The 57,671-nt window shown below is 73.2% G+C and carries 21 protein-coding genes and 1 pseudogene (2 of these 22 cut by a window edge); 12 read left to right on the top strand and 10 right to left on the bottom strand.

Translation table 11 applies throughout. From position 1 onward, the window contains the following. The 5 genes and pseudogenes from ACIBSV_RS04280 to ACIBSV_RS04300 all read right to left on the bottom strand — a co-directional run. A pseudogene (locus tag ACIBSV_RS04280) lies at positions 1-4,678 on the bottom strand (acyltransferase domain-containing protein); its annotated part reaches 269 nt to the left of the window's first position; the annotation flags it as partial. Between the two features lie 41 nt (positions 4,679-4,719). Next, a complete protein-coding gene (locus tag ACIBSV_RS04285; RefSeq protein WP_395859419.1) occupies positions 4,720-13,410 on the bottom strand; it encodes a type I polyketide synthase in 8,691 nt (2,896 codons plus the stop codon). Between the two features lies 1 nt (position 13,411). Further along, positions 13,412-23,005: a type I polyketide synthase gene (locus ACIBSV_RS04290; protein WP_395859420.1), complete on the bottom strand. Its 9,594-nt coding sequence runs from the start codon at positions 23,003-23,005 to the stop codon at positions 13,412-13,414. Positions 23,006-23,088: 83 nt separating this feature from the next. After that, the gene (locus ACIBSV_RS04295; protein ID WP_395859421.1) at positions 23,089-32,661 is read right to left on the bottom strand and encodes an SDR family NAD(P)-dependent oxidoreductase; all 9,573 of its coding nucleotides are present in this window, start codon (positions 32,659-32,661) and stop codon (positions 23,089-23,091) included. 213 nt (positions 32,662-32,874) lie between these two features. Continuing rightward, the gene (locus ACIBSV_RS04300) at positions 32,875-35,844 is read right to left on the bottom strand and encodes an AAA family ATPase (protein WP_395859422.1); all 2,970 of its coding nucleotides are present in this window, start codon (positions 35,842-35,844) and stop codon (positions 32,875-32,877) included. Positions 35,845-36,641: 797 nt separating this feature from the next. Between ACIBSV_RS04300 and ACIBSV_RS04305 the strand changes: the two genes are divergently transcribed. Genes ACIBSV_RS04305 through ACIBSV_RS04320 form a run of 4 tightly spaced genes read left to right on the top strand, consistent with a single transcriptional unit; the run spans position 36,642 to position 41,869 of the window. Next, on the top strand, positions 36,642-38,306 hold the full coding sequence (locus ACIBSV_RS04305) for an ABC transporter substrate-binding protein (protein WP_395859423.1): 1,665 nt from the start codon (positions 36,642-36,644) through the stop codon (positions 38,304-38,306). Continuing rightward, the gene (locus tag ACIBSV_RS04310; protein WP_395859424.1) at positions 38,303-39,274 is read left to right on the top strand and encodes an ABC transporter permease; all 972 of its coding nucleotides are present in this window, start codon (positions 38,303-38,305) and stop codon (positions 39,272-39,274) included. Before ACIBSV_RS04305 ends, ACIBSV_RS04310 begins: the two co-directional genes overlap by 4 nt. 4 nt (positions 39,275-39,278) lie before the next feature. Beyond that, on the top strand, positions 39,279-40,139 hold the full coding sequence (locus ACIBSV_RS04315) for an ABC transporter permease (protein ID WP_395859425.1): 861 nt from the start codon (positions 39,279-39,281) through the stop codon (positions 40,137-40,139). Next, positions 40,136-41,869, top strand: coding sequence for a dipeptide ABC transporter ATP-binding protein (locus tag ACIBSV_RS04320; protein WP_395859426.1), 1,734 nt, complete (start codon positions 40,136-40,138; stop codon positions 41,867-41,869). The genes ACIBSV_RS04315 and ACIBSV_RS04320 overlap by 4 nt, the downstream gene beginning before the upstream one ends. Here the strand turns inward: ACIBSV_RS04320 and ACIBSV_RS04325 are convergent. Beyond that, positions 41,847-42,632, bottom strand: a complete 786-nt coding sequence (locus tag ACIBSV_RS04325) for a TetR/AcrR family transcriptional regulator (RefSeq protein WP_395859427.1) — start codon at positions 42,630-42,632, stop codon at positions 41,847-41,849. The genes ACIBSV_RS04320 and ACIBSV_RS04325 overlap by 23 nt on opposite strands. 80 nt (positions 42,633-42,712) lie before the next feature. Between ACIBSV_RS04325 and ACIBSV_RS04330 the strand changes: the two genes are divergently transcribed. The 7 genes from ACIBSV_RS04330 to ACIBSV_RS04360 all read left to right on the top strand — a co-directional run bounded on the left by ACIBSV_RS04330 (position 42,713) and on the right by ACIBSV_RS04360 (position 54,105). Beyond that, positions 42,713-44,248 (top strand): MDR family MFS transporter, encoded by a 1,536-nt coding sequence (locus ACIBSV_RS04330; RefSeq protein WP_395859428.1) that lies wholly within the window; start codon positions 42,713-42,715, stop codon positions 44,246-44,248. 186 nt (positions 44,249-44,434) lie between these two features. After that, positions 44,435-46,135 (top strand): hypothetical protein, encoded by a 1,701-nt coding sequence (locus ACIBSV_RS04335; protein ID WP_395859429.1) that lies wholly within the window; start codon positions 44,435-44,437, stop codon positions 46,133-46,135. Positions 46,136-46,293: 158 nt separating this feature from the next. Then, positions 46,294-46,692, top strand: coding sequence for a GNAT family N-acetyltransferase (locus ACIBSV_RS04340; RefSeq protein WP_395859430.1), 399 nt, complete (start codon positions 46,294-46,296; stop codon positions 46,690-46,692). A gap of 164 nt (positions 46,693-46,856) precedes the next feature. Beyond that, the gene (locus ACIBSV_RS04345; RefSeq protein ID WP_395859431.1) at positions 46,857-48,374 is read left to right on the top strand and encodes a CHAD domain-containing protein; all 1,518 of its coding nucleotides are present in this window, start codon (positions 46,857-46,859) and stop codon (positions 48,372-48,374) included. A gap of 237 nt (positions 48,375-48,611) precedes the next feature. Continuing rightward, positions 48,612-50,141, top strand: coding sequence for an ATP-binding protein (locus tag ACIBSV_RS04350; protein WP_395859432.1), 1,530 nt, complete (start codon positions 48,612-48,614; stop codon positions 50,139-50,141). After that, complete coding sequence (locus tag ACIBSV_RS04355; protein ID WP_395859433.1) at positions 50,138-51,193, top strand: PD-(D/E)XK motif protein; 1,056 nt, start codon at positions 50,138-50,140, stop codon at positions 51,191-51,193. The genes ACIBSV_RS04350 and ACIBSV_RS04355 overlap by 4 nt, the downstream gene beginning before the upstream one ends. Continuing rightward, complete coding sequence (locus ACIBSV_RS04360; protein WP_395859434.1) at positions 51,190-54,105, top strand: Z1 domain-containing protein; 2,916 nt, start codon at positions 51,190-51,192, stop codon at positions 54,103-54,105. The genes ACIBSV_RS04355 and ACIBSV_RS04360 overlap by 4 nt, the downstream gene beginning before the upstream one ends. An 89-nt stretch (positions 54,106-54,194) precedes the next feature. Here ACIBSV_RS04360 and ACIBSV_RS04365 read toward each other — a convergent pair whose 3' ends face one another. Next, positions 54,195-54,425: a hypothetical protein gene (locus tag ACIBSV_RS04365; protein ID WP_395859435.1), complete on the bottom strand. Its 231-nt coding sequence runs from the start codon at positions 54,423-54,425 to the stop codon at positions 54,195-54,197. Between the two features lie 305 nt (positions 54,426-54,730). Between ACIBSV_RS04365 and ACIBSV_RS04370 the strand changes: the two genes are divergently transcribed. After that, positions 54,731-55,126: a DUF427 domain-containing protein gene (locus tag ACIBSV_RS04370; protein WP_395859436.1), complete on the top strand. Its 396-nt coding sequence runs from the start codon at positions 54,731-54,733 to the stop codon at positions 55,124-55,126. A 71-nt stretch (positions 55,127-55,197) separates the two neighbouring features. Here ACIBSV_RS04370 and ACIBSV_RS04375 read toward each other — a convergent pair whose 3' ends face one another. From ACIBSV_RS04375 to ACIBSV_RS04385, 3 genes are all read right to left on the bottom strand, one after another. Continuing rightward, on the bottom strand, positions 55,198-56,331 hold the full coding sequence (locus ACIBSV_RS04375) for a glycoside hydrolase family 19 protein (RefSeq protein ID WP_395859437.1): 1,134 nt from the start codon (positions 56,329-56,331) through the stop codon (positions 55,198-55,200). 270 nt (positions 56,332-56,601) lie between these two features. Continuing rightward, on the bottom strand, positions 56,602-57,615 hold the full coding sequence (gene dmpG / locus ACIBSV_RS04380; protein ID WP_395859438.1) for a 4-hydroxy-2-oxovalerate aldolase: 1,014 nt from the start codon (positions 57,613-57,615) through the stop codon (positions 56,602-56,604). Beyond that, positions 57,612-57,671, bottom strand: the 3' end of a protein-coding gene (locus ACIBSV_RS04385) for an acetaldehyde dehydrogenase (acetylating) (protein ID WP_395859439.1). The gene runs 858 nt beyond the window's last position; only the last 60 of its 918 coding nucleotides appear in the window; its start codon lies beyond the right edge, outside the window — the gene reads right to left on this strand; it ends in the stop codon at positions 57,612-57,614. The genes dmpG and ACIBSV_RS04385 overlap by 4 nt, the downstream gene beginning before the upstream one ends.

The raw sequence follows: 57,671 nt of genomic DNA on the forward strand, positions 1-57,671 counted from the left end.
CGTTCAGGGTCATGTCGTACTGCGCGACCCGGCCGAGCATGCCCTCGATCATCGCGGGCAGCCACCAGTCCATGCCCGGGACCAGCGCGGTGTCGATCGGGAACGTGTCGATCAGTCCCAGTCCGACCGGGCGCACCCCCTCGGCCTCCAATCGGCGGGTCACCTCGTGCGCGATGCAACCGCCCATCGAACGCCCCACCACGATGAACGGCCGCTCGCCCACGGCCGCCCGCACACTCTCCAGATGAATCTGGATCAGGGTGTCGGCGTGCTCGGGCAGCGACTCCTCCGCCGCGAAGCCCGGTGTCCGGAGCACGAACACGTCCCGCTCGCCCTGGAACACCTGCCCGAACCGGGCGTATTCGTGCGGTCCGGAGATCGCGCTCACCGACGGGAAGCACACGATGGCGGGCCCCGTGTCGCCGGTGGCCAACCGCAGCACCGGCTTGGCGTGCCGGTCGCGCTCGGCCGGCGGGAAGGACGGACGCAGGCCCGCCGAGGCCATGATCACCTCGGCCGCGGTGTTGTACTTGCCGGCCGCGCAGAGCTGGACGTAGAAGGAGGCCAGCGCGCCCTTGGCCACCTCGGTGGGCGCGGCATCCGAAGCCGGCGCCGGCGCCGGGGACGTGCCCTGTTCGGCCAGTTCGGCGTCCAGATGCAGGGCGAGGCCGCGCGGGGTGGGGTGCGCGATCGTGACCGTGGCGGGCAGCCGGAGACCGGTCGCCGCGGACAGCCGGTTGCGCAGTTCCACGGCGGTCAGCGAGTCCAGGCCGACCTCGAGGAACGCCTGTTCGGCGTCCACCGATTCGTCGTCCGCGTGGCCGAGCACGACGCCCAGTTCGGCACGCACCAGATCCACCAGGATCTCGACCCGCTCCCCCTCGGACCCCGCCGCGAGCCGCTGCGCGAACGCCGATGCGGTGCTCGCCGGCGCCGAGCGCACCGCCCGCCGGGTGCGCCGTACGGCTGCCGAGCCGGGTACGTCCGCATCCGCCGAGGCCCGCGACCGGGTGCCGCCGCCGGCCGGCAGGCCGCCGGGCACCGGGCGGGAGATCAGCGACCCGACCGACAACACCGGCGCGCCCCGCTCGTCCGCGGCCTCCAGGGAGACCGCGTCCGGACCGGCGAACGCGAGTCGCACCCGCAGCCGCACCGCGCCGGTCGCGTGCAGCCGCACACCGCTCCAGGCGTAGGCCAGGCTCGTCCCGGCCTGCTCACCGGCGGCCGCGGCCCGCCGCACGGCCTCGACCACCGCGATGTGCAGCGCCGCGTCCAGCAGCGCCGGATGCACGCCGAACCGCGGTGCGTCCTCGGCCTGCTCCGGGGCCAGCGCGACGTCGGCGAACAGGGCGTCCTCGCCGCGCCACGCGGCCTGTAGGCCCTGGAAGACCGGGCCGTAGTCGATCCCTGCGGCGACGAGCACGTCGTAGGCGTCCTCAACCGGGACCTCGACCCCGTCGACGGGCGGCCAGTCGCCGAAGGCGAACGCGGCGTCCGTCCCGGCGTCGACCTCGGCCGTCTCCGGCGCCAGGAAGCCGCCCGCGTGCCGGGCCCAGTCCGCGTCGTCCGGCGCGTCCTCGGCCCGCGAGAACACCGCGAACCGGCGCCGCCCGTCCTCGGCCGCCGCGCCCACCGCGACCTGAAGGTGCACGGCCGTGTCCGGGTCGGTCAGGATCAGCGGCGCCTCGATCACGAGTTCGTCAACCGTGCCCAGGCCCACCTCGTCACCGGCCCGCAGCGCGAGTTCCAGGAAGGCGGACGCCGGCAACAACACCGTGTCGCGCACCGCGTGGTCGGCCAGCCACGGATGCGAACGCACCGAGATCCGCCCGGTCAGCAACACGTCGTCGCCGTCGCCGGCACGCACGGCAGCGCCCAGGAGCGGGTGTTCGACCGGGCGCAGGCCCAGCGACGCGGGCCCGGCCGTCGGATCGGCCGGAATCTGCCGCCAGTAGCGCTTGCGCTGGAACGCGTAGGTGGGCAAGTCGACGCGGCTGGGTTGGTGTTCGGCGAAGGCCGTGCCCCAGTCGACGGACACCCCACGCACCCACAACTCGGCGAGCGAGGTGTACAGGCGCTGCGCGCCGCCCTGGTCGCGGCGCAACGTGCCGACCACGACCGGACTTTCCCGACCCGCGTCCTCCAGCGTCGCCTCGATCGCGGCGGTCAGCACCGGATGCGGGCTCACCTCGACGAACACCCCGTGCCCGGATGCCGCCAACCCCCGGGTCGCCTCCTCGAACCGGACCGTCTCACGCAGGTTGGTCGCCCAGTACGCGCCGTCCATCCCGGTCGTGTCCAACCAGTCGCCGGTCACCGTCGACCACAGCGGCACCGACCCGGACGCCGGCGCGATCGCCGCCAGATCCTCGGTGATGTGTGCCCGGATCTGCTCCACCTGGGCCGAGTGCGACGCGTAGTCCACCGGAATCAGGCGGGCCCGGCCACCCTCGGCCGTCACCGCCGCGACCAGCTCCTCCAGCGCGTCCGGCTCTCCGGAGACCACCACCTGCCCCGGACCGTTCACGGCCGCGACCGAGATCCGCCCGTCCCACGCGCCGATCCGCGCGCGGACGTCCGACTCGGCCAGCGCCACCGAGGCCATCCCACCGCGCCCGGACAACGCGACGATCGCCCGACTCCGCAGCGCCACCACCCGGGCGCCGTCCTCCAGGGACAATCCGCCGGCCACCACCGCCGCCGCGATCTCCCCCTGCGAATGGCCCACGACCGCGTCCGGGACCACCCCGAACGAGCGCCACACTTCGGCCAGCGACACCAGCACCGCCCACAACACCGGCTGGACCACATCCACCCGGTCCAGGGACGGCGCGCCCTCGGCGCCGGTGAGCACATCGATCGGCGACCAGTCCACGAACGGCTCGAGCGCCTTCGCGCACTCCGCGAAAGCCGCCGCGAACAGCGGTGACTGGTCGTACAGCTCCGCCGCCATCCCGGTCCACTGCGAACCTTGGCCGGGAAAGACGAACACGGTCCGGCCCACCGGTCCGGCCGACCCGGTGACCACGCCGGCCACCGACTCGGCGCGCAGCACCGCGCCCAGACCCGCGACCAGTCGGCTCCGGTCGCCGAGCACGACGGCGCGCTCCCCGAACGCGGCCCTGGTGGCCACCAGCGAGAAGCCCACATCCACGGTCGCGGGCGACGGGTCGACGCCGAGCCGATCCGCCAGGCGACCCGCCTGCGCGCGCAAGGCGTCCGGGGTCTTCGCCGACAACACCCACGGCAGTACGGCGGGCTCCGGCGCGTCGTTGTGCTCGGCGACCTCCGGCTCCGATTCCGGGAGTTCCAGGATCACGTGCGCGTTGGTGCCGCTCACCCCGAACGCGGACACCGCCGCCCGACGCGGGCGGTCCGCCTGCGGCCAGGGCCGAGCCTCGGTCAGCAGCCGCACCCCGCCCGAGGACCAGTCCACGTGCGGCGTCGGCTCCTCGGCGTGCAGCGTCCTCGGCAACACGCCGTGGCGCAGTGCCTGGACCATCTTGATCACACCCGCGACACCGGCCGCGGCCTGCGCGTGGCCGATGTTGGACTTCAACGAACCCAGCCACAGCGGCCGTTCGGCCGGGCGGTCCCGGCCGTACGTGGCCAGCAGGGCCTGCGCCTCGATCGGGTCGCCCAGGGTGGTCCCGGTCCCGTGCGCCTCCACCACGTCCACGTCGCCCGCCGCCAGCTCGGCGTTGGCCAGCGCCTCGCGGATCACCCGCTGCTGGGCCGGGCCGTTCGGCGCGGTCAGACCGTTCGAGGCGCCGTCCTGGTTGACCGCGCTGCCGCGCACCACGGCGAGCACCCGATGACCCAGGCGCTCGGCGTCCGAGAGGCGTTCCAGGATCAGTACGCCGACCCCCTCGGCCCACCCGGTGCCGTCCGCCGACGCGGCGAACGCCTTGCACCGGCCGTCCACGGACAACCCGCGCTGCCGGGAGAACTCGACGTAGCCCATCGGCGATGCCATCACCGTGGCGCCGCCCGCGAGCGCGAGATCGCACTCGCCCGAGCGCAGCGACTGCGCCGCCAGATGCAGTGCCACCAACGACGACGAGCACGCGGTGTCCACCGTCACCGCGGGCCCCTCGAACCCGAAGGTGTAGGAGATCCGCCCGGACGCCACGCTGCCCAGCGTCCCGGTGCCCAGGTAGCCCTCCAACTCCTGCGGAACGCGGTCCGGGGCCGGCGCGTAATCGATCCCGGCGATTCCGGTGAACACCGAGGTCCGGCTGCGGCGCAGGCTCGTGACGTCGATCCCGGCCCGCTCGAACGCGTCCCACGCGGTCTCCAGGAGCAGCCGCTGCTGGGGGTCGGTGGCCAACGCCTCGCGGGGCGAGATACCGAAGAACGCCGCGTCGAAGTCCCCGGCGTCCGGCAGGAAGGAGCCCGCCGTCGTGTAGGTGGTGCCGGGCCGGTCGGGGTCCGGGTCGTACAGGTCTCGCAGGTCCCAGCCCCGATCGGTGGGGGCCTCGCCGACCGCGTCCGTCCCGGATTCGACCAGCCGCCACAGGTCTTCGGGCGAGCCGACGCCACCGGGCAGCCGGCAGGCCATCCCGACGATCGCGATCGGCTCGCGCCGGCTCGCCTCGATCTCGTGCACCCGTTTCCGGGCCTGGCGGACATCGGCCAGCGCGCGCTTGAGGTATCCCCGGAGCTTGTCTTCGTCCGACATGGAACTGCCTTTCCTGGTGGGTTCGGTGATCCGGGGGGTCAGAAGGATTCGACGTTGCCGTCGAGCAGGCCGAACAGTTCCTCGTCGCTGGCGGTGTCCAGATCGATCTCGTCCGAGTCGGCCGGTGCCGAACCGGAACCGACCGAGGGGTCGGCCCACTTGTTCGCGAGCACCCGCAGCCGGTCGAGGATCGCCAACCGCTGGGCGGAGTCGCCGAGGTCCGCCGACAGTGCGGCGTCCAGCCGGTCGAGTTCCTCCAGCGCGGACGGCAGCGGGCGGCCCGGGACCGTGCTCGCCGGTCGGTCTGCGAGCAACTCGGCGACGAACGCGGCGACCTCGGCCGGGGTCGGGTAGTCGAAGATCAGCGTGGCCGGCAGTTGCAGGCCCGAACCGGTGTTCAACCGGTTGCGCAGTTCCACGGCGGTCAGCGAGTCGAAGCCGAGTTCGCGGAAGGCACGTTCGGGCTCGACCGCGACCGGGTCGCCGTGGCCGAGCACGACGGCGGTCTCGGTGCGTACGAATTCCAGCACCACACCCTCGCGTTCGGCCGCTCCCAGGCCCGCGAGACGGTCCGGGAGCGTGGGCGCCGCGTCCTCGACGGGCCGCCCGCCGGCCTCGCTCGGCAGGCCGAGCGCACCCGCGCCGCCCCGCGCGGTCCGGCTCCCGTCGAGCCAATAGCGCTCGTGCTGGAACGCGTACGTGGGCAACTGCACTCGGCATGGCCGGTACCCCGCGTAGGCCGCGCTCCAGTCGACGTCGATGCCGCGCACCCACAACTGGGCGAGCGAGGTGTACAGGCGCCGCGCACCGCCCTGGTCGCGGCGCAGCGTACCGACCACGAGCGAGCGCTTCGTCTCGGCGGCCTCCAGGGTCTCCTGGATCGCCGCCACCAGCACCGGGTGCGGGCTCACCTCGACGAAGACCCCGTGCCCGGAGGCCGCCAGGGCTCGCGTGGCCTCCTCGAACCGCACGGTCTCCCGCAGATTGCCCGCCCAGTAGCCGGCATCCATCGACGCGGTGTCCAGCCACTCGCCGGTGACGGTCGACAGGATCGGCACCGTCCCGGACACCGGCGCGATATCGGCCAGATCGGTGACGATCCGGTCCCGAATCTCGTCCACCTGGGCCGAGTGCGACGCGTAGTCCACCGGGATCACCCGAGCCCGGCCACCCTCGGCCGTCACCGAGGCGACCAGTTCGGCGAGCAGTTCAGGCTCGCCGGACACCACCACCTGACCGGGACCGTTGACGGCGGCGATCGACACCCGCCCGCCCCAGTTCGCGATCCGCGCCCGCACATCCGCCTCGGGCAGCGCCACCGACGCCATTCCACCGCGTCCGGACAAGGCCACGATCGCCTTGCTTCGCAGCGCCACCACCCGCGCGCCGTCCGCCAACGACAACCCGCCCGCGACCACCGCCGCCGCGATCTCGCCCTGCGAATGGCCCACGACCGCGTCCGGGAGCACGCCGTACGAACGCCACACCTCGGCCAGCGAGACCAGGACCGCCCACAACACGGGCTGGACCACGTCCACTCGATCCAACGACGGCGCGCCCTCGACGCCGGTCAGCACATCGGTGGCCGACCAGTCGACGAACGGTTCGAGCGCCTTCGCGCACTCGCCGAATCGGGACGCGAACACAGGTAGCTGGCCGTAGAGTTCGGCTGCCATTCCGGCCCACTGCGAGCCCTGCCCGGGAAAGACGAACACCGTCCTGCCGAGCGTGCCCGCCGCCGATCCGGTCACCACGCCGGCGGCCGAGTCGCCTCGGGTCAGCGCGGCCAGGCCCTCGGTCAGCGACGCCCGTTCGCCGATCACCACCGCGCGCTCTTCGAGCACGGCCCGGGTGCCGATCAGGGCCGAGCCGACGTCCACCGGATCCGGGCCGCTCGCGAGGAGGTCGGCCAGTCGTTCGGCCTGTGCGCGCAGCGCCGGGACCCGCTTGGCGGACACGATCCAGGGCAGCACCGTGTCCGGGTGCGTGTCGCCCGGGTCGGGCTCGACCTCCGCCGGCGGCTGCTCCAGGATCACGTGCGCGTTGGTGCCGCTGACCCCGAACGAGGAGACCCCCGCTCGGCGGGGCCGCCCGGTCTCCGGCCACGGCTGGGCCTGCGTCAGCAGCCGCACCGCGCCCGCCGACCAATCCACGTGCGGCGTCGGCTCGTCCACATGCAACGTCCTGGGCAACACCCCGTGCCGCAGCGCCTCCACCATCTTGATCACACCCGCCACACCGGCAGCCGCCTGCGCGTGCCCGATATTCGACTTCAACGACCCCAACCAGAGCGGCCGTTCCACCGACCGGCCCTGCCCGTACGTCGCGATCAACGCCTGCGCCTCGATCGGATCCCCCAACGTCGTACCCGTCCCGTGCGCCTCGACGACGTCCACCTCACCGGCGGCCAGACCGGAGTTGGCCAGGGCCTGGAGGATCACCCGCTGCTGGGACGGACCGTTCGGCGCCGTCAGCCCGTTCGAGGCACCGTCCTGGTTCACCGCGCTGCCCCGCACCACCGCGAGCACCCGATGCCCGTTGCGCCGCGCGTCCGACAACCGTTCGAGCAACAACATGCCGATGCCCTCGGCCCAGCCGACGCCGTCTGCCGCGCCTGCGAACGCCTTGCAGCGCCCGTCCACGGACAGGCCGCGCTGCCGGGAGAACTCGGTGAAGGCGCCCGGTGAGGCCATCACCGCGACGCCGCCCGCGACCGCGAGGTCGCTCTCGCCCAGCCGCAACGACTGCGCGGCCAGGTGCAGCGTGACCAGCGAGGACGAGCACGCGGTGTCGATGGTGACCGCCGGGCCCTCGAAGCCGAACGAGTAGGAGATCCGGCCGGACGCGACGCTGCCGGCGTTGCCGTTGCCGACGTAACCCTCCAGTGCGCTGGGCACGTTGCCCGGGTGCGGCGCGTAGTCGTGGTACATCACGCCGGCGAACACTCCGGTCCGGCTGCCGCGCAGCGTGGTCGGGTCGATGCCGGCCCGCTCGATCACCTCCCACGTGGTCTCCAGGAGCAGCCGCTGCTGGGGGTCGGTGGCCAGCGCCTCGCGCGGTGAGATCTCGAAGAACCCCGCGTCGAACTCGGCGGCGTCGTAGAGGAAGCCGCCGTGGCGGGTGTACGACTTGCCGGCCGCCTCGGGGTCCGGGTCGAACAGGTCCTCGACGTCCCAGCCGCGATCGGTGGGGAACTCGCCCACCGCGTCGGTGCCGGATTCGACCAGCCGCCACAGGTCGTCCGAGGAGGCCACGCCACCCGGGAGCCGGCAGGCCATGCCGACGATCACGATCGGGTCGTCCGCCGTCGCGGCGAGCCCGCTCGCCGGCGCCGGCACCGGCGCGGCGTGCGTGTCCGGCAGATCGCCGAGCAGTGCGCCGCGCAGGTGGTCGGCCAGCGCGCCCGGGGTCGGGTGGTCGAAGACCAAGGTCGCGGGCAGCCGCAGGCCGGTGGCGGTGTTGAGCCGGTTCCGCAGTTCGACCGCGGTGAGCGAGTCCATGCCCAGGTCGCTGAACGCGCGTCGGACGCCGACCGCCTCGGGGTCCGCGCCCAGTACGCCCGCGACCTCGGTGCGGACCAGGTCGAGCAGTGCCTGCTCGCGCTCGGCCGCGCCCAGCGCGGCCAACCGCTGCCCGAGCGAGGCCGGTCCGGCCGTCTTGACGGCCTGCCGTCGGCCCGGCCGCACGAGGCCGCGCAGCAACGCGGGAACCGTCTCCGGCCGGGCTCGCAGGCCCGCCAGGTCCAGCGGCGCCGGCACCAGCACGGCCCGGTCGATCCCGCTCGGGCCGCCGTCCGGCCGCACGGCCAGGTCGAACAGGCGCAGCCCGGCGGCCGAGCCCAACGCGCGGATCCCGGCCCGGGCCGCGCGGAGCCGGTCCGCCTCGGCCAGGTGCGCGGTCATCCCGCCCGCCTCGGCCCACATGCCCCACGCCAACGACACCGCGGGCAGCCCGAGCACCCGGCGTCGGACGGCGAGCGCGTCCAGGAAGCTGTTGGCGGCGGCGTAGTTGCCCTGCCCGGGGCCGCCCAGGGTGGCCGCCACCGAGGAGAACAGCACGAAGCCGGCCAGGTCCTGATGCCGGGTCAACTCGTGCAGATGCCAGGCCGCGTCGGCTTTCGGCCGCAGTACCGCCGCCAGCCGCTCGGGGGTGAGCGCGTCGAGCACACCGTCGTCGATGACACCCGCCGCGTGCACGACGGCGGTCAGCGGATAGGCCGCAGGCACACCGGCGATCAGCGCGGCCAGCGCCTCGCGGTCCGCCACGTCCGCCGCCGCCACGGTGACCCGCGCGCCGAGCGCGGTCAGTTCGGCGACCAGGTCGGCCGCGCCCGGGGTGTCCGGGCCCCGACGGCCGGTCAGCAGCAGCCGGCGCATGCCGTGTTCGGCGACCAGGTGTCGGGCGAGCAGCGCGCCGAGCACGCCGACACCACCGGTCACCAGGACGGTGCCCTCGGGGTCCCAGCCGCGCACCTCGCGCGGATCGAGCGCCGCGGCCCGGCGCAGGCGCGGCGCGTACGGCGCTCCCGCGCGGATCGCCAGTTGCGGTTCGTCGGCGGCGAGCGCGCTCGCGTGGGCCGCGCCGAGCACGGCGTGCGAGGCGGGTTCCTCGTCCAGGTCGATCAGCACGATTCGGCCCGGCTGTTCGGACTGGGCGGAGCGGACCAGACCGGCCACCGCCGCGCCGGTCGGATCCGGTACGTCGCCCTCGGTCACCGCGAAGGCGCCGCGGGTGAGCACCAGGACACGTTCGGCGTCGCCTTGGAGCTGCGCCAACACCCGCGCGGTCTCCCGGTGTACGGCGGCGAGTGTGTCCTCGGCGGCCTCGACCGTCACCACGAGCGTTCCGTCGGCGAGCCGCATGCCGTCCGTGCCGAGTGCGATCACCGGGGCCGGCGAGCCCGGTGCGTCGACCACCACGTGGTCGACCCAGGCGAGTTCGAACAGCGCGTCCGTATCCGCCGCCTGCGACCCCTCCAGCTGATCCGCCGTCACCAGCCGTGTGGCCAGCGTGTCGATCGACACCACCGGTGCACCGCCGGCGTCGGTGGCCGTCAAGGTCAGCTCGCCGGGCCCGGTCACCGAGATCCGGATCCGGAGCGTGGTGGCGCCGGAGGCGTGCAGTCGCACGCCGTTCCACACGAACGGCAGCCGGCGCCCTTCCGTGTCCCGCGATTCGTCCAGGCCGTCCAGGGAGGCGATGTGCAGCGCCGCGTCGAGCAGTGCCGGGTGGATGCCGAACAGGGCTGCGTCGGCGTGTTGTTCGGCGGGCAGTTCGGCTTCGGCGAGGATCTCGTCGCCCAGCCGCCAGGCGGCCCGCAGGCCCTGGAACGCCGGGCCGTAGTCGATCCCGGCCTCGGCGAGCGTGGCATACGCCCGGCTCACGTCGATCGCCGTCGTGCCCGCCGGCGGCCACACCTCCACCGCGGCGCCATCGGTCCGCGTCCGGTCCTCGGCGGCGGCCAGGAAGCCGACCGCGTGCCGCGTCCACGGCGCGTCCGACTCGGCGTCCTCGGGCCGGGCGTACACGGCGATCGGCCGTCGGTCGCCGCGATCGTCCTCGGGGCCGTCGACGACGACCTGGAGATGTACCGCGTCCCGCTCACGCAGGATCAGCGGAGTCTCGATCACCAACTCGTCGACGGTGTCCAGGCCGACCTCGTCGCCGGCCCGGATCGCGGCCTCCACGAAGGCTGTTCCGGGCACCAGGACCGAACCGAGCACGACGTGCGCGGCCAGCCACGGGTGGGTGCGCACCGACAGTCGCCCGGTCAGCAGCACCGCGTGTGATCCGTCGTCCGCCGCCGCGCCCCGGCCGGTGGCCACCCGCAACGAGGCGGCCAGGAGCGGGTGATCGGCGGTGGCCAGCCCCAGGCCGGCTGCGTTCCCGGCCGTCGTGGCGGGTTGCTCGATCCAGAAGCGTCGGTGCTGGAAGGGGTACGTGGGCAGGTCGACCCGGCGTGCGCCGGAACCGGCGTACAGAGCGGCCCAGTCCACGTCGGCGCCGTGCGTGTGGGCGGTGCCGAGTGCGAGCAGCGCGGTGTCCGCCTCCGGCCGATCCCGGCGCAGCGCCGCCGCGAAGGCGGGCGGGTGGTCGCTCGCGGGCGCGTCGGCCAGGCTGTCCTGGGCCATCGCGGTGAGCACGCCGTCCGGGCCGAGTTCGAGATATGTGGTGACGCCGGCCGTCGCGAGGTGTGCGATCACGTCCCGGAAGCGGACCGCGTTGCGCACGTGCGCGACCCAGTGGCCCGGGTCGCCCAGTTCCTCGATCCCGGCCGGTCGCCCGGTGAGGTTGGAGACCACCGGGACGCGTGGCGCGCGATAGGTCAGCGTGGCGGCGACGCGCTCGAACTCGGCGAGCATCCCGGTCATCAGCGGCGAGTGGAACGCGTGGCTGACCCGCAGTCGTTTGGTCTTGCGGCCCTGTGCGGCGAAGCCGGCGGCGATCTCCAGGGCCGCGTCGGCGTCGCCGGAGAGCACGATCGAGCGCGGGCCGTTGATCGCCGCGATGCCCACCTCGTGCTCGCGCCCGGCCAGCGCGGCGGTGACCTCCTCCTCGCTCGCCTGCACCGCGATCATCGCGCCGGTGGTGGGCATCGCCTGCATCAGCCGGGCCCGGGCCGCCACGAGTGTGGCCGCGTCCGCGACGGTGAGCACGTCCGCGACGTGCGCGGCGGTGAGTTCGCCGAGCGAGTGCCCGGTGACGAAGTCCGGCCGCAGGCCCCACGACGCGTACAACCGGTACAGCGCGACCTCGATCGCGAACAGCGCCGGCTGCGCGTACACGGTCCGGTCCAGGTGTTCGGCGGCGTCCTCGGCGACGCCGAACACCACATCGCGCAGCGGGTACGGGACGTGACCTGCCAGCTCGCCGTCCAGCGCGTGCGCCACCTCGTCGAACGCGGCGGCGAACACCGGATAGGCGTCATACAGTTCACGGCCCATGCCGACGCGCTGGCTGCCCTGTCCGGTGAACAGGTAGGCGAGCGGCCCGGATCCGGCGGCCGAGCCCCGGACCAGGGTCGGGGCCGGCGTGTCGGCGGCGAGCGCGTCGAGGCCGGCCAGGAAGCCGGCCAGGCCGGTCGGCGTGTCGGCGCCCGCGACCAGCACGGCGCGCTCGTCGAACCGGGCCCGGCCGGCGGCCAGCGAGTAGCCGATGTCCACGACATCGGTCGCCTTGACCGCCGCGCCTCGTACGTGTGCCGCGAGCCGGGCCGCCTGCGCGCGCAGCGCGGCCGGCGTCCGGGCCGAGAGCAGCCAGGGCGCGGCGGCGAGCGTGCCCTCGCGCTCCTCCTCCGCCGCGGTGGTCGCCGCGACGGCTTCCGGCTGCTCCAGGATCAGGTGTGCGTTGGTCCCGCTCGCGCCGAACGCCGAGATGCCGACCCGGCGCGGACGTCCGGTCTCCGGCCAGGGCGTGGCCTGCGTCAACAGCCGCACCGCGCCCGCCGACCAGTCCACGTGCGGGGTCGGCTCGTCCACGTGCAGCGTCCTGGGCAGCACGCCGTGTCGCATCGCCTCGATCATCTTGATCACGCCGACGATTCCGGCGGCGGCCTGGGTGTGCCCGATGTTGGACTTGGCCGAGCCGATCCACAGCGGTCGATCCTCGGGGCGGTCCTTGCCGTAGGTCGCGATCAGCGCCTGCGCCTCGATCGGGTCGCCCAGCGTGGTCCCGGTGCCGTGCGCCTCGACCGCGTCGATGTCGGCCGCGCTCAACCGGGCGTTGCGCAGTGCCTGCCGGATCACCCGCTGCTGGGACGGGCCGTTCGGCGCGGTCAGACCGTTGGAGGCGCCGTCCTGGTTGACCGCGCTGCCCCGCAACACGGCCAGCACGCGATGGCCCAACCGCCTTGCGTCCGCCAGCCGTTCGACCAGCACCAGACCGGTGCCCTCGGACCATCCGGTGCCGTCCGCCGCGCCCGCGAACGCCTTGCAGCGGCCGTCCGGGGCCAGGCCGCGCTGCCGGGAGAACTCGACGAAGCCCAGCGGCGAGGCCATCAGCGTCACGCCGCCGGCGAGCGCGAGATCGCATTCGCCGCTGCGCAGCGAGTGTGCCGCCAGGTGCAGCGCGACCAGCGAGGACGAGCACGCGGTGTCCACGGTGACCGCCGGGCCCTCGAAGCCGAACGAGTAGGCGATCCGCCCGGACGCCACGCTTGCCGCGTTGCCGTTGCCGATGTAGCCGCCGACCTCGTCGGGCACCTCGCTCAGCCGGGCCGCGTAGTCCTGCCCGTTGAGGCCGGCGAAGACCCCGGTCCGGCTGCCCGCGAGCGTGGTCGGGTCGATGCCGACTCGTTCGAAGAGCTCCCAGGCGGTCTCCAGGAGCAGCCGGTGTTGCGGGTCGGTGGCCAGCGCCTCGCGGGGCGAGATGCCGAAGAACTCGGCGTCGAACCCGGCGATGTCGGACAGGAACGCGCCCTTGCGGGTATACGACTTGCCTGGTCGATCGGGGTCCGGATCGTACAACTCCTCGACGTCCCAGCCTCGGTCCTCGGGGAAGTCGCCGACCACGTCGACCCCTTCGGCCAGGATGCGCCACAACTCCTCGGGCGACTCGGCGCCGCCGGGCAGCCGGCACGCCGCCGAGACGATCGCGATCGGCTCGGGCGTCGGGTTCTGCGCCTCCTTGAGCCGTTCCCGGGTCTCGTGCAGCTCGACGGTGAGCCGCTTGAGCAGGTGGCGGATCTGCTGGTCGCTCATTGTGGTTGTGCCTTTCGCATGGACCGACAAGTCAGGAGATGCCGAACTGCTTGCCGATGAATTCGATGAGCTCGTCGTCGGTGGCCGAGTCGATCTCGTCGGCGATGCCTTCGAGTTCGGTGCCGGGCGACTCCGGAGCGGGTGCCGCGCCGGCGGCCCAGCGTGCGGCGATCTCGGCGAGCCGGACCGCGGTCGCCTCGTGTTCGGCCGGATCGGCGGCCGCGTGCGCGAGGAGCGCTTCCAGGCGGTCGATCTCGGCCCGGATGGCGTCGGCGCTCGGAACCACCCGCGGCAGCAGCTCGCCGTGCAGGAATTCGGCGAGCGCGTTGGGCGTGGGGTAGTCGAAGACCAGCGTCGCGGGCAACCGCAGACCCGTCTCGGCGGTCAGCCGATTGCGCAGCTCCACCGCCGTGAGCGAGTCGAACCCCTGGTCCCGGAAAGGCTTCCCGGCCGCCACCGCGTCGGCGGAGGCGTGCCCGTGCACGATCGCCGCCCGGGTCCGGACCAACCGCACCAGATGTGGTCGACGCTCCTCCTCGGCCAGTTCGGCGAGTGTCGCGATCAGCCTGGTGGCAGCCGTCTCGGGTGAGGTCGACGCCGAATCCGTTGCCGATCCCGAGGCCGTCGCCGAAGCCGCGGGCGCGCGCAGGAGTTCGGCGACCAGCGGGTGCGGCCGGTCGCGGAACAGCACGTCCCAGTCGATGTCGCAGACCGTCAGGTGGCTCTCGTCCGCGTCCAGGATCTGCCCGAGCGCCTCGACCGCGAGGGCCGGATCGAGCATGGTCAGGCCCTGACGGCCGAGGCGCTCCTCGATCTCCGGCGCGGCGATCCCGCCACCGGCCCAGTGCCCCCAGGACACCGAGGTCGCGGGCAGCCCGTCGGCCCGACGACGCGCGGCGAGCGCGTCCAGATAGGCGTTCCCGGGCGCGTAGTTGCCCTGGCCGGCGACCCCGCACAGTCCGGCCACCGAGGAGAACAGCACGAACGCCGACAGGTCGGCGCCCCGGGTGAGTTCGTCGAGATGCCGGGCGCCGTCCACCTTGACCCGCGCCACCCGCTGCTGCTGCTCCGGGGTCAGTTCGCCGATCACCGCGTCGTCCAGGATCGCCGCCGCGTGCAGCACGGCGGTCAGCGGGAACTCCGCCGGGATCGCGGCCAGTACGTCGGCCAGCGCGTCCCGGTCGCCCACGTCGCACGACGCGAAGGACACCCGCGCGCCCGCCGCGGCGACGTCCTCGGCCAGTCGATCGGCGCCGGGCGCGTCCGCGCCGGTACGGCTGACCAGCAGCACGTGTTCGGCCCCGCGCGCCGCGACCCAGCGGGCCACATGCCCGCCCAGCGCCCCGGTCCCACCGGTCACCAACACCGTGCCGGACGGCCGCCAGGTCCCGGCCGGCCGGGCGGCACCGAGCGGCGCGCGAACCAGCCTGCGGCCCCAGGCCCCGGTCGGCCGCACCGCGACGTCCCGCTCGTCCACCGCGCCGGCCAGCACCGCCACCAGGCGGGCCCAGGCCGGTGCCTCGGCGTCCGTGCCGGGATACGCGCTCGGCAGGTCGATCAATCCGCCCCACGAACGCGGATTCTCGGCCGCGACGACCCCGCCGAAGCCCCACACCTGCGCCTGCTCGGGTACCCGGACCGGGTCCGCCGCACCGACCGTCACCGCGCCGCTGGTCACCGCCCACAGCGGTGCCACCACACCCGCGTCGTCCAGGGCCTGGACCAGGGCGACGGTCGCCGCCGTCCCCCACGGCACCGCGTCGAACCCGGCCGCGGTGCCGTCGGCCAGTGCCAACAGCGAGAGCACACCCGCGACCGGTCCTGGCTGTGCCGCGGCCAGGTCCCGCAGCGCCGCCCGCTCGCCCCGGTCGCGAGCGACGGGAACACGCTCCACCCGGGCACCGGCGGCGGTCAGCAGCGGGGTCAGGAAGTCCGCCCACCCGCGGGCGGCCTCCTCCTCGGGCACCACGAGCAGCCAGGTCCCGGACAGGTTCCCGATCCCGGTCCCGGCGACCGGACGCCACACGATCCGGTGCCGCCACGCGTCGAGGGTGGCTCCCGAGCGCCGACGGTCCCACCACGACGACAACGCGGGCAACACCGCGCCCAACGACTCCGCCGAGGTCTGCGTACCCAGCGCCTGGGCCAGGCCCGCCTGGTCACCGCTCTCCACGAGCGACCAGAACGCCGCGTCGATCGTGTCCACCACCCCCGTGGCCGTAGCCGCGCCGGTCGTCGAACCGGCCGGGCCCGGGGTGTCGAGCCAGTAGCGCTTGCGCTCGAAGGGATAGGTGGGCAGCTCGACCCGACGCGGCCGGGTCCCGGCGAACGCGGCGGTCCAGTCCACCGCGACGCCGCGCACGAAGGCTTCGGCGAGCGAGATGTACAGGCGCTGCGCGCCGCCCTGGTCGCGGCGCAGTGTGCCGACCACGACCGGGTTCTCCAAACCCTCCTCGTCCAGCGTCGCCTCGATCGCGGCGGTCAGCACCGGATGCGGGCTCACCTCCACGAACACGCCGTGACCGGTGGCGGCGAGACCTCGGGTGGCTTCCTCGAAGCGCACCGTCTCGCGCAGGTTGGTCGCCCAGTAGGCGCCGTCCATCGCGGCCGTGTCCAACCAGTCCCCGGTGACCGTCGACCAGATCGGGATCGTCCCGGACACCGGTGCGATCTTGGCCAACTCGGCCACGATCTCCGCCCGGATTTCCTCGACGTGCGCCGAATGCGACGCGTAGTCCACCGGGATGAGCCGGGCCCGGCCGCCCTGGCCGGTGACCGCCGCTACCAACTCGGCCAACGCTTCCGGCTCGCCGGAGACCACCACCTGGCCGGGGCCGTTCACGGCCGCGACCGAGATCCGCCCGTCCCAGCCGGCGATCCGCTCGCGGACCACCACGATCGGCTCGGCCACCGACGCCATCCCGCCGCGCCCGGACAGCGCGACGATCGCCCGACTCCGCAGCGCCACCACCCGTGCTCCGTCGGCCAGGGACAGTCCGCCGGCCACCACGGCCGCCGCGATCTCGCCCTGCGAGTGGCCGACCAGCGCGTCCGGCGCCACCCCGAAGGAACGCCACACCTCGGCCAGCGACACCAACACCGCCCACAACACCGGCTGGAGCACATCCACCCGATCCAACGACGGCGCACCCTCGACACCGGTCAACACCTCGACCGGCGACCAGTTCACGAACTCCGCCAGGGCCGCCGCGCACTCGTCGAAGCGGGCCGCGAACACCGCCGATTGGCTGAGGAGTTCGGCCGCCATACCGGTCCATTGCGAGCCCTGGCCCGGGAACACGAACACGGTTTTGCCCACCGGTCCGGCCGTCCCGGTCACCACGCCCGCCGCACTCTCGCCACGTGCCACCGCGTCCAGGCCGAACGCCCAGCCGGTCGTGTCCCCGACCAGCACGGCCCGTTCCGCGAACAACGCCCGCGAGGTGAGCAGCGAGAACCCCGCGCCCACCGGATCCTCGTCCAGTGCGCCGCGCACCCGACCGGCCTGCGCCCGCAGCGCGTCCGGAGTCCGGCCGGACAGGACCCACGGGAGCACGGCCGGGGCGGCCACGAGCGGCTCCTCGACGCGCACCTCGGCAGGGGGCTCCGGGAGTTCGAGGATCACGTGCGCGTTCGTGCCGCTCACCCCGAACGCCGACACCGCCGCTCGGCGCGGCCGCCCGGTCTCCGGCCACGGCTGGGCCTGCGTCAGCAGCCGCACCGCGCCCGCCGACCAATCCACGTGCGGCGTCGGCTCGTCCACATGCAACGTCCTGGGCAACACCCCGTGCCGCAGCGCCTCCACCATCTTGATCACACCCGCCACACCGGCAGCCGCCTGCGCGTGCCCGATATTCGACTTCAACGACCCCAACCAGAGCGGCCGTTCCACCGACCGGCCCTGCCCGTACGTCGCGATCAACGCCTGCGCCTCGATCGGATCACCCAACGTCGTACCCGTCCCGTGCGCCTCGACGACGTCCACGTCCGCCGCCGTGACACCCGCGTCGGCGAGCGCCCGGCGGATCACCCGCTGCTGGGACGGGCCGTTCGGCGCGGTCAGACCGTTCGAGGCGCCGTCCTGGTTGACCGCGCTGCCCCGCAGCACCGCGAGCACCCGATGCCCGTTGCGCCGCGCGTCCGACAACCGTTCGAGCAGGACGAGTCCGACGCCCTCGGCCCAGCCCGTACCGTCGGCGGCGCCGGCGAACGCCTTGCAGCGCCCGTCCACGGACAGCCCACGCTGCCGGGAGAACTCGACGAACATGCCCGGCGTGGCCATCACGGCCACGCCCCCGGCGAGCGCGAGGTCGCTCTCGCCGGTGCGCAACGACTGGGCGGCCAGATGCATCGCCACCAGTGACGACGAGCACGCGGTGTCCACCGTGACCGCGGGACCCTCGAAGCCGAACGAGTAGGAGATCCGACCGGACGCGACACTGCCCGCGCTCCCGGTGCCGAGATAGCCCTCCAGGCCCTCGGGCGCCTCGGTCAGGCCGCGCCCGTAGTCGTGACCGGCCATGCCGGCGAACACGCCGGTCCGGCTCCCGATCAGCGTGTCCGGGTTGATCCCGGCCCGCTCGAACGCCTCCCACGCGGTCTCCAGGAGCAGCCGCTGCTGCGGGTCCATGGCCAGCGCCTCGCGCGGCGAGATGCCGAAGAACGCGCTGTCGAACCCGGTCGCGTCGGACAGGAAGGCACCCGCACGGGTGTACGACGTGCCCACCCGGTCCGGATCCGGGTCGTACAGGCCATCGATGTCCCATCCCCGGTCGGTGGGGAACTCGCCGACGGCATCCGTACCGGCCTCCACGAGCCGCCACAGGTCGGCGGGCGAACTCACCCCACCGGGAAGGCGGCAGGCCATCCCGACGATCACGATCGGATCGTCGGCGTCCGCCCGAGCCGCCGCGCCGGCGGCGGCCGTCGTCTCGGTCTCGCCGACGCCACCGACGTCGCCGAAGATCTCACCGCGCAGGAATTCGGCGAGCGCGTTGGGCGTGGGATAGTCGAAGACCAGCGTCGCGGGCAGCCGCAGACCCGTCTCGGCGGTCAGCCGATTGCGCAGCTCCACCGCCGTCAGCGAATCGAACCCCTGGTCCCGGAACGGCTTCCCGGGATCCACGGCGGCGGCGCCGCGGTGGCCCTGGACCACCGCCGCCTGGGTACGCACCGCCTCGACCAGGAAGCGCAGCCGGTCGGCCGAGCCCAGCCCGGTCAACCGGGTCGCGAAGGTGTCGCCGCCGGCCTCGGCGAGTGCGGGCGCGGACGCGGCGGGATCCGGGCCCTTCGCGCCGAGCAGTTCGGCGACCAGCGGCGCGCGCCGATCCCGGAACAACACGTCCCAGTCGATGTCGCACACCGTCAGATGCGACTCGTCCGCGTCGAGCACCCGGCCCAGCACCCGGATGGCCGCATCCGGGTCGAGCATCCGCAACCCCTGTCGGGTCAGCCGCTGTTCGACCTCGGGAGCGGCGATCCCGCCACCGGCCCAGTGGCCCCACGAGATCGCCGTCGCGGGCAGCCCGGCGGCGCGGCGCCGGGCGGCCAGCGCGTCGAGGTGGGCGTTGCCGGGCGCGTAGTTGCCCTGGCCGGGCACGCCGCAGATGCCCGCGAGCGAGGAGAACAACACGAACGCGGACAGGTCGAGGTCGCGGGTGAGTTCGTCCAGGTGGCGGGCGCCGTCCACCTTGACCCGCAACACACGGTCGAGTTGATCGAGGGTCAGGTCGGCGATCACCGCGTCGTCGAGCACCGCCGCCGCGTGCACGACGGCGGTGAGCGGGAATTGTGCGGGGACGCCCGCGAGTACGTCCGCCAGCGTGGTGCGGTCGCCGACGTCGCAGGCCGCGAAGGACACCCTGGCGCCGGACGCCTCCAGGTCCGCCGCGAGGGCCGGTGCGTCCGGGGCCTCGGCCCCCGACCTGCTCACCAGCAGCACGTGTTCGGCGCCGCGCGCCGCGACCCAGCGGGCCACGTGCCCGCCCAGCGCTCCGGTGCCGCCGGTGACCAGCACGGTCCCGGACGGCTGCCACGACCCGGCCGAGGAGCCGGCCGCGTGTGGTGCCCGGACCAGCCTGCGGGCCCACGTCGCCGCGCCGCGGATCGCGATCTCGCTCTCCCCCGCCGCGCCGGACAACACGGCGCTCAGCCGTGTGGCCGCCGCGTCCGCCGGCAGCGCGTCCGGAATGTCGATCAAACCGCCCCACAGGTCCGGGAGTTCGGCCGCGGCGATGCCGCCGAAGCCCCACACCTGGGCCTGTTCCGGCACCCGGACGGGGTCGTCCGCGTCCACCGAGACCGCACCGCCCGTGACCGCCCACACCGGAGCGTGCACGTCCGCGTCGCCCAGGCCCTGGACCAGCGCCAGTGTCGCCGCCGCGCCCCACGGCACCGCCGGGTACGCGGTGACCGACCCTTCGGCCAGGGCGAGCAGCGACACGATCCCGGTCACCGGCTCCCCGGCGGCCTCCGCGAGCAGCGCGCGCAGCGCGGCGCGATCCGCCTGTTCACGGCCCACCACGACGGGCACCACCCGAGCCCCGAAGGATGCCAGGGCGGTATCGAACCACCGGGCCACCGGGCCGGAGGCCGACCCCTCCGGAAGCGCCAGCAGCCAGGTGCCGGTGAGCCGCTCGCCGCCCTCCGCGCCCGCCACCGGCCGCCAGACGATGCGATGCCGCCAGGCATCCGTGCCGGCATCGGAACGGCGCCGGTCCCACCACGAGGACAGGGCCGGCAACACCGCGCCGAGCGGCTCGGCCAGATCGCCGTCGACGTCGCCCAGCGCGGCGGACAGACCCGCGCGGTCGCCGCCCTCGACGAGGTCCCAGAAGGCCGCGTCGACCGCCACTGCGGCGGGCGGCGTGTACTCGCCGGTGTCCAGCCAGAACCGCTCACGCTGGAACGCGTAGGTCGGCAGGGACACCCGCTCGACCGCCCCCGCCTCGAACGCGACGTCCCACGCGACCGGTACACCGCGCACGAACGCCTCGGCCAGCGAGGTGTGCAACCGGAGCAGATCGCCCTGATCGCGGCGCAGCGTGCCGACCACGACGGTGTCGGCCGCGCCGATCTCCTCCAGCGTGTCCTGGATCGCGGCGGTCAGCACGGGATGCGGGCTCACCTCGACGAACACGCCGTGATCGGCGTCCGCGAGCGCGCGCACGGCCTCAGCGAACCGCACGGTCTCGCGCAGATTCGTCGCCCAGTACCCGCCGTCCAGTTCGGCGGTGTCGATCCACGCGCCGGTCACCGTCGACCAGAGCGGGATCGTCCCCGAGGTCGGCGCGATCGCGGCCAGGTCGGCGACGATGCGCGCGCGGATCTCCTCCACCTGGGCCGAGTGCGACGCGTAGTCCACCGGGATCACCCGGGCCCGACCGCCCTCCGCGGTCACCGCGGCGACCAGTTCCTCCAGCGCGTCCGGCGCGCCCGAGACCACCACCTGACCCGGGCCGTTGACCGCCGCGACGGAGATCCGCCCGTCCCAACCGGCGATACGCGCCCGGGCCTCGGGCTCGGCCAGCGCCACCGAGGCCATCCCGCCCCGTCCGGACAGCGCGAGGATCGCCCGACTGCGCAGCGCGACCACCGTGGCCCCGTCCTCCAGGGACAACCCGCCGGCCACCACCGCGGCCGCGATCTCGCCCTGCGAGTGACCGACGAGCGCGTCCGGGACGACCCCGTACGCCCGCCACACCTCGGCCAGCGACACCAGCACCGCCCACAACACCGGCTGGACCACGTCCACCCGATCCAACGACGGCGCGCCCTCGTCACCGATCAACACCTCGACCGGCGACCAATCCACGTGCGCTTCCAGCGCCTTCGCGCACTCGTCGAACCGTGCCGCGAACACCGGCGACTGGGCGTACAGGTCGGCGGCCATCCCGGCCCACTGCGAGCCCTGTCCGGGAAAGACGAACACGGTCCTCCCGGCCGCGTCCGCCGTGCCGGTGACCACGTCCGGTGCCGATTCGCCACGTGTCAACGCGCCCAGCCCGGAGGTCAGCGCGGCCCGATCCGCGCCCACCACGACCGCCCGCTCGCCGAAGACCGAGCGCGCGGAGGCCAGTGAGAAGCCCACCTCGGCGGCGTCGATCGCGGGGGCGGCGTCGAGTCGCTCGCCCAGTCGAGCGGCCTGGGCTCGAAGTGCCCGCGGCGACTTGGCGGAGAGCACCCACGGGGTCGACGGTGCGGGCGCCGGCGGCGGAACCGGCCGCGAGTCGCGATCCTCGTCCGGGAGTTCCAGGATCACGTGCGCGTTGGTGCCACTCACCCCGAACGCGGACACCGCCGCGCGGCGCGGCGCGGCCGTCTCCGGCCACGACCGGGCCTCGGTCAGCAGCCGTACCCCGCCCGAGGACCAGTCCACGTGCGTGGTGGGTTCGTCCACGTGCAGGGTCTTGGGCAGTACGCCGTGCCGCAGCGCCTGGACCATCTTGATCACGCCGGCCACGCCCGCCGCGGCCTGCGCGTGGCCGATGTTGGACTTCAACGAACCCAGCCACAACGGCCGTTCCGGCGCCCGGTCCCGGCCGTAGGTGGCCAGCAGCGCCTGCGCCTCGATCGGGTCGCCGAGCCGGGTGCCGGTGCCGTGTGCCTCGACCACGTCCACATCGGCCGGGGTCAGGCCCGCGTTGGCCAGCGCCCGGCGGATCACCCGCTGCTGGGAGGGGCCGTTGGGCGCGGTGAGCTGGCTGCTGGTGCCGTCCTGGTTGACCGCGCTGCCCCGGATCACCGCGAGCACCCGGTGCCCGGCCGCGCGTGCGTCGGAGAGCCGCTCCAGCACCAGCAGCCCGACGCCCTCGGCCCAGCCGGTGCCGTCGGCGGCGCCGGCGAACGCCTTGCACCGGCCGTCCGCGGACAGGCCGCGCTGGCGGGCGAACTCGACGAACATCCCGGGCGATGCCATCACCGTGGCGCCGCCCGCGAGCGCGAGATCGCACTCGCCCGAGCGCAGCGACTGCGCCGCCAGATGCAGCGCCACCAACGACGACGAGCACGCGGTGTCCACCGTCACCGCGGGCCCCTCGAACCCGAAGGTGTAGGAGATCCGCCCGGACGCCACGCTCGTGGTGCTGCCGGTGAGCACATAGCCGTCCACCCGGTCGGGCGTGGTCTTGTACAGCCGCGGCGTGTACTCCTGTGCGATCACACCGGCGAAGACCCCGGTGGACGAGCCGCGGATCGCCGCCGGATCGATCCCGGCGTCCTCCAGGGCCTCCCACGCGGTCTCCAGGAGCAGCCGCTGCTGGGGATCGGCGGCGAGCGCCTCGCGCGGCGAGAGGCCGAAGAAGGACGCGTCGAATTCGGCCGCGTCGTGCAGGAATCCGCCCTGGCGGGTGTACGTCCTGCCGACCGCGTCCGGGTCCGGGTCGTACAGACCGTCCAGGTCCCATCCCCGGTCGGTCGGGAAGCCGCCGACCGCGTCCCGGCCCTCGGCAACCAGCCGCCACAGGTCGTCCGCCGAGTGCACGCCGCCCGGCAGCCGGCAGCCGATACCGACCACGGCGATCGGTTCGTTCCGGGCTTCCTCGTTCTCCCGCAGCCGGCGCCGGGCCTGGTGCAGGTCGGCGGTCACCCGGGTGAGGTAGTCGCGCAGCTTCTCTTCGTTCGCCATGGGGTATCTGCCTTTTCCGTGCGGCGGCTTCGCCGTGGTGGTGGTGCCAGTCGTGGGGGCCCGGGGGGCGTGGGTGGGCCGGGTCAGGAGATGCCGAGTTCGTTGTCGATGAAGTCGAAGAGCTCGTCGTCGCCGGCCGCGCCGAGTTGTTCGATCAGCGCCGCCGTCGGATCCCCGGGTACCTCGGCGCCCAGCCGGCCCAGCAGTGCGTACAGGCGCGCCACCGCGCCGGTCCGGAAGTCCTCGTCCGGGGCCTCGCCGTCGGCCAGCAGCCCGGTCAACGAGACCTGCCAGCGATCGAGTTCGGCGAGCAGCGAGCCGGTGCCCGGGTGCGGGGTGGCGGCGAACAGCCGCTCCCGCAGGTGTTCGGCCAGCGCGATCGGGGTCGGGTGGTCGAAGATCAGCGTGGACGGCAGTTCCAGGCCGGTGCCCGCATTGATCCGGTTGCGCAGCTCGATCGCGCCGAGCGAGTCGAACTCGGCCTCCAAAAAGCCGCGTTCGGGCTTGATCGCGGCCGGTCCGTCGTGCCCGAGAATGGCCGCGGCGGTGAGCCGGACGAACGTCAGCAACTCGCGGCGCTGTTCGTCGGCCGGGCGGCCCGCGAGCCGCTCCCGGATCCCCGCGCCGGCCCGACGGCCCGTGCCGGTGCGGGACGAGGCGCCGCGTTGCGCGGGCACTCGGCCGGGGCCGGCCGCGCGGATCAGGCCGGCCAGGAGCGCGGTCGCCGCGTCGGGACGCAGCGCGCCGGTATCGATCCGGGCCGCGACCGGTGCCGGCAGGGGTGTGTCCAGCGCACGGTCGAGCAGGTCCAGGCCGGTTTCGCTGCTCATCGGGGCCAGGCCGCTGCCCGCCATCCGGCGGCGGTCCACCTCGGTCAGGTGCGCGGCCAGACCGCCCGCCTCGGCCCAGTGCCCCCACCCGATCGAGGTCGCGGGCAGGCCGTGACCGTGTCGGTGGTGGGCGAGCGCGTCCAGGAAGGTGTTGGCGGCGGCATAGACGGACTGGCCGGGGTTGCCCAGGACGCCGACGGCCGAGGAGTACAGCACGAACGCGGACAGGTCCAGGTCGGCGGTGAGCGTGTGCAGGTGCCACGCGGCGTCCACCTTGGGCCGCAGCACGGCGTGCAGTCGCCCGGGGTCGGTGCCGGTGAGCGCGCCGTCGGCGACCACGCCGGCGGTGTGCACGACGGCGGTGAGCGGGTGTGCGGTCGGAATGGCGGCGAGCAGTTCGGCGAGCGCGCTCGGGTCGGCCACGTCGCACGCCGCGATCTCGACCTCGGCGCCCAGCGCGCGCAGTTCGGCGCGCAGTGCGTCGGCTCCGGGCGCGGCCGGGCCGGTGCGGCCGACCAGCAGCACGTGTCGGGCGCCGTGTCGGGTGATCAGCCGGCGGGCGGCCAGGGCGCCCAGCGCGCCGGTGCCGCCGGTGATCAGCACCGTGCCGGTCGGATCGAGGCCGGCGGGTGCGGGCGCGATGGTCAGGACCAGTTTGCCGGTGTGTCGGGCCTGGCTCAGGTGCCGCAGCGCGCGTACGCCGTGCCGGATGTCCCACGCGGTGACCGGCAGCGGGGTGAGCGTGCCGGCCGCGAACAGCGGGGCCAGCACGCGCAGCATCCGGCCGATCCGCTCGGGCTCCAGGGTCAGCAGGTCGAACGCGCGGTAGTCGACCCCCGGGTGGGCGGCGGCCACCGCGTCGGGTTCGCGCGGGTCGGTCTTGCCCATCTCGACGAACCGGCCGCCGGGCGCGAGCAGCCGCAGTGAGGCGTCGGTGAACTCGCGGGCGAGCGAGTTGAGTACGACGTCGACGCCGCGCCCGCCGGTGACGGCGCGGAACCGGCCCTCGAAGTCGAGGGTGCGCGAGGACGCGATGCTCTCGTCGGTCAGGCCCTGGGCGCGCAGCATGGGCCACTTGGCCGGGCTCGCGGTGCCCAGGACGTCGGCGCCCAGGTGTCGGGCGAGCTGCACGGCGGCGGTGCCGACCCCGCCGGTGGCGGCGTGCACCAGGACGGATTCGCCCGGGCGCAGGCCGGCCAGTTCGACCAGGCCGTGGTACGCGGTCAGGAACGCCACCGGGACGGTCGCCGCCCGTGCGTAGGTCCAGCCCGCCGGGATCGGGGTGAGCAGTCGGTGGTCGACCACGGCGTGCGAGCCCAGGATGCCGGGCAGCAGGCCCATCACCCGGTCGCCGACCGCGAGTTCGCTCACTCCCGGGCCGACCTCCAGGACCCGGCCGGCGCCCTCCGCGCCGATCCGGGCGGCGCCGGGGTATCCGCCCAGTGCGATCAGCACGTCGCGGAAGTTCAGTCCGGCCGCGCGCACCGCGATCCGCACCTGGCCGACCGCCAACGACAGGGCGGCCTCGGGCGCGGGCAGCAGCGCGATGTTGTCGATGCTGCCGGGTTCGGTGACGTCCAGTCGCCACGGTGGGTCGAGGGCGGGCGGTTCCAGTGCGTCGTCGGGGCGTACCGGGGCCAGTCGCGGGGCCAGGATCGCGCCGCCGCGCAGCGCGAGTTGCGGCTCGCCGCCGGCCAGTGCCGAGGCCACCGCGGCGGCCGAGTCGGGGTGCGCGTCCAGGTCCAGGATCCGCAGCCGGCCCGGGTGTTCGCCGGCCGCGGCCCGGATCAGGCCCCACAGGCCGGAAGCGCTCAGGTCGCGGACGTCCTCGCCGGCGTGCGTGGCCACCGCCTCGCGGGTGACCAGGACGAGTTCGATGTCCGCGAAGCACGGGTCGCCCAGCCATTCGCGGAGCAGGGTGACCGCCCGTTCGGTGACCGCGTGGGTGGCGACGGCGGTGCCCAGTGCGGGGCTCGGCGGGTCGAAGGCCACCAGCACCCGCGTGGGCGGGCTCGCTCCGGCAGCGAGCGCGGCGCGCAGTCCGGCGAGGTCGCGGTGCACCTCGGGCGACGCGGGGCGCATGCCCGATCCGAGTGGGTCCGCGTCGCCATCCGCGAGCACCACCCAGGTGCCCTGGTCGGCGGCGACCGTGTCGCCCGGCACCGGCACCCAGTGCACGTGGTACCAGGAATCCGGCGTGGTGGTCGGGCGGGCGGCGAAGCGGTCGGCCGGGATCGCGCGCAGGGTCAGCCGGTCGATCGAGACCACGGGCGTGCCGTCGGCGTCGGTGGCGGTCAGCGCGACGGCGTCGGGGCCCAGCGGCGCGATCCGCACCCGCAGTTCGCGGGCGCCGGCGGCGTACGCCCTGATCCCGGCCCACGCGAACGGCAGCCGGGTGGGCGCGTTCGGGTCGGATCCGGGCAACAGCGCGACGACGGCGTGCAGCGCGGCGTCCAGCAGTGCGGGGTGCACCGGGTGGCCGAACTCCTCGGCCGGGTCCGGCAGCACGACCTCGGCGAGCAGCTCCTCGCCGTGGCGCCACGCGGCGGTCAGGCCCCGGAAGACCGGGCCGTAGTGGTAGCCCAGGTCGGCGAGCCGCTCGTACAGGTCCTCGACGTCCACGGCGACCGCGCCCGGCGGCGGCCACGCGCCCTCGTCCCGGCCGGGCGCGGCGGTCTCGGCCGGGGTCAAGCGTCCGGCGGCGTGCCGGGTCCAGTCCTGGGCGTCGGCGGCGCGCGAGTGCACGGTGACCGCTCGGGTGCCGTCCGTCTCCTGGGCGCCCACCGCGAGTTCGATCCGTACGGTGCCGTCCTCGGGCAGGACCAGGGGTGCGGCCAGCACGAGTTCGCCGATTCCGCCGGCGCCGGCACGTTCGGCGGCGTGCAGCGCGAGGTCGACGAACGCGGTGCCGGGCAGCAGGACCGTGTCGTGCACGGCGTGGTCCGCGAGCCACGGCCGGCTCCGGGTGGAGAGTACGCCGGTCCAGACCAGGCCCGAGCCGTCCGCGCGCTCGAAGCCCGCGCCGAGGAGGGGGTGTTCGCTGGGGTCGAGCCCGGCCGAGGTCGGGTCGGCGGCGGGTGGCGCGTCCAGCCAGTGCCGGCGGCGCTGGAAGGCGTACGTGGGCAGGTCGACGCGGCGCACGGCGCGGCCGGCCCAGACCGGGGCCCAGTCGACACCGACGCCTGCCACGTGCAGTCGGGCCAAGGCCCGGGTGTAGGTGAGCGCTTCGGGGCGGTCGGCGCGCAGTGCGGCGAGCACGAGCGGCGCGGGGTCGTCCAGGCTCGCGAGGGTGAGCGCGGTGAGCACGGCGTCGGGGCCCAGTTCCAGGTAGGTGGTGGTGCCCAGTTCGGCGAGTCTGCGCACGCCGTCGCGGAAGCGGACCGCCTCGCGGATGTGCCGGACCCAGTAGTTCGGGTCGGCCAGTTCGGCGGCGTCCGCCACATCGCCGGTCAGGTTGGAGACGATCGGGATGCGCGGCGGGGAGAAGCTCAGGCTTGCCGCGACCGCGCGGAACTCGTCGAGTACGGCGTCCATGTGCGGCGAGTGGAAGGCGTGGCTGACCTGGAGCCGCTTGGTCTTGCGGCCGCCCGCGCGCCACCGCGCGGCCAAAGCGTCGACGATGTCCGCCGTACCCGAGATCACCACGGAGTCGGGGCTGTTGACGGCCGCGACGCCCACGTGCGCCTCGTGGCCGGCGACCAGTTCGGCGACCTCCTCCTCGGTGCCCTGGAGCGCGATCATCGCGCCGGTCGCGGGCAGTTCGCCCATCAGCCGGCCGCGGGCCACCACCAGCGTCGCGGCGTCGGCCAGGGTGAGCACGCCGGCGATGTGCGCGGCGGTCAGTTCGCCGATCGAGTGGCCGATCAGGTGATCGGCGCGGATCCCGCGCGATTCGGCGAGTCGATACAGCGCGGTCTCCACCGCGAACAGCGCGGGCTGGGTGTACTCGGTCGCGTGCAGCAGCGCGGCCTCGGGGCTGTCCGGCGCGGCGAACAGCAGGGAGCGCAAGGGGCGTTCCAGGGCCGCGTCCAAGTGCTCCAGCGCCTCGTCCAGGGCTCGCGCGAACACCGGTTCCACCGCGTACAGTTCGCGGCCCATGCCGACCCGCTGGCTGCCCTGTCCGCTGAACAGGACGGCGAGCGAACCGGTCGGTCCGGCCTCGCCGCGGATCAGGTTGGCCGCGTCGACGCCGTCGATCAGCGCGTCCAGGCCGCGCAGCAGGTGCTCCCGGCCGGTCCCGGTGATCACCGCGCGGTGCGCGAAGGTGCCTCGGCCGTCGGCCAGCGCGAAGCCGAGGTCGCCGGGCGCGACGTCGGGGTGGTCGGCGACGTGCTCGCGCAGTCGGGCCGCCTGGGCGCGCAGCGCGTCCTCGCTCGCGGCGGACAACAACCACGGGCCGGCCTGGTCGGCGCCGGGCGGGACCGAGGTCTCCGCGGCCTGTTCCAGGATGACGTGCGCGTTGGTGCCGCTGATCCCGAACGAGGACACCGCCGCGCGGCGCGGGCGGTCGGTCCGGGGCCAGGCGGTCCGCGCCGCGAGCACCTCGACGCCGCCTCGGGACCAGTCCACGTGCGGGGACGGCGCGTCCAGGTGCAGGGTGCGCGGGAGTTCGCCGTGCCGCATCGCCTCGATCAGCGCGATCACGCCGGTCACCCCGGCGGCGGCCTGGGTGTGTCCCAGGTTGGACTTGACCGAACCGAGCAGGAGCGGGCGATCGGCGGGCCGGTCGGCACCGTAGGTGGCCAGCAGCGCCTCGGCCTCGATCGGGTCGCCGAGCGTGGTGCCGGTCCCGTGCGCCTCGACCGCGTCGATCTCGGTCGGGTCCAGGCGCGCGTCGGCCAGCGCCTGGCGGATCACCCGCTGCTGGGCGGGTCCGTTGGGCGCGGTCAGGCCGTTGGAGGCGCCGTCCTGGTTGACCGCGCTGCCGCGCACCACGGCGAGCACGGGGTGGCCCAGTCGGCGGGCGTCGGACAGCCGCTCCAGCAGCACCAGGGCAACGCCCTCGGCCCACGCGGTGCCGTCGGCGGCGGCGGAGAACGGCTTGCAGCGGCCGTCGGGGGCGAGCCCGTGTTGCCGGCTGAACTCGGTGAACATGCCGGGCGTGGACATCACGGTGACGCCGCCGGCCAGCGCGAGCGTGCATTCGCCGGCGCGCAGCGCGCGGGTCGCCAGGTGCAGCGCGACCAGGGAGGAGGAGCACGCGGTGTCGATGGTCAGGGCGGGGCCCTCCAGGCCCAGGGTGTAGGCCAGCCGGCCGGAGGCGACGCTGCTCAGGCTGCCGGTGAGCAGGTGGCCGCCGTAGCCTTCGGGCGCCTCGTGCAGCCGCGGGCCGTAGTCCTGCGGCATGGCGCCGACGAAGACGCCCGCCCGGGTGCCGCGCAACGCGGTCGGCGCGATGCCGGCCCGCTCGACCACCTCCCACGCGGTCTCCAGGAGCAGCCGCTGCTGCGGGTCCATCGCGGCCGCCTCGCGCGGGCTGATCCCGAAGAAGCCGGGGTCGAACGCGTCGGCGTCGTAGAGGAATCCGCCCGCGCGCACCGAGGAGGTACCGGGGCGGGCGAGTTCGGGGTCGTAGAGCGCGTCCAGGTCCCAGCCGCGGTTGCTCGGGAACGGGCCGATCGCGTCGGTCTCGGCCGCGAGCAGGTCCCACAGCGCCTCGGGGGTGTCCGCACCGCCGGGCCAGCGGCCGCCGGTCGCGACGACGACGATCGGGTCGTCCTCGTGCGCGACCGGCGCCGGGCCGGCCCCGGACCGCGCGGCACCGGCGGGCACGGTGCCGGCCGTGCGATCCGCGAGGTGACGGGCGACGGCCCGGGGGGTCGGGTGGTCGAAGGTCAGCGACGCGGACAGCCGGGTCCCGCTCGCGGCGGCCAGCCGATCGCGGAACTCCAGTGCGCCGACCGAGTCGAAACCGAGGTCCTTGAAGGTGCGGTCCGGGTCGACCGCGCCGGGTCCGGCGTGTCCGAGCACGACGGCGGCGGTGGCGCGGACCAGGATCAGCGGGTCGGGTCCGGCGGGAAGGGCCGGCTCCGGGTGTGCCGCCGGCTCCGGGTGTACGGCGGGCTGCGCGGGCTCGGCCGGGCGCGCGGGCTCGGCCGGGCGCGACGCGGCGTCGGGAGCGGGCGACGTGTTGTCGGGAGCGGGCGATTCGGGTTCGGGGATCCAGTGCGAGGTGCGCCGGAACGCGTATGTGGGCAGTTCGGCGCGGCGGGCCGCGGCCGGCAGCGCGGCGGTCCAGTCCACCGGGGTGCCGTGTACGTACGCCTGGGCCAGCGAGGTCAGCAGTCGGCGCGGCCCGCCGTCGCCGCGGCGCAGCGTGCCCACCGTCAGCGCCTCCGGTCCGGCCGCCTGGTCCGCGTCCAGGATCTGGCGAAGTCCCATGGTCAGCACGGGATGCGGACTGGCCTCGACGAAGGTGCGCCGGCCGTCGGCGAGCGCGGCGCGGGCCGCGTCCTGGAAGCGCACCGTGCCGCGCAGGTTGCGGTACCAGTAGTCGGCGTCCAGTTCGGCGGTGTCCAGCGGACCGCCGGTGACCGTGGAGTAGAACACGATCGGGCTCGACACCGGCCTGATTCCGTCGAGTTCGCGGGCCAGGTCGGCGCGCAGCGGCTCGACGTGCGGCGAATGCGACGCGTAGTCGACCGGGATCGCCCGTACGTCCACGCCCGCCTGGGTGTACTCGGCCAGCAGCGCGTCGAGCGCGGCCCGGTCGCCGGAGACCACGGTGGACGCGGGCCCGTTGATCGCCGCGATGCCGAGCCGGTCGGCCCGGTCGCCGAGCGCGGCCCGCACCTCGTCGGCCGGACGCGGGATGGAAGCCATGCCGCCGCCGGGCGCCAGACCGGTCAACAGTCGGCTGCGCCGCGCCACCAGGCGGGCCGCGTCCGCCAGGGTGAGCGCGCCGGCGATGTGCGCGGCGGCGATCTCCCCCTGCGAGTGGCCGATCACCGCGTCGGGTCGAACCCCGAACGCCTCCCACAGCCGGGCCAGCGAGACCATCACGGCGAACAGCACGGGCTGTACGACGTCCACCCGATCGAGCGAGGCGGCGCCCGGCACGTCCCGCAACACGTCGTGCGGCGACCAGTCCACGTGTGGCGCGAGCGCGTCCGCGCAGGCGTCCAGGTGAGCGGCGAACACCGGTGAGGCGTGCAGCAGTTCGGTGGCCATGCCGACCCACTGCGAACCCTGGCCGGGGAAGACGAACACGGTCGAGGTGTGCGGGCGGGCGGTGCCGGTCACGGCTCCCGCGGTCGGCAGCGACTGGGCCAACGCCGCCGTGGCGTCGGTGAGTTCGGCCAGGTCCGCGCCCAGCAGCACGGCCCGCTGCTCGAACGCGGTGCGGCCCGCCGTGAGGGTCAGCGCGACGTCCTGCGGCACGGTGTGCTCGGTCAGCGCCGCGCGCAGCCGGCCGGCCTGCTCGCGCAGCGCCTCGGGGTCGCGGGCGGACAGCGGCCACGGCAGCACCGCGGGTGGGTCGAACACCCGGGTTCCGGGCAGCTCCCGGGCGTGCGTGGCGGGCGGCTCGCCCAGCACCACGTGGCAGTTCGTCCCGCCCATCCCGAACGAGCTGACCCCGGCGAACAGCGGCCGGTCCGGGTGCGGCCAGGGGCCGGGCGCGGTCTGCACCCGCAGGCCGGTCTCGTCCAGGTCGATCGCCGGGTTGGCGGTGGCGTGGTTCAGGCTCGCGGGCAGGGTGCGGTGCCGGATGCCCAGCACGGTCTTGACCAGTCCGACGATCCCGGACGCGCCTTCGAGGTGGCCGATGTTGGTCTTCACCGAGCCGACCGCGACCCGGTCGGCGCCGGTGCGGCCCGCGCCGTAGGCCGAGCCCAGCGCGGCGGCCTCGATCGGGTCGCCGACCCGGGTGCCGGTGCCGTGCAGTTCGACGTACTGGATCCGCTCGGGGGCCACGCCCGCGGCGTCGGCCGCCCGAAGCAACACGTCCGCCTGCGCCCCGGCGTCGGGCACGGTGAGTCCGTCGGTGTCGCCGTCGCTGCCGACCGCACTGCCGTGGATCACCGCGTGGATCGGGTCGCCGTCGGCCAGCGCCCGCTCCAGCGGCTTGAGCAGCACCACCGCGCCGCCCTCGCCGCGCACGAAACCGTTGGCCCGCGCGTCGAAGGTGAACGAGCGGTGGTCGGGCGAGAGTCCGCCGAACCGTTCCGCGCCCACGGTGCTCTCGGGCGCGAGGTTCAGGTGCACGCCGCCGGCGAACGCGACGCTCGACTCGCCGCGGCGCAGGCTCTCGCAGGCCAGGTGGATCGCGACCAGGGACGAGGACTGCGCGGTGTCGACGGTCAGGCTCGGGCCGTTCAGGTCCAGGGCCCAGGACAGCCGGTTGGCGATCAGGCCGCGGGCGACGCCGGTGAAGGTGTGCCTGGTGATCGCGTCGGTGCCGTACCGGTGCACCACGGTGGACCAGTCGGCCGCGATCGCGCCGACGAACACGCCGGCTCGGGTACCGGCCAGGGATCCGGGCGGGAGGCCGGCGTCCTCGGCGGCCTCCCACCCGAGTTCGAGGACCAGTCGCTGGTGCGGGTCCATCGCGTCGGCCTCGCGCGGCGAGATCCCGAAGAACGCCGCGTCGAAGGTGTCGACCCGGTCCAGGTAGCCGCCCGGACGCAGTTCGGCGCCGCGGCGGCGCTCGGCGCCGGCTTCCCCGACGGCGTCGACGCCCTCGCGCAGGAGTCGCCAGAACGCGGCGGGGTCGGCGGCGCCCGGCAGCCGGCACGCCATCCCGATGACGGCGATCGCGTTGCCGTGCCGGTCACGCTTGCTGGTGGTGTTCTCGCGGCTCATCATCGCGGAGTGGTCGCCCCTCATCCCGAACGGTCCGGTCCCGAACGGCGACGACTGCGCCGAACGGTCTCAAGATTCGTCCGGTGGACCCCACCCGAATAACCCCTGTCGATCCCCTACCGACCCCATAGGGGAGCAGTCATGCACAGGACTCGCGAAACGGCCCCCGACCGGGTCTTCCGGGGGCGCCGCCCGACCCGCGCGGCGTCCCCGGTCCCACCCCCGGTCAGGGGCCGTTCAGCCCGCGATCTCCTCTTCCAACCACGGCGGCAGATCCAGTCGGCGGGCCACCCCGAGCTTGCGATAGACCCTGGTCAGGTGCTGTTCGACGGTGCTGACCGTGATGAACAATCGGCGTGAGATCTCCCGGTTGGTCTGCCCCTGCGCGGCCAGTGCGGCCACCCGGCGCTCGGCGTCGCTCAGGCCCGCACCGGGCTGTTCGTCCACACCGGCGGACGCGCCGACCATCGGGGTGGGCTCCGAGGCGCGGGCCCGGCCCGCCTCGACGACGCGCCCCGACTCGGCGACCCGCCCGGCCTCGCCTACCCGCCCGGCCTCGCCGATCCGGCCCGCCTCACCGATCCGGGCCGGTTCACGGATCGGCGCCGGCTGCGGCACGTGCGGTATCGCGCCGTCCCGATCGGGCACCGCGGCCAGCCGCTCGGTGCGCGGCAGCGGGCGCGGCGGCTCGCCCTGGCACGCCTCGGACAACTGCTGCGCCCGTCGCGCGGCGCGCCGGGCCCGTCCGAAGTCGCCCAGCTCGCGGTAGGCGTTGCCGAGTCGGGCGAACGCCAGCGACAACTCGAAGCGGTCGCCGCAGGCCTGGAGTTCGCGGATCGACTCCCACAGCAGGGCGGGTCTGCGGCGCAGTTCGACCACCTCCGCCTGCACGCCCAGGGCCAACCCCCGGGTGCGCGAGGGCTCGTCCGACAGCCGGTCGAACTGCTCCGCGAGCAACTCGCGGGCCGCCTCGTGATCGCCCAGTCGCACATGCGCGCGGGCCGCCTCGACCCGCCACGGCACCAGCCCGGGCAGGTCGATCCGCCACGCCATCATCAACTCGCCGCACGACATGAAGTCGTGCAGGGCCGCGTCCGGGCGGCCGGTGGCCAGGTTGTACCGCCCACACGCGTGCAGGTAGTGCAGCCCCGCCGGGGTGTGGAACATCGCTCCCGGCACCGGGAGTTCCATATGCCGGGCGGCCTGCTCGTGGTCACCGCGGGCGACCGCGGCGGTGATCCGCGCGGCGAGCGGGACGCCCACCGCGACGCCCCAGCCCTCGGGCACGATCCGGGTCAGCGCGGTCTTCGCGCTCTCCTCGGCCCCGAGCAGGTCGCCCTGGCGGACCGCGATCTCGCCGAACACGGCGGCCATCAGCGCGTGCGCGATCGGGCTGCGCCGCGCCGCCGCCTGGTCGATCAGCGCGGCGCACCACTCCTGTGCCTCGGCGGCACGATCGGCGTACACCAGCGCGGTCAGCGTGGAGGTGAGCGATTCCATCGTGCCGTCGTCCAGCCGTGAGCCGCGCAGGATGCGCTCGGCGCGATCGCACACCTGGTCGCCGCTCAGCCGCCCGGCCAGCACGGCGGTGAGCAGGTCCAGTCCCTCGATCCGGCCGATGGTCGCGGGCAGCGGGGACACCTCGGGCTCGGATACTCCCGCGTCCACGGCGGGATACCAGTACTTGAGCCAGACCCGGGCGGCGCGGACCTCGGCGGCGGTGGCCCACTCGGCCTCCTCGCCGGGCGCGCACGAGTGCCGGCCGGCCTCGACCACGGCCTTGGCCTCGTCGAGTCGGCCGTACCAGGCCAGATAGCGCACGCACACCAGCGCGTCCCGGCCGGTGAGTCGGCCGTCGCGGACCGCGGTGGCCAGCCACGGCACGTGTCGTGCCGCGGCGGCCGGGTTGACCAGCCACTCCAGACCGATCAGGAACGCCTTGATGGACACCCGGGTGCACTCGTCCGGAGCGATCCGCTCGGCCAGCTTGAGGTAGTCGACGGCCAGCCGCAGATCACCCTCGGCAACCACCGCCTCGGCCGCCTCGCGCAGCGTGCGCACCGCCCACGGCGCCCGGAACTCCCCGGCTCCGGCGAGGTGTTTGGCGACCGACTCGGAGGGGGTGCCGTCGATGTGCAGCAGCGTGGCCGCCCGGCCGTGCCCGCGCTCGCGCTCCGGACGGGTCATGGTGTCCAGCACCGCAAGGCGGGCCCGGTCGTCGCGGAATCGACCGCACGCCACCAGTCCCGCGTCGTTGAGCGTGCGGGCCGCGCGGGTGGCCGTGGCGGGTTCGAGTTCGAGCAGTTCGGCCAGACCCTCGGTGGTCTCCGATTCGCCGAGCAGGGCCAGTCCGCGCGCGACGTCCACGGTGGCCGGGTCGAGCCGGTACAGGCAGCCGACCACGGCCCGGCAGTACGCGTCCGCGACGGTGGGCCGCAGTGGGCGTCGGGAGGGGTCCGAGCGGGCGCCGGGGCCCGTGTCCTCCAGTAAGGCACGGATCAACAGCGGGTTGCCGCCGCTGAGTTCGAGCACGTCGGCGGACAGCCGGGCGGCCGCGGCCGGGCCCAGCGAGTGGGCCAGCAGCTCGGTGACCGAGGCGCGGCCGAGCAGGCCCAGGCGGATCCGTTGGTGGTGCGGCTGGCGTTCGACCTCCGCCGAGAACGCGGCGAACGCGGCCGAGGGCGCGGCGGCGTGATCGCGCTCGCCGAGCAGCACCAGGACCGACGCGCCGCGGATCCGCCGGATCAGGTGGGCCAGGAACTGGAGCGACACCGGGTCGGCGTGCTGGATGTCGTCGACCACGATCACGACGGGTCGGGTCTGCGCCAACGTCAGGAGCACGGCGCTGAGTTCGTGCACGGCGCGCACCGTGGTCGGGGCCGGCGCGTCGGTGCCGCCGAACGCGGCGGTGTACGCGCCGTCGTCCAAGAGTCGGTCGATCCGGCTCGCGTCCACGTCGGCCGGCGGCGCCGCCAGGACCAGTTGGCGGACCACACCGAGCGGGAAGTCCTGTTCCATCGGGGTGCCGACGGCGCGCAGGAAGAGCGCGTCGTCGGACGCGGGCCGATCACCGAACGCGTGCAGGAGCGCGGTCTTGCCGACCGCCACGGGCCCGCAGACGGTGATCACACCGCCGACGCCGGTCGCGCAGCGGGCCCGGGCGGTATCCAGTCGGCTGAGTTCCTCGGTTCGACCCACGAAAAACACGTGCCACTCCCCCGGCGGAAATCTCTGCGTTTCCGCATGTTGAATTCGCTATTGACGCTGAATTAATATTTCCGCACGCCCGTACCACGCCCGGGCCGAAACGAGGCAGGATATCCATGCCTCGAACGACTGCGGCACGCGTGATTTCGGAGTCCGGGGTGCCGGAGCCGTCGGGCACGTCGATGGGCCCGAGGGGACCAGGGAAACGGAGAGGGATCGACCCGGTCCTGGTCGGATGTACGGGTACTCGGATGTACGGGTACGACATCCGCCCGCCACCTGCCGGGCGGCGCGGGCATCAACCCGACGAACGATCCCTGCGACGAAGGACTCGACGACACAGCCCGCTGGACATGCGCGCGAGGTCGACGTCGAGGCGGGACACCAGGGCGAGTCGCGAAGCGCTCGCACCACGGGTCCCCTGCACGGCCATCTCCGAAGAAGAAGTAGTAAAGCTCCGAGTCGGTGATCCGGACTTTCGCTTCATAGCTGAACGGCAGTCTAGAAATCCGCCCGCGTCGCGTCAACACGAAGGCATCGCGAAAGAAAGCCGACACACGGACACGCCGTTCGCCCCCTTATGACCCGGGCGAGACGCACAAATGGAGCACCGCCGGACAAGTCACGCCGGGCTCTCGATCGCACCCGTTTCCGTCCCCGCACCCGCAAGGGTCGGTAGGGGTCCGTTAGGGGTGCTGGGGGTCGCGGCGGCGCCACTAGCGTCCTGGTGTGCCGGCGGCGGTCGCTCCGCCCTGCGCCTCTTCGCACGATCCCCCGACTCTCGACAGGACTCGACCATGCGCGTATTCCGACCACGTCTACCCGGAATCGTCGGTGCGGCACTCGCCGCCGCGTTGGTCCTGTCCGCCTGTACCGCGAACACCAGGACCGACAAGGCGGCGGCGGAGCCGGCCGCGGGTCCGCCGGTCAAGGGCGGATCCGCGACGGTGGCGATCAACACCGAGCCGACCTGCTTCGACATCCACGTCAGCCCCCAGGACATCACCGCCTCGATCCAGCGCAATGTCTTCGACTCGCTGGTCTCCGAAGACGAGCAGGGCAACTTCCAGCCCTGGTTGGCCACTTCCTGGGAGGTCGCGCCGGACCTGACCAGCTACACGTTCAAGCTGCGCACCGACGTGAAGTTCACCGACGGCACCGCGTTCGACGCGAACGCGGTCAAGGTCAACTTCGACCGCATCGCGGCCAAGACCACCAAGTCGCAGTACGCGGCAAGCCTGCTCGGCCCCTACACCGGCGCCGAGGTGCTCGACCCGGCGACCGTCAAGGTCACCTTCAACAAGCCGTTCGCACCCTTCCTCCAGGCCGCGAGCACCGCCTACCTCGGCTTCTACTCGCCACAGGCGTTGACCGCGGCGGGCGACAAACTGTGCGCGGGCGGAGCCCAGTTGGTGGGCACCGGCCCGTTCAAGTTCGCCGCGCACACCAAGGCCCAGAGCCTGACGCTGGAGAACAACCCGGCGTACAACTGGGCGCCGGCCGGATCCAAGCACCAGGGCCCCGCCTACCTGGACAAGCTCACCTTCCGCTTCCTGCCCGAGGACTCGGTCCGGGTGGGCGCCTTCGCCGGCGGTCAGGTGGACATCGCCGGTTCGATCCCGCCGATCAACGTCAAGAGCCTGGAGGCGCGTGCGGACGTGCGCGTACTGCGGCACGACTTCGCGGGCGCGGTGTACAGCCTGTTCCTGAACACCACGCGGGCACCGTTCGACGACGAGCGGGTGCGCAAGGCGGTGCAGCGCGGGATCAACATCGGACCGAACATCCAATCGATCTACTTCGACCAGTACCGGCGCGCGTGGGGCCCGCTGGGACCGGCCACGCCGGCCTACGACAAGTCGTTGGAGAACACCTGGCCCTACGACCCGGCGCTCGCGGGCCGACTGCTGGACGAGGCCGGGTGGAGCGCGCGCGACGGGGACGGCTATCGCACCCGGGACGGCAAGCGGTTGACCGTGCAGTGGCCGACCGCGCCCGCCGCCGTGCGTGAGCAGCGCGACATCCTGGCCCAGGCCGTGCAGTCGGACCTGAAGAAGATCGGTGTGGAGGTCCAGCGCCCGGCCCTGGACCTGGGCGCGTTCACCACGAACGCGTACGCGGGCAAGTACGACCTGCTCGACATGAGTTGGGCCCGGTTCGAACCGGACGTGCTGCGGCTGTACTTCAACTCGGCGAACCTGCCCAGCACCGGCGGACAGAACGCGGCCTGGCTGAGCAACCCGCAGATCGACGAATGGACCAACGCCGCGGCGGCCACCCTGGATCGGCCCACCCGCGACCAGCTCTACGCCAAGACCCAGGGCTGGGTGATCGAACACGCCGCGGTGGTCCCGCTCTACTCGGCCACCACCCTGTTCGCGACCGGCAAGCAGATCAACGGGCTGCGGTTGGACCCGAACGCGTGGCCGCTGTTCCACGACGTGTGGACCTCGCGGCGATGACCTCCGCCGCGGCCTCGGCCGCCCCCACCGCCCGCCTGCCGCGCGTGTTGCGCGCGGTCGGCGGGCGCCTGGTGGCGATCGCGACGGTCCTGCTCGGCGCCGCGACGCTGGCTTTCGCCGGGCTCAAGCTGCTGCCGGGCGATCCGGTGGCCACGCTGCTGGGCCCGCAGACCACCGCGTCCCCGGCCGTACGCGCGCAGATCCGCGCCGACTACGGCTTCGACGAACCGCTGGTCAGCCAATACCTGCACTATCTGTGGGAGTTGCTGCACGGCCGACTGGGCGAGTCCTATCAGCTCCAGCAGCCGGTGTCCGCGCTGATCGGCGAGCAGTTCGGCTCGACCTTCGAACTGGCGCTGTCCGCGCTCGTGTTGGCCGTGGTGATCGCCGTGGTGTCGGCGCTGGCCACCGCCGGGCGGCGGTCCGCGCTGCGGTCGGCCCTGGGCGCGTGGGAGTTGGTCGCGGTGTCCACACCCTCGTTCTGGCTGGGCATCGTGCTGCTGACGGTGTTCTCGTTCCGGTTGCAGTGGTTTCCGGTGGCCGGCACCGAGGGCGTGCAGACGCTGGTGCTGCCCGCCGTGACGCTCGCCCTGCCGATCGCGGGGGTGCTTGCGCAGGTGCTCCGGGAGAGCCTGGACAAGGCACTGGGCGAGCCGTTTGTGGTCACCGCGCGGGCGCGCGGGCTGAGCGCGACCGCGGTCCGGGTCCGGCACGCCTTCCGGCACGCGGCGATTCCGCTGCTGACCCTGTCCGGCTGGCTGACCGGAACCCTGCTCGGCGGCACGGTGCTGGTCGAGAAGGTCTTCGCCCGACCCGGGATCGGCGCGCTGACCCTGCAATCGGTGAACACCAAGGACATGCCGGTGGTGATGGGCGTCGTGCTGCTCGCCGCCCTGGTGTTCGTGCTGATCTCGCAACTCACCGACGTGCTCTACGCCGTCATCGACCCACGGCTGCGGAAGGGCTGAGCGGATGAGCCAGACACTGGCGGCCGGCAAACGGCGGGTGCGGATCCGGCGCGGCGACACACCGCGGCCGAGCGTCGTGGTCGCGCTCGCCGTTCTGCTCCTGTTCGCGCTGATCGGCCTCGCGCCCGGGCTGTTCACCGGCACCTCGCCGATCGAAACCGATCCGCTCGCCGCCCTCGAGGGACCGAGCGCGGAGCACTGGTTCGGCACCGACCAACTCGGTCGCGACGTGTTCGCCCGGGTCCTGCACGGCGCCCGCCCCTCCCTCCTGCTGGGCCTGGGGGCCACCGTGTTCGCACTGGTCGGCGGGACCGTCTGGGGGCTGCTCTCGGCGCTGGGCGGGCGGGCCGCCGACCAGGTGGGCATGCGCCTGGCCGACATCATGTTGTCGCTACCCGAACTGCTGCTCGCGCTGTTCGTGGTCACCCTGCTCGGCCGGGGCACCGTGGACGTGATGGTCGCGGTGGCGATCGCGGCGATGCCCGGTTACGCGCGTCTGGTGCGCGCCGAGGCCCTGGTGGTGCGCCGCTCGGGCTACGTCGAGGCGGCGGCGGGCCTGGGCCTGCGTCGACCGGTGCTGATCGTGCGGCACGTGTTGCCCAACGCGATCGGGCCGCTCCTGGTGCTGGGCACGGTCGGCTTCGGCACGTCGCTGATCTACGCCTCCGGGCTCAGCTTCCTGGGCCTGGGCGCTCAGCCGCCCTCGCCCGAGTGGGGCGCGATGCTCTCCGAGGGGCGCGGCTTCCTGGAGACCGCGTGGTGGATCGGGGTGTTCCCCGGCGCGGCGGTCACCTGCGCGGTGATCGCGGTGAACGTGGCCGGCCGGCATGCCCGTACCCGATTCGCCGGAGGGATTCCCCGATGACCACCACCCCCGCGACCGATCCGCTGCTCGTCGTGGACGGACTCGACGTCGCCTTCCCCGGCCGTGAACCCGTGGTGCGCGACGTGTCGTTCACCCTGGCACGGGGAGAATGCCTGGCCGTGGTCGGCGAATCCGGGTCCGGCAAGAGCGTCACCGCGCGCACTCTGGTCGGGCTCACCGGCGGCGGCGCCCGGGTGAGCGCCCGTCGCCTCGACTTCGCCGGCACCGACCTGAGCCGACTGTCCGAGTCGCGCTGGCGAACGATCCGGGGCCGCCGGATCGGCCTGGTCCTCCAGGACGCGCTGGTCTCACTCGACCCGCTGCGCACGGTCGGCGCGGAGGTCGCCGAGACGCTGCGTACCCACGCCGTGGTGCCCCGCGATCGGGTCGGCGCCCGGACGCTCGAACTCCTGGGCGACGTCGGCATCCCGGACCCCGCCCGCCGGGCCCGGCAGTACCCGCACCAGCTCTCCGGCGGGCTGCGCCAGCGCGGCCTGATCGCCTCCGCGCTGGCCGGCGGCCCCGAACTGCTCCTCGCGGACGAGCCGACCACCGCGCTCGACGTCACGGTGCAGGCCCAGGTGCTCGGCCTGCTGGGCCGGCTCAAGGAACAGGGCACGGCCGTACTGCTGATCAGCCACGACCTGGCCGCGGTGGCCCGGATGGCCGACCGCATCGCGGTGATGTACGCGGGCGAGATCGTCGAACAGGGGCAGGCCGAACGGGTCTTGTCCGAGCCCGAGCACTCCTACACCCGGGCGCTGCTCGCGGCGGTGCCGTCGGTGCACGCGAAGGGAACCCGCCTGTCCGCGCCGGTGGGCTCGACCCGGGTGGCGGTACCGGCCGCGCCGCCCGTGGGCGAGGTGTTGTTGGAGGTGGCCGGGATCGGCAAACGCTTCCGCGGGCCGGACGGGACCCGGCACGACGCGGTCCGGGACGTGTCGTTCGAGCTGCGGGCGGGCGAAACGCTCGGCGTGGTGGGCGAGTCCGGATCCGGCAAGACCACGGCCGCGCGGATCGTGCTGGGCTGGGAACGGCCCGACACGGGATCCGTGCGCTTTCGCGACGCGCCGTGGAGCGAGCTTCCCGAGTCCGCGCGGCGTGCCTCGCGCGGTCGGATCCAGGCGGTACAGCAGGACCCCCTCGGCTCGTTCGACCCCCGCTACCCGGTCGCCCGGATCCTCGGCGAGGCGGTCGCCGCCGCGGGGCTCCCGGGCGGCCGGCTGCGGCCCACCCGCGCCGCGCATCGCGCCCGGGTGGCCGAACTCCTCGAACTGGTCGGCCTGTCCACGGACCTGTTGGATCGCAGACCACGCGACATGTCCGGCGGTCAACGTCAACGTGTGGCCATCGCACGGGCGTTGGCGCCCTCACCGGACCTGATCGTGTGCGATGAGCCGGTGTCCGCGCTGGACGTGTCCATCCAGGCCCAGATTCTCGACCTGCTCGCCGATCTACGCGCCGAGTTGGGCCTGGCGCTGCTGTTCATCTCGCACGACCTGGGGGTGATCCGGCACGTCAGCGATCGCATCCTGGTGATGAAGGACGGACGGGTGGTGGAAGGCGGCGACGCCGAGCGGGTGTTCACCCGGCCGCAGGCGCCCTACACGCGCGAGTTGCTCGCGGCCGTACCGCGCCCGGTGGCGGCGGCCGACGACAACCCGCTCCCCGCACCGAGGCATCCGGCGGAGCGCGACGGTCGGGTGCTCAGCGCCGGGGGCGCGTCGTGACCGGGGCGGCGCCCGTGCGCGGCCCGAACGCGCGCAGGAACGTGGTCACCCCGGCGGTGACCGCGCGGTCCAGGGCCGCGTCGTCCACCGGCCGGGTGCCCAACGCGGTGAGTGTGGGCAGGTCCCCGGAGATCAGCGCCAGGAACTGGTTCGCGGCGGTGACCGGGTCGTCGATGTCCAGGTGTCCGCCGTGCGCGAGCCGGGCCAGTCGGCCCGCCAACGCGTCGATGATCCGTACCGTGCCGCCCTCGCGGATGGTGTCGTACAGGTCCGGGAAGCGCGCGGCCTCGGCGTACACCAGCCGCTGCAGCGCCCAGCCCTTCTCGCCGGCCTGACACTGCACGACGCGGTGGGCGATGGCGGTCAACCGCGGATGCAGGTCCTCGGCGTCGGTGGGAAACGCCTCCAGGGCGGCCAGGATCCGGCCACTGGACTCGATCGCGGCCTCCACCACGACGGTGCGGAAGAGGTTCTCCTTGCCGCCAAGGTGGTTGTAGATGGTCGGCTTGGACACGCCCGCCTCGGCCGCGATCGCGTCGATCCCGGCCAGCGTGTAGCCCTCACGGGTGAACACCGCCTCGGCGGCGGCCAGGATCGCCCGGCGCTTGTCGATCCGCCCGCGCGTGGTGGCATGCGCGGCCGGCGGCGCCGGTTCGGCCGCCTCGGCCGGCGCCGTTTCGGCGCTCGTGCGGGCCGCGCCGCCGGCCCGCGTCGCCGTACCGCCGGTCGTTCGCGTCGTCGACCTCTTCGTTCCCTCGACCATGTTGCGACATTACCAGACGTGCTGTTAATTTTTACTCACGAGTTTAGTTAACTGATCTCATCGGTAACTTGGAGGCGTTCATGGCCACCGCACCCCCCGACCCCGAGACCAAGATCGACGGGCCACTCCTGCGCCTGATGCTGGTGATGCTGCTCGGCGGCGTGATGGGCATCCTGGACACCACGATCGTCAACGTCGGCATCGAGACCCTCGGCGACCGCTTCGACGCACCACTCAAGACCATCGAATGGGTGGCCACCGGCTACCTGTTGGCCCTCGCCGCGACCGTGCCACTGGCCGGCTGGGCCGCCGCCCGCTACGGCGGCAAGACCGTATGGCTGACCGGGCTGACCGTCTTCCTCGCCGGTTCGGCGCTGTCCGCGATCGCCTGGAACGCGGAGAGCCTGATCGCCTTCCGGGTGCTCCAGGGCATCGGCGTCGGCGCACTGGAGCCGACCCTGTTGACCATGCTCGCCCTGGCCGCCGGCCCCAAGCGGGCCGGAAAGATGATCGGCATCGTCGGCGCCGTGGTCACCCTGGGCCCGATCCTGGGACCGGTTCTCGGCGGCGTACTGCTCGAACACGCCAACTGGCGCTGGATGTTCATCATCAACCTGCCGATCGGTGTGCTCGCGCTGGCACTGGCCTATCGGCAGATCCCGGCCGATCCGCCGCGCGAGGGCGAGCCGCCGCCATTGGACGCGCGCGGCATCGCGCTGCTGTGCCCGGGGTTCGCGGCGGTCGTGTACGGCCTCTCCCAGGCCGCCGGCGACAGCGGCTTCGGCGCGCCGCAGGTGATCGCGGCACTGATCGCGGGCGCGGCCCTGATCGTCGGCTACGTACTGCACGCGCTGCGCGCGGAGCACCCGCTGATCGACGTCCGGCTGTTCCGGATCCGCGGCTTCGCGGGCGGCATCGGCGCGGTGTTCCTGACCGGGATCCTGTTGTTCTCCCTGCTGTTCCTGATCCCGCTGTACTACCAGGTCGCGCGCGACCGGGGCGTGATGGCGGCGGGCCTGCTGCTGGTACCGCAGGGAGTCGGCGTGTGGATCGGCATGCCGATCGCGGGGCAACTCTTCGACAGGATCGGTGCCCGCGCGCTGATTCCGTTCGGCGGCGTACTGGCCGCGCTGGGCATCCTGGGCTTCAGTACCGCCGACGCCGGTACCAACACCGCGATCCTGGTGGGCTATTCGCTGGTGACCGGTGCGGGCCTCGGCTTCGTCGGCGCGCCCGCGATGTCCTCCGTGTTCGGCTCGGTGGCCCCGGAATCGGTGCCCAGCGCGACGGCGGCCGTCTACCTCAGCAACCAGATCGGCGGCACGCTCGGCATCGCGATCGCCGCGCTGGTCCTGCAGAACCGCACCGAGAGCCACGCCGTGGTGCCCGCGTTCCAGGGCACCTTCGGCTATTTGATCGCGATCGCGCTGGTCGTCGGGGCGGTCGGGCTGGTGCTGCGGCGCGCGGCGGCCGGAGCTTCGGGCGGGGACGTGGACGGGGCTTCGGACGAGACTTCGGACGAGACTTCGACCGGGGACGCGAAGGCGGTGGCCGAGACGGAGGCGGGTTCCAAGGACGGCGTGGCTGCGGCCGGACCGGCGCGGCTGGAGGTCTGACGCCCGGCGTGGTCCCGGTCCGTGCCCCGTCTCGGCGGCGCGCGGACCGGGGCCGCCGGGTCTCGGCGGCTCGACGTCTCCTCCCGCGTTCGAAAATTCCGCGCACGAGGCGTGAGGATGCGCCGGTCGCGGTGTCCCAAGGAGGCAGGATCCGGCGGGGAGCCGGGCCACCTCGGGGGGATACACATGGGGGACACCGATCGCGACGGCGAACGACCGGACGGTTCGGTTCCGGTTGATCTACGCAAGGACCTTCCGCTCGCGCGACAAGCACCCGAAGCTGCGTCCGCGGCTGCGTCGGCGACCGCGACCAAGACCGCGCCCGCGCCCGCGCCGAAGCCGACCGGTTCCCCCGCGGAGCCGACCGGCCTGATCTACGACCTGATCCGCTGGCCGATCCGGATCGTCGCGGTGCTCGTGCTGTTGCCGACCCGGCTGGCGTGGGAACTGCTCAAGGTCGTCGGCCGAGGCGCCCGGAACCGGGTCCTGTACCCGGCCGGCCGGTTTCTGGCGGCGCTCGGGCGCGCCGCCAAGGCGGGAGTTCGGAACTGGTTCCTGATCCCGATGGTGCGGGCGATCGTGGCCATCGGGCGCGGGCTCCATACCTGGGTGTGGGGCCTGATCGTGGTCCCGCTCGCGAAAGGCGTGCGGGCCGGTGTGTTCGCGGTGGGTCGCGGGCTGCGGTGGCTGGCCGTCGACCTGCTGTGGCGCGGGCTGCGGCTGTTCGTTCGGTACGCGATGGTGGTGCCGCTGCGCTGGGCCCGGACCGCACTGCTGCGTCCGCTGGGTTCCGGGCTGGTCGCGCTGATCCGGTTGCTGATCCGCGCCCTCCGCCTGCTCGGCGCCGCGATCGGCCGCGCCGGGTACGTGCTTCTCGTGTTGCCCGCCCGGTGGGGTTGGCGCGCCGGCCGGGTGGCCGGTCGCGGCCTCGGGCGGTGGTTGCACTACCTCCTGATCGTGCCGCTGAAGTGGCTGTCGCGCGGCGTGTTGGCCGGCGCGCGATTCGGCCGACGTGGTCTGGTCGTGCTCGGGCGGGGTGTCGGCTTCCTGCTCCGGCACGTCGTGCTGACGCCGGCCGGGTGGGTGTGGCGCGGACTGCTCGCCGGAGCCGACCTGGTCGGGCGTGGCCTGGTCCTGAGCGCCCGGTTCGTCGGACGCGTGTCGTACCTCGGCCTCGTCGTCCCGATCCGCTGGGCCGGCCGAGGCACGCTGCGCGGGCTGCGGCTCGTCGGGCGCGGGATCGCGGCCGTCGGGCGCGGCATCGGGATCGTCTTCGAGGTGGTCGTCGCACAATCGGTGGTCTGGGCCTGGCGCCGGGTCGTCCGCCTCGTCCGCGCCCTCGGCCGGGTGTTGTACGTCCTGGTCGTGCCGCCGGCGCGCTGGGCCGGCCGCGGGACCCTGGTGCTCGCCCGGATGATCGGCCGCGCGCTGCGCTTCCTGATCGTGCTGCCCGTGCGCTGGGCCGGCCGGGAGACGGTGCTGCTTGCCCGGGCGGCCGGCCGAGGACTGCGCTTCGCGGCGGTGCGACCGGCGTTGTGGATCGGACGGCGGACGGCGCTCCTGGTCGGCGCGAGCGCTCGGGCGGTGCGCGTCCTGATCGGGCGACCACTGGTGTGGGCGAGGACGGCGGTGGTGGCCCCCACCACTCGCGCGATCGCCGACGGTTGGCGCGCGACGCTCGGCCCGATCGGCGCGATCTCGCGCACCGTCTGGGCCCAATCCCGGCAGGCCGGCCGCGACGTACGCCGCGCGCTGTCGTTCGCCGGGAAGTCGTCCGGGAGGTCGTCCGCCGAATCACCGGGCAAGTCGCCGTCGCCGGGCAAGTCGCCGTCGCCGGGGAAGTCGCCGTCGCCGGGGAAGTCGTCCGGGAAGTCGTCCGGCGAGTAGGCGGGCAGAGCCGACCCGCGTCAAACCGTGCCATTCCTCCCGAAGCCACCCTCTCTCCGCCCCAACCATGGGATGTCCATTGCCCGCCACGGCTTCTGGAACGGGTCCGAATCTCGTTGAATGTCGTCGTGGATACGAATGTGGCGACTATTCGGCGTGTGACGACGGTGGCGGACGTGATCGCGGCCGGGGACCTCTTCGACGACCCGGTACGCCCGGACTGGGCGGCCCGCTTCCTGGCCGAGGCGGGGCATCACATCCTGCTGGCCTACGTGGGCGCCACCCCGGTCGGGATGGTCACCGGTGTCGAGACGACGCACCCGGACAAGGGCACCGAGATGTTCCTGTACGAACTGGCCGTCGCCGACGACCACCAGCGCCACGGCATCGGCCGCGCGCTCACCGAGGCCCTGGCCGAGTTGGCCCGCAAACGCGGCTGCTACGGCATGTGGGTGCTCACCGACCGCGAAAACGAGGCCGCCGTCGCGACCTACCGCTCCGCCGCCGCCGACACCGAGTCCGACCACGTCATGTTCGCCTGGACGTTCGAGGACTGAACCCGCGCGGATCACCCGTGTCGGGCCGGCGGAATCGGGCACAGGTATCCGCGAGCCCGGTCGGCGAACTCCGGTCCGGGACCTGTCGACCATCCGCCCCCCGAGGATCCCTCGCCCACCCGGATCGAGGCCCTCGCGACGCCCCGAGGAAGCAGGTGCGTGCCATGGCAGAAGTCGTGCGTGAGGTCGAGCGCAAGTATGTCGCGCCGGACGGGGTGGGCGTGCCGGACTTCGCCGGGATGCCGGACGGGGTGCGGGTCGAGGTCGGCGAGACCGTCGAGCTGGACGCGATGTACTTCGACACGCCCGGCCTGGCGCTGGCCGCGCGCGGGATCACGCTGCGGCGGCGGACCGGCGGCGCCGATGCCGGGTGGCATCTGAAGTTGCCCGCCGGGGTGGACACGCGGGACGAGGTACGGGTACCGCTCGGCGCCTCCGAGCGGGTGCTGCCGGCCGAACTCGCGGTGCGCATCCGGGCGTACACGCGCGGGACCGAGCCGGTGCCGGTGGTGCGGTTGCGGACCGTGCGCGAGGTGCGCGTCGCCCGCGCGGGCGGGCCCACGCTGGCCGAGATCGCGCGCGACGCGGTCACCGCCGACGTACTCGTCGGGCCGAGCCCCGGCAGCACGTCCTGGTCCGAGGTCGAGGTCGAACTGGTGGACGGCGAACCCGCGTTGTTGGACGCGCTGGACCGGCGACTGGCCAAGGGCGGTTGGCGCCGCGCGGCGGCCCCCTCCAAGCTCGGGCACGCGCTGGCCGAGGCGGGCCTGCGGCCGGAACGCCGGGTCGCGAAGCCGCGCGCGGACAGCGCCGGCGCGGTGGCGCTGGACTACGTTCGGGAACAGGTCGACACGCTGCTCGCGTACGACCCCCGGGTCCGCCTCGACGAGCCGGATTCAGTGCACAAGATGCGGGTCGCCACGCGGCGGCTGCGCAGCGCCTTCCGGGTCTTCTCGCGGGTGCTGGACGAGCGGGTGACCGGGATCCTGGGCGCGGAACTCAAATGGCTCGCGGCGGAGTTGGGTCGGGTTCGCGATCAGGAGGTGCTCGCCGAGCGACTGCGCGAGCGGATCGCCGCGCTGCCCGCCGAGGCGGTGCTCGGTCCGGTCGAGGCCCGCTTGACCGCCTGGGACACGCGCGGGCGTACCGAGGCCCGGGTTCGCGTCCTCGCCGAACTCGACGGCGCCCGCTACTTCGCCCTGCTGGACGCCCTGGACGCCCTGATCGCGAGGCCACCGTTCACCGTGAAGGCGGGCCAACCGGCACGCCGCCCGGTCGCGGCGGCCCTGCTCCGAAGCGATCGGCGGATCTCCCGGCGTGCCCGGGTCGCGCTGCGCTCGCCCACCGGCCGGGCCCGCGACACCGCACTGCACGAGGTGCGCAAGGCCGCGAAACGGGTCCGCTACGCCGGCGAGGCAACCCGCCCGGCACTGGGCAAGCCCGCCAAGCGGCTCACCAAGCGGGCCAAGGGATTGCAGAGCCTGCTCGGCACGCACCAGGACAGCGTGCAGACCCGCAAGGCGCTGCGCCGGCTGGCCATCGCGGCACACGGCGCGGGAGAGAGCTCCTTCACGTGGGGCCTGCTGTACGGCCAGGAGATCGCCCTGGCCCAGCGGGTCGAGGCCGAGTTCCCGGCCCACTGGGCCGACTTCGCCCGCCCGCGGCTGCGCCGGGGTCTGTAGCCCGCTCCCCACCCCCCGCTTCCCCTGCCCTCCCCGCTTCCCGTGTCCTCCCGCTTCTCCGCTCTCCCCGCTTTCGTCGCCCTCCCCCTTCCCCGCCGCGTGATCGAGCGCCGCGGAGAAGTCACGAGTCCGCCGTTCCGCTTTTGGGTTGCCGGGCCAACCGCTACGGTCGGACCGGCGCAAGTGGGGGCGGGCGCGTGACCGCGCGCACCGAGGGTGCGGGATCCAGGGGTGGGCATGGACGACTGGCGTTTCGACGTACCTACGAGCGGCAGCAAGCACCTGCCTCCGGATCCCGGGTACATCAAAGGGCTCGCCAGTCAGGGCTACCGCTTCGAGGAGGCGGTGGCGGACCTGGTGGACAACTCGATCGACGCCGGCGCCTCCGATGTCGTGGTGCACTTCCAGCGCAGCGGCGACCTGTTGACCTCACTGGTCGTCGTGGACAACGGGCGCGGAATGACCGAGTCCGAGTTGGACACGGCGATGACCGTGGGCAAGCGGCGCGCGTACGGCGAACAGGCGCTCGGCATGTTCGGCATGGGCCTCAAGGCCGCGTCCTTCAGCCACGCCGACAGCGTCACCGTGATCAGCCGGGCCAAGCGGGCCGGTACGGTCGGCCGCCGCTGGCGAACCGAACACGCTCAGGAGAGCTTCCAGTGCGACATCGTCGAGCTGGAGTTCGCCAAGCGCTTCCTGGATCTGTACGACGAGTACGTGGTGTGGAACGGTACGGCGGTGCGCTGGGACGGCGTCCGCGACTTCCCCGCCCGCGGCGACGCCGGGCAGACCGACATCTATCTCACCAAGACCATGCGGTCGTTGGCCGACCACCTTGGCCTGCACCTGCATCGTTTCCTCGCCGACGGCCGGATCCGGATCACCATCGCGGTCTCCGGCCTCGACGACCCGACGCCGCCGATGACGTGGTCGGTGCAGGCGGTGGACCCGTTCGACTACCCGATCTCCGGACTGCCGGGCTATCCACGCGTGTTCACCACCACGCTGGACGGGGTGGGGCCACTGGAGCTGACCGCGCACGTGTGGACGCCGCGCTCGAACGCAGAACAGTTCCGCCTCCCCGGCGGCATCCTGGCCCGTCAGGGGCTGTACGCGTACCGCAACGACCGGCTGGTCCAGGCCGGCGGCTGGCACGGCCTGCGTCAGGGCGAGCAACATCTGTCCCTGGCCCGGATCGCGTTCGATCTGCCGGCCGACTCGGAACACGCGTTCGGACTCACCGTCAAGAAGGCCGAACTCCAGCCGATCCCAGGCTTCGTCGACGCGGTCGAACGCGCGACCGACCCGGACGGGCGCGGCTTCCTGGAATACTTGAAGGACGCCGAGGGGGCGTACCGGCAAGCCCGCACCACCACCCGCGAGCGCAAGGCGGTGCTGCCGCCCGGCAAGGGCTTCGCCCCGGAGCTGCGCACCGCGATCGAGGAGGAACTCCCGTTCGTGCCCGGCGAGGAGCCGATCGAAGTGCGCTGGGTGCCGCTCGGCGGCGACGTGTTCTTCTCGATCGACCGGGAGGAGCGCCGGCTGTCGCTGAACAAGCAGTTCCGCGCCGCGCTGCTCGGCGGCCGACGCGCCGGCCTCAACGACGTGCCGGTGCTCAAGACACTGCTGTACCTGCTGATGAACGAGGCGTTCACGGGTGAGCGGATGGGCCCCCGGGTCAAGGACAACCTGGACCTGTGGCAGTCGCTGCTGTTGACCGCGGTCAAGAGCGAGACCGCGAAGTACGAGGCCGAGGGCACCTCGTGAGTGCGGGCCACCGCAGCAGGCACCTGAGTTGCGACGCGCTGCGCGACCATCTCGACAGCCGCATGCCGATGCTGATCCCGATCGAGGGCGACCCACCGCTGTTCTGGCACCTGGAGGCGGGCGGCCTGCGACCGGCGCTGCGCATCCCGGTCGCGCTCGGCAGCAAGGCGCCTCGGCTGGGCATGCAGGGCATCCGGGCGGTGTGCGTCCTGGACGGGGGCGAGCAGTTCCTCCAGGTCTTCATCGAACGTGTCGACCTGCTCCGTGAGTTCCACATCGTGTGTTGCGAGATCGCGAACCGCATCCAGGAGGAGGGCGCGGCGCCGGGCGTTGCGGTGCAGACCACGGTGCTGGCGTGGCGCCGGCTGTTGGCTCCGGGGCGACGGATGTCGCTGGAGGCGGAGGTCGGCCTGTTCGGCGAACTGCTCACGCTGGTCGGACTGTCGGCCGCCCGAGGGTGGCACGCGGCCATCGACGCGTGGCAACACCCGACGTGCACGGACCACGACTTCACCGTCGGCCCCTACGACATCGAGGTCAAGACAGTCGCCGGACCGACCCGCGTGCACACGATCCACGGCCTGAGCCAGCTCACGCCGCACACCGACCGACCGCTGTGGTTCGTCTCGCACGTGCTCGACGAGAGTGACGCCGGACGTACAGTGCTCGGCCTGATCGAGGGCATCCGCTCAACGCTGCGCGTGCAAGCCCCCGGGGCCCTCGACGATTTCGACACCCGGCTGAAGCTGGTCACCGGAAACGAGCACGCGATCCCGCGCGAGCATCGCTGGGCACCCAGTGGCGCGCCACTGGCGTTCCCCGTCGACGCGGGCTTCCCTCGGCTGACCGGGAGCATCCTCGCGCCCCTGCCCGAGTCCTTGGTGGTGCGCATCGTCGACGTCGACTACCGCATCGACGTCGCCGATCTGGTTCCCTCGATCGCGCCGTCCCCCGACGGGCTGGACCACATCGTCGATCCGGCGCGCACGCTCCCGCCGGACGTCGCGTCGGATCTCTCCGCGCCGAACTCCCCAAAGGACGAACCCCGGTGACCGAAGACCTCGCCCTCCTGGCGCTGCACCGGGCGGCCTTCGGCGGGATGGCCGCCGGGCCCAAGAACCTGTTCAAGGCGCTCGCCTACCAGGCCGAAGACCATGATGCTCCGCTCCCCGACCTCGGCGAGTCGGCGCTGCGCCGGCGCCTGCACCACGCGCACCCCGACGACGCGCTGCTCATCCTGTGGCGGGACCGGCTCAGTCGTTGGGACTTCGCCGACGGAGCCACCCCGCCGAACACCGAGGAACGCCGCGCCGCGACGTACGAGGCACTTGGCCTGGCCACCGCGACCCGTGACCTGCTGGATCGGCGGGCGCCGTTCGCACGCGGGTCCGGCGCGGTGGTGATCTCCGAGGACGGCTGGGATCCCTGGTACACCGACGAGGTGGCCCGACACCACAGCCACTACTGGAACGCCTATCGGGAGGCGCTCCTGGGCAAGAGGTGGGCCCCGGAGGCCGTGACCGCACTCGATCGCAACACCACTCGCGTAGTCGAACGGTTGGCCGACCCCACCTGCGAACAGCCCTACCAGTCCAAGGGCTTGGTGGTCGGCTACGTACAGAGCGGCAAGACCGCGAACTTCACCGGTGTCATCGCGAAGGCGATCGACGCGGGATATCGCCTGGTGATCGTGCTCACCGGCACCATCGAGGCGCTGCGCGCGCAGACCCAGCGCCGACTCGACATGGAACTGGTCGGCGTCGAGAACATCTACTACGGCCAGGACCCGGATTCGGGCACCCTCGCGTTCCGCGACTACGACTACCTGGACGACCGTGACCGGCTGGACGGCGGATTCCTGCGCCACGGCGCGCTGCCGTCCCGGCTGGGCGGCTTCGACATCGTCCGGCTGACCCGGCATCAGGACGACTACCAGGCGCTACGCCAGGGACTCAGCGCCTTGGAGTTCGAGAAGGCCGACCGGTTCACTCCGCTGTACGCGCCGGAGAACCTGCACCGCAGCTCGGCCCGGCTGATGGTGGTCAAGAAGAACGCGTCGGTACTCAAGAAACTGGTCAAGGACCTCGGTCGGATCAAGACCGAACGCGGCGAGATCCCCACGCTGATCATCGACGACGAGTCCGATCAGGCCTCGGTGAACACCTCCGATCCCAGGAAGTGGTCACAGGACCAAGTCCAGCGCACCGCGATCAACGGGATCATCTCGGAACTGCTCGGGATGTTGCCGCGCGCCCAGTACATCGGCTACACGGCGACCCCGTTCGCGAACGTGTTCATCGACCCCGCCGACGCCGAGGACATCTTCCCCAAGGACTTCGTGATCTCGCTGGACCGGCCGGACGGCTATATGGGCGTCGCCGACTTCCACGACATCGACTCCACGATTCCGGCGAACGAGCGCACGGTGGCGAACTCGGCCGGTCTCGCCCACGTGCGCTCGGTCCGGCCGCTGCACGATGACGACGACACGGACCTGGGCACGGCGATCGACATGTTCGTGCTGACCGGCGCGATCAAGCTGTTCCGGGAGGACCACGGCCTGGGCGCCGACCACTTCCGGCACCACACCATGCTCGTGCACGAGTCGGTGAAGACGCACGTACACCGGGATCAGGCCGCGGCGATCAACGCGATCTGGCGGCGCGCGGGCTACCTGGGCTCCGGCGCGCAGGCGCGGCTGCGGCAGCTCTACGAGCAGGACGTGCGGCCGGTCAGCGAGGCGCACGCGGCGGGTGCGGCGATCCCGGGCTCCTACGCCGACATCGCGCCGTACATCGGCATCGCCGCGATGCGGATCGAGGACTCGATCGGCAGCCCGGTCGTGGTGATCAACGGTGACAAGGAGATCGAGCAGCGCACCGCCGACTTCGACCGGCAGAAGGTCTGGCGGATCCTGGTCGGCGGCGCCAAGCTCTCGCGCGGCTTCACGATCGAGGGCCTGACCGTGTCCTACTACCGCCGCAAGACGCTCGCCGCCGACACGCTCATGCAGATGGGGCGCTGGTTCGGCTTCCGGAAGAACTACCGCGACCTGGTTCGGCTCTATATCGGCCGGGACGAGGGCGGGAGCAACGGCGACCTGTACGAGGCGTTCGAGGCGATCTGCCGGGACGAGGAGGAGTTCCGCGACCAGCTTCGGCTGTACGCCGAACTCGTCGACGGGGCGCCGCAGGTGACCCCGGCACAGATCCCGCCGCTGGTCACCCAGCGGCTGCCGTGGCTCAAGCCGACGGCGCGCAACAAGATGTTCAACGCCGAGTTGGTGGAGACCCGATCGCCGGGCTTGTGGGTGGAGCGTTCGGCCTACCCCACCAAGCAGGCCGACCTGCGGCACAACGTCGAGCGGTTCGAGCCGGTGATCGCGGCACTAGCGCTGGAACGCACCGAACTGGCTTACCCGGTCGAGGATCGACTGCTCCGCTTCCCCACCTACATCGGGCGACTCGGTCACAGCCGACTGCTTTCGGTCCTCCGTGAGTTGCGCTGGTCGGAGCCTGGACAGTTCCGCCCTGATCTCGCCTACCTGGAGAATCCGGAGATCGCCGCGAAGATCGAGGACTGGGTCGTGATCGCCCCACAGTTGCAGACACCCAACCTGGATCCGGTGACACTGCACGGGTTCGGCCCACTCGACGTGGTGAGCCGTCGTCGGCGCGAAGGCAAACGATTCACCCAGGTCAGCTTCCCGCCGCACCGCTATGCCGCCCGGCGAATCGTGGGCACCGATCCCTCCATCGGTGACCCCGTCGCGGACGGCCTCGCCGCGCCCCGACGCGGTTGCCTGCTGATGTACCCGACCATGGAGCCCGATCAAAACGAGCTCGTCATGGCCTTCGCCCTGGTCCCGCCCAGCACCGCGATCTCCTCCGACCGCCGCCTGGTCGCCTTCCGCGCCAAGGACTCCTCCCGGTCCGCTGCCCCGATCGTGACGACCCCGGCCTGACCGTCACCGTCATCGCGTGGTGTGACGAGGAATGAGGCGGTGCCCCCCACTCGGGGCACCGCCTCATTCCTCGGCCCTACCGAGTGCCGCTAGTGCACCCAGAGCGACCAGAGGGTGCCGCCGTTGTTGAGACAGAGGTACACCGGGCCGTGGGCCGGTGCGGCCGCGCGGCCGGCCGCGTCGCAGGAGGCCTGCGACGGGTAGTAGCCGTAGAAGATGAAGCTGCCGCCCGGGGCCGGGTCCGCCATCGCGGGCTGCGCGGCAGCCCCCACGCCCAACAACGCCGCAGCCAACGCGACACCCGCCATAGCCTTGCGCATGTGCTCGACTCCAATTCTCGCCCCGAGGGCAACTCGGTTCGCTGGAACGGTATTTGGTCCCTGCTGTGCTGCCGGCGCGCACGCGGAAAACGCTAGCCGGTGCCTTCACCCCGAGCAATAGGTCTATACCAATTGAATCGATCCACACGTTACTCACACATTCGCCGGACGCTTTCGCGGCCATCCGGCGCCGAAGCACCGCGCCGGATACCGCCCACGGCCCACGATGCCGCCGGAATGGTTCGCCCGTCGCGGCGGTTGACCGAGGGACGACCGCAGCACCGAGTTCCGCGGAGGAGATTCGCATGCCGATACCCGGACAGGGCCACCTCGTGACGACCGTGCACTGTACGCAGACGGTGACCGTCGAGATCGACGGCGAGGTGGTCGCACGATCCACCCGTCCGGTGGTGCTCTACGAGACCGGACTGCCGATCCGGTACTACCTCCCGCCGGACGACGTCGAGTTGACCCGCTTCAAGCCCACCGACACGCACACCACGTGTCCGTTCAAGGGCGAGGCCTCGTATTGGACCTACCTGGGCAACGGCGACACCGGCCCGCGCGCGGACGTGGCCTGGGCCTACCCCGAGCCGATCGACTCGGTCCCCGACATCGCCGGCCGGCTGTGCTTCTACGACACGGTGGCCACGGTCACGGTGGAGGGGGAACCGCCGGCACCGCCGGCGCCGTCGGCCTGACCCGCGATGCCTGACCCGCGATGCCGGACGCGCGGGGCCGGCCGCCGGATCGGCCCGCCCCGCGCCCGGACTCAGCAGCTCAGGTTGTTCCCGGGCGTGGTTCCCAGGATCGACACGAACGACTGGTAGCTGTTGATCCGGCTCTGTACCTGCGCCGGGTTGCCGCCGTTGCATTCCAACGCGCCGTTGATGCTGCGGATGGTCTCGCCGAAGCCCGCCCCGTTGACCATCGCGTTGTGCGGGGTCATCGTGCCGGGGCCGTTCTGGGTGTTCCAGTACCAGAGGCCGGTCTTCCAGGCCACGGCCGGATCGTTCTGGACCAGGTAGGGGTTGTTCAGCAGGTTGATGCCCAGGGCGTCACCCGCCGCCTTGTAGTTGAAGTTCCAGCTCAACTGGATCGGACCGCGCCCGTAGTAGGCGGCCTGACCGGCCGGGCAGCCGTACGGCTGGTTGGCGTCGCAGTAGTGCGGGTAGTTCGCGGTGTTCTGCTCGACGATGTGGACCAGGCCACCCGTCTCGTGGTTGACGTTGGCCAGGAAGGCCGCCGCCTCCTGCTTCTTGACCGTGTCGCTGCCGGTCTTGGCGAAGCCCGGGTAGGCGCTCAGCGCGGCGGTCAGGCCGGCGTACGTGTAGAACGGGTTCCGGTTCGGGAACATCTGGTTGAACTGCGCCTCGCTCACCACGAAGTCGCCCGGATTGCCGCCGTTGCCGCCCGTGCTGCCACCGGTGGTCGTACCGCCGGTGGTGGATCCGTTGCAGGTGAACGGCTCCCAGAACCAGGTGCTGATCACCGGGTCGTAGCCGGGGTTCGCGTTCTTCGCCCGGTAGAGGTTGCCGTTCGTGTAGCGCACGATGGCGCCGACCGCGTAGTTCGTGCCCGCGGCCCAGTTCGGGTACGTACAGGTGCCGCCCCCGCCGGTCGACCCACCGGTCGAGCCGCCGGTGGTCGGGTCGCCACCGCCGCCGCACGAACCCTGGTCCGCCCAGACGTCCGTCGTTCCGGGCACCTCACCCTGGGTCCACCACTTGGCGCCCCAGTTGTGGCCGTTGTACGAGGCGGTCGCACCGCCCGTGTAGACGGCCGACGAACTCCATCCGGTCGCGCAACCGGCCGCGGAGGCGGTCGAGGCGAACGGCAGGGCCGCTGCCAACGCCCCCACCACCGCGATGGCCAACAGGAATGCCACGATCCGTTTTCTCGCCATGGAAGCCCACTCCCTCGCGCGGGGGACACCGCGCTTGATCGACGGGAAGTACCATTACGCGTACGTCAACTGTCGTACCTGGACCGGCGCTTGCCTCGATCGAGGCCCCTGGACGAGATGTTGCGGGGCTCACTCAATACGAATGGTCTATACCAGTCAAGGTCTGCGCGGCATTCGTCTCACGCTCTGGGCGCCGTCCATGCGCCGGCGAAGACGACGGGAGCCGGCCCCGCCCCTCGGCGAAACCGGCTCCCGTCGTCGCCCATCGGGCTACTTCGCCGCGTTGACCAGGTCCAGCGCGATGTCGACGATCATGTCCTCCTGGCCGCCGACCATGCCGCGCCGACCGACCTCGACCAGGATGTCCCGGGTGTCCAGGCCGTAGCGGTCGGCCGCGTCCTCCGCGTGCCGCAGGAAGCTGCTGTACACGCCCGCATAGCCGAGAGTGAGGGTCTCCCGGTCGACCTGGACCGGCCGGTCCTGCAGCGGGCGGACGATGTCGTCGGCCGCGTCCATGAGCCGGAACACCGCACAGCCGTGCCGCCACCCCATCAGATCGGCGACCGCGACGAACGCCTCCAACGGGCAGTTGCCCGCACCCGCGCCCATCCCGGCCAGCGAGGCGTCCACCCGACGCACGCCGTGCTCCACCGCGACCACCGAATTGGCGACGCCCAGACCGAGGTTGTGGTGCGCGTGGATGCCGATCTCGGTCTCCGGCGCCAACACCTCGCGGTACGCCCGCACCCGATCGCGCACGCCGTCCATGGTGAGCCGGCCGCCGGAGTCGGTGACGTACACGCACTGCGCGCCGTAGGACTCCATCAGCTTCGCCTGGCGCGCCAGTTCGTCCGCGGGCGCGAGGTGACTCATCATCAGGAAGCCCGCGACGTCCATGCCCAGCTCGCGGGCCGCCGCGATGTGCTGGGCGGAGATGTCCGCCTCGGTGCAGTGCGTGGCCACCCGGACCGAGCGAACTCCCAGGTCGTGGGCCCGGCGCAGTTCGGCCAGCGTACCGATGCCCGGCAGCAGCAGGGTGGTCAGCTTGGCCCGGGTGACCACCTCGGCCGCCGCCGCGATCCACTCGTCGTCGGAGTGCGCGCCCGGCCCGTAGTTGACGCTCGACCCGGCCAGCCCGTCGCCGTGCGCGACCTCGATCGCGTCCACACCGGCCGCGTCCAGCGCGGCGGCGATCTCCCGGACCTGGTCGGTGGTGTACCGGTGCCGGATGGCGTGCATGCCGTCCCGCAGGGTCACGTCCTGGACGTAGATCTCGTGCGTCATCGGGTGGCCGACCTCTCTGCCGCGCGCAGCGCGGCGGACGTCATGATGTCCAGGTT

It is taken from the genome of Embleya sp. NPDC050154 (assembly GCF_044460165.1).
Taxonomy (GTDB): Bacteria; Actinomycetota; Actinomycetes; order Streptomycetales; family Streptomycetaceae; genus Embleya.

What these genes read in the sequence shown, in the direction of transcription:
- ACIBSV_RS04290 (WP_395859420.1), bottom strand. Translation starts at nt 23,005, where the DNA reads ATGGCGAACGAAGAGAAGCTGCGCGACTACCTCACCCGGGTGACCGCC.
- ACIBSV_RS04295 (WP_395859421.1), bottom strand. Translation starts at nt 32,661, where the DNA reads ATGAGGGGCGACCACTCCGCGATGATGAGCCGCGAGAACACCACCAGC.
- ACIBSV_RS04305 (WP_395859423.1), top strand. Translation starts at nt 36,642, where the DNA reads ATGCGCGTATTCCGACCACGTCTACCCGGAATCGTCGGTGCGGCACTC.
- ACIBSV_RS04310 (WP_395859424.1), top strand. Translation starts at nt 38,303, where the DNA reads ATGACCTCCGCCGCGGCCTCGGCCGCCCCCACCGCCCGCCTGCCGCGC.
- ACIBSV_RS04315 (WP_395859425.1), top strand. Translation starts at nt 39,279, where the DNA reads ATGAGCCAGACACTGGCGGCCGGCAAACGGCGGGTGCGGATCCGGCGC.
- ACIBSV_RS04320 (WP_395859426.1), top strand. Translation starts at nt 40,136, where the DNA reads ATGACCACCACCCCCGCGACCGATCCGCTGCTCGTCGTGGACGGACTC.
- ACIBSV_RS04325 (WP_395859427.1), bottom strand. Translation starts at nt 42,632, where the DNA reads ATGGTCGAGGGAACGAAGAGGTCGACGACGCGAACGACCGGCGGTACG.
- ACIBSV_RS04330 (WP_395859428.1), top strand. Translation starts at nt 42,713, where the DNA reads ATGGCCACCGCACCCCCCGACCCCGAGACCAAGATCGACGGGCCACTC.
- ACIBSV_RS04335 (WP_395859429.1), top strand. Translation starts at nt 44,435, where the DNA reads ATGGGGGACACCGATCGCGACGGCGAACGACCGGACGGTTCGGTTCCG.
- ACIBSV_RS04345 (WP_395859431.1), top strand. Translation starts at nt 46,857, where the DNA reads ATGGCAGAAGTCGTGCGTGAGGTCGAGCGCAAGTATGTCGCGCCGGAC.
- ACIBSV_RS04350 (WP_395859432.1), top strand. Translation starts at nt 48,612, where the DNA reads ATGGACGACTGGCGTTTCGACGTACCTACGAGCGGCAGCAAGCACCTG.
- ACIBSV_RS04365 (WP_395859435.1), bottom strand. Translation starts at nt 54,425, where the DNA reads ATGCGCAAGGCTATGGCGGGTGTCGCGTTGGCTGCGGCGTTGTTGGGC.
- ACIBSV_RS04370 (WP_395859436.1), top strand. Translation starts at nt 54,731, where the DNA reads ATGCCGATACCCGGACAGGGCCACCTCGTGACGACCGTGCACTGTACG.
- ACIBSV_RS04375 (WP_395859437.1), bottom strand. Translation starts at nt 56,331, where the DNA reads ATGGCGAGAAAACGGATCGTGGCATTCCTGTTGGCCATCGCGGTGGTG.
- dmpG (WP_395859438.1), bottom strand. Translation starts at nt 57,615, where the DNA reads ATGACGCACGAGATCTACGTCCAGGACGTGACCCTGCGGGACGGCATG.